Source organism: Rhodococcus sp. NPDC057135 (assembly GCF_042670865.1).
GTDB lineage: Bacteria > Actinomycetota > Actinomycetes > Mycobacteriales > Mycobacteriaceae > Rhodococcus_F.
Window position 1 is genome coordinate 555,270 of sequence record NZ_JBHUUU010000001.1, and the last position, 55,609, is coordinate 610,878.

General features: G+C 62.9%; 58 protein-coding genes and 1 tRNA gene (2 of these 59 only partly in view). 32 read left to right on the forward strand and 27 right to left on the reverse strand.

Going from position 1 to position 55,609, the window contains the following annotated elements; all coding sequences use genetic code 11:
* From ACFT1A_RS02595 to ACFT1A_RS02610, 4 genes are all read left to right on the forward strand, one after another.
* Positions 1-122 carry the 3' portion of a Fur family transcriptional regulator gene (locus tag ACFT1A_RS02595; protein ID WP_378445710.1) on the forward strand. The gene continues 433 nt to the left of window position 1, outside the view, so only the last 122 of its 555 coding nucleotides appear in the window; its start codon lies beyond the left edge, outside the window; its stop codon occupies positions 120-122.
* 31 nt (positions 123-153) lie between these two features.
* On the forward strand, positions 154-1,605 hold the full coding sequence (locus ACFT1A_RS02600; RefSeq protein WP_378445711.1) for a catalase: 1,452 nt from the start codon (positions 154-156) through the stop codon (positions 1,603-1,605).
* A gap of 268 nt (positions 1,606-1,873) precedes the next feature.
* The gene (locus ACFT1A_RS02605; RefSeq protein ID WP_378445712.1) at positions 1,874-2,560 is read left to right on the forward strand and encodes an HAD family hydrolase; all 687 of its coding nucleotides are present in this window, start codon (positions 1,874-1,876) and stop codon (positions 2,558-2,560) included.
* A 6-nt stretch (positions 2,561-2,566) separates the two neighbouring features.
* Positions 2,567-3,556 carry an LLM class F420-dependent oxidoreductase gene (locus tag ACFT1A_RS02610; protein WP_007732341.1) on the forward strand — a complete coding sequence of 330 codons (990 nt, stop codon included), beginning with the start codon at positions 2,567-2,569 and terminating at the stop codon, positions 3,554-3,556.
* Here the strand turns inward: ACFT1A_RS02610 and ACFT1A_RS02615 are convergent.
* Positions 3,453-4,832, reverse strand: coding sequence for a sensor histidine kinase (locus ACFT1A_RS02615; protein WP_378445713.1), 1,380 nt, complete (start codon positions 4,830-4,832; stop codon positions 3,453-3,455). The genes ACFT1A_RS02610 and ACFT1A_RS02615 overlap by 104 nt on opposite strands.
* Positions 4,829-5,533: a response regulator transcription factor gene (locus ACFT1A_RS02620; RefSeq protein ID WP_378445714.1), complete on the reverse strand. Its 705-nt coding sequence runs from the start codon at positions 5,531-5,533 to the stop codon at positions 4,829-4,831. The genes ACFT1A_RS02615 and ACFT1A_RS02620 overlap by 4 nt, the downstream gene beginning before the upstream one ends.
* 167 nt (positions 5,534-5,700) lie before the next feature.
* Here ACFT1A_RS02620 and ACFT1A_RS02625 point away from each other — a divergent pair, with 167 nt between their 5' ends.
* The 3 genes from ACFT1A_RS02625 (at position 5,701) to ACFT1A_RS02635 (ending at position 9,053) form a co-directional block, all read left to right on the forward strand.
* On the forward strand, positions 5,701-6,165 hold the full coding sequence (locus ACFT1A_RS02625) for a light harvesting protein subunit alpha (RefSeq protein ID WP_378445715.1): 465 nt from the start codon (positions 5,701-5,703) through the stop codon (positions 6,163-6,165).
* Positions 6,166-6,385: 220 nt separating this feature from the next.
* Positions 6,386-7,189: a metal-dependent hydrolase gene (locus ACFT1A_RS02630; RefSeq protein ID WP_047270024.1), complete on the forward strand. Its 804-nt coding sequence runs from the start codon at positions 6,386-6,388 to the stop codon at positions 7,187-7,189.
* Positions 7,190-7,286: 97 nt separating this feature from the next.
* Positions 7,287-9,053: a cholesterol oxidase substrate-binding domain-containing protein gene (locus ACFT1A_RS02635; protein ID WP_378445716.1), complete on the forward strand. Its 1,767-nt coding sequence runs from the start codon at positions 7,287-7,289 to the stop codon at positions 9,051-9,053.
* Positions 9,054-9,058: 5 nt separating this feature from the next.
* Here ACFT1A_RS02635 and ACFT1A_RS02640 read toward each other — a convergent pair whose 3' ends face one another.
* Together ACFT1A_RS02640 and ACFT1A_RS02645 are read right to left on the reverse strand one after the other, a co-directional pair.
* Complete coding sequence (locus ACFT1A_RS02640) at positions 9,059-9,727, reverse strand: DUF6891 domain-containing protein (RefSeq protein ID WP_378445717.1); 669 nt, start codon at positions 9,725-9,727, stop codon at positions 9,059-9,061.
* Between the two features lie 89 nt (positions 9,728-9,816).
* Positions 9,817-11,433 carry a DHA2 family efflux MFS transporter permease subunit gene (locus ACFT1A_RS02645; RefSeq protein ID WP_378445718.1) on the reverse strand — a complete coding sequence of 539 codons (1,617 nt, stop codon included), beginning with the start codon at positions 11,431-11,433 and terminating at the stop codon, positions 9,817-9,819.
* 162 nt (positions 11,434-11,595) lie between these two features.
* Between ACFT1A_RS02645 and ACFT1A_RS02650 the strand changes: the two genes are divergently transcribed.
* Positions 11,596-12,030 carry a MarR family winged helix-turn-helix transcriptional regulator gene (locus tag ACFT1A_RS02650; protein WP_378445719.1) on the forward strand — a complete coding sequence of 145 codons (435 nt, stop codon included), beginning with the start codon at positions 11,596-11,598 and terminating at the stop codon, positions 12,028-12,030.
* A 57-nt stretch (positions 12,031-12,087) separates the two neighbouring features.
* Here the strand turns inward: ACFT1A_RS02650 and ACFT1A_RS02655 are convergent, their stop codons facing one another.
* The gene (locus ACFT1A_RS02655; protein WP_378445720.1) at positions 12,088-13,119 is read right to left on the reverse strand and encodes an ABC transporter substrate-binding protein; all 1,032 of its coding nucleotides are present in this window, start codon (positions 13,117-13,119) and stop codon (positions 12,088-12,090) included.
* Positions 13,120-13,308: 189 nt separating this feature from the next.
* On the opposite strand from ACFT1A_RS02655, the gene ACFT1A_RS02660 reads away from it, so the two are divergent.
* Complete coding sequence (locus ACFT1A_RS02660; RefSeq protein WP_378445721.1) at positions 13,309-14,865, forward strand: acyl-CoA synthetase; 1,557 nt, start codon at positions 13,309-13,311, stop codon at positions 14,863-14,865.
* A gap of 1 nt (position 14,866) precedes the next feature.
* Here the strand turns inward: ACFT1A_RS02660 and ACFT1A_RS02665 are convergent, their stop codons facing one another.
* The gene (locus ACFT1A_RS02665; protein WP_378445722.1) at positions 14,867-15,220 is read right to left on the reverse strand and encodes a VOC family protein; all 354 of its coding nucleotides are present in this window, start codon (positions 15,218-15,220) and stop codon (positions 14,867-14,869) included.
* 52 nt (positions 15,221-15,272) lie between these two features.
* Positions 15,273-15,596, reverse strand: coding sequence for a hypothetical protein (locus ACFT1A_RS02670; RefSeq protein ID WP_378445723.1), 324 nt, complete (start codon positions 15,594-15,596; stop codon positions 15,273-15,275).
* A gap of 177 nt (positions 15,597-15,773) precedes the next feature.
* Between ACFT1A_RS02670 and ACFT1A_RS02675 the strand changes: the two genes are divergently transcribed.
* The 4 genes from ACFT1A_RS02675 to ACFT1A_RS02690 all read left to right on the forward strand — a co-directional run bounded on the left by ACFT1A_RS02675 (position 15,774) and on the right by ACFT1A_RS02690 (position 17,728).
* Positions 15,774-16,484 carry an alpha/beta hydrolase gene (locus tag ACFT1A_RS02675; RefSeq protein ID WP_378445724.1) on the forward strand — a complete coding sequence of 237 codons (711 nt, stop codon included), beginning with the start codon at positions 15,774-15,776 and terminating at the stop codon, positions 16,482-16,484.
* A gap of 92 nt (positions 16,485-16,576) precedes the next feature.
* The gene (locus tag ACFT1A_RS02680) at positions 16,577-17,050 is read left to right on the forward strand and encodes a hypothetical protein (protein WP_378445725.1); all 474 of its coding nucleotides are present in this window, start codon (positions 16,577-16,579) and stop codon (positions 17,048-17,050) included.
* Entirely contained in the window at positions 17,047-17,460 is a 414-nt protein-coding gene (locus ACFT1A_RS02685; RefSeq protein ID WP_378445726.1) for a YbaB/EbfC family nucleoid-associated protein, read from the forward strand. Before ACFT1A_RS02680 ends, ACFT1A_RS02685 begins: the two co-directional genes overlap by 4 nt.
* 49 nt (positions 17,461-17,509) lie before the next feature.
* On the forward strand, positions 17,510-17,728 hold the full coding sequence (locus tag ACFT1A_RS02690; RefSeq protein WP_378445727.1) for a hypothetical protein: 219 nt from the start codon (positions 17,510-17,512) through the stop codon (positions 17,726-17,728).
* 55 nt (positions 17,729-17,783) lie between these two features.
* Here ACFT1A_RS02690 and ACFT1A_RS02695 read toward each other — a convergent pair.
* Together ACFT1A_RS02695 and ACFT1A_RS02700 are read right to left on the reverse strand one after the other, a co-directional pair.
* Positions 17,784-17,857: transfer RNA gene (locus ACFT1A_RS02695), tRNA-Pro, on the reverse strand.
* Positions 17,858-17,911: 54 nt separating this feature from the next.
* A complete protein-coding gene (locus ACFT1A_RS02700; protein ID WP_378445728.1) occupies positions 17,912-18,880 on the reverse strand; it encodes a metallophosphoesterase in 969 nt (322 codons plus the stop codon).
* Between the two features lie 132 nt (positions 18,881-19,012).
* On the opposite strand from ACFT1A_RS02700, the gene ACFT1A_RS02705 reads away from it, so the two are divergent.
* Positions 19,013-19,489, forward strand: a complete 477-nt coding sequence (locus ACFT1A_RS02705) for a GatB/YqeY domain-containing protein (RefSeq protein ID WP_230816530.1) — start codon at positions 19,013-19,015, stop codon at positions 19,487-19,489.
* 77 nt (positions 19,490-19,566) lie between these two features.
* Here ACFT1A_RS02705 and ACFT1A_RS02710 read toward each other — a convergent pair whose 3' ends face one another.
* Positions 19,567-21,927 carry a penicillin-binding protein gene (locus ACFT1A_RS02710; protein ID WP_378445777.1) on the reverse strand — a complete coding sequence of 787 codons (2,361 nt, stop codon included), beginning with the start codon at positions 21,925-21,927 and terminating at the stop codon, positions 19,567-19,569.
* Positions 21,928-22,218: 291 nt separating this feature from the next.
* Here ACFT1A_RS02710 and ACFT1A_RS02715 point away from each other — a divergent pair, with 291 nt between their 5' ends.
* The gene (locus tag ACFT1A_RS02715) at positions 22,219-22,542 is read left to right on the forward strand and encodes a WhiB family transcriptional regulator (protein WP_007732375.1); all 324 of its coding nucleotides are present in this window, start codon (positions 22,219-22,221) and stop codon (positions 22,540-22,542) included.
* Positions 22,543-22,560: 18 nt separating this feature from the next.
* On the opposite strand, the gene ACFT1A_RS02720 is transcribed toward ACFT1A_RS02715, so the two are convergent.
* Positions 22,561-23,739: an ArsA family ATPase gene (locus tag ACFT1A_RS02720; protein ID WP_029254327.1), complete on the reverse strand. Its 1,179-nt coding sequence runs from the start codon at positions 23,737-23,739 to the stop codon at positions 22,561-22,563.
* A complete protein-coding gene (locus tag ACFT1A_RS02725) occupies positions 23,739-24,752 on the reverse strand; it encodes an ArsA-related P-loop ATPase (protein WP_317553458.1) in 1,014 nt (337 codons plus the stop codon). The genes ACFT1A_RS02720 and ACFT1A_RS02725 overlap by 1 nt, the downstream gene beginning before the upstream one ends.
* Before the next feature lie 53 nt (positions 24,753-24,805).
* Here ACFT1A_RS02725 and ACFT1A_RS02730 point away from each other — a divergent pair, with 53 nt between their 5' ends.
* From ACFT1A_RS02730 to ACFT1A_RS02770, 9 genes are all read left to right on the forward strand, one after another.
* Positions 24,806-24,970, forward strand: coding sequence for a hypothetical protein (locus ACFT1A_RS02730; protein ID WP_003943454.1), 165 nt, complete (start codon positions 24,806-24,808; stop codon positions 24,968-24,970).
* 5 nt (positions 24,971-24,975) lie between these two features.
* Complete coding sequence (locus ACFT1A_RS02735; protein ID WP_003943508.1) at positions 24,976-25,446, forward strand: RidA family protein; 471 nt, start codon at positions 24,976-24,978, stop codon at positions 25,444-25,446.
* Positions 25,446-26,231, forward strand: a complete 786-nt coding sequence (locus ACFT1A_RS02740; RefSeq protein WP_378445729.1) for an MBL fold metallo-hydrolase — start codon at positions 25,446-25,448, stop codon at positions 26,229-26,231. Before ACFT1A_RS02735 ends, ACFT1A_RS02740 begins: the two co-directional genes overlap by 1 nt.
* Positions 26,232-26,329: 98 nt before the next feature.
* The gene (locus ACFT1A_RS02745; RefSeq protein ID WP_378445730.1) at positions 26,330-27,805 is read left to right on the forward strand and encodes a 2-hydroxymuconic semialdehyde dehydrogenase; all 1,476 of its coding nucleotides are present in this window, start codon (positions 26,330-26,332) and stop codon (positions 27,803-27,805) included.
* Between the two features lie 42 nt (positions 27,806-27,847).
* Positions 27,848-28,621, forward strand: a complete 774-nt coding sequence (locus tag ACFT1A_RS02750; RefSeq protein ID WP_378445731.1) for a 2-keto-4-pentenoate hydratase — start codon at positions 27,848-27,850, stop codon at positions 28,619-28,621.
* Positions 28,618-29,070 (forward strand): RidA family protein, encoded by a 453-nt coding sequence (locus tag ACFT1A_RS02755; RefSeq protein WP_378445732.1) that lies wholly within the window; start codon positions 28,618-28,620, stop codon positions 29,068-29,070. Before ACFT1A_RS02750 ends, ACFT1A_RS02755 begins: the two co-directional genes overlap by 4 nt.
* Entirely contained in the window at positions 29,067-29,588 is a 522-nt protein-coding gene (locus ACFT1A_RS02760; RefSeq protein ID WP_003943511.1) for a 3-hydroxyanthranilate 3,4-dioxygenase, read from the forward strand. The genes ACFT1A_RS02755 and ACFT1A_RS02760 overlap by 4 nt, the downstream gene beginning before the upstream one ends.
* 3 nt (positions 29,589-29,591) lie before the next feature.
* The gene (locus tag ACFT1A_RS02765) at positions 29,592-30,587 is read left to right on the forward strand and encodes an amidohydrolase family protein (RefSeq protein WP_235171169.1); all 996 of its coding nucleotides are present in this window, start codon (positions 29,592-29,594) and stop codon (positions 30,585-30,587) included.
* Between the two features lie 184 nt (positions 30,588-30,771).
* Positions 30,772-32,130 carry an MFS transporter gene (locus tag ACFT1A_RS02770; protein ID WP_378445733.1) on the forward strand — a complete coding sequence of 453 codons (1,359 nt, stop codon included), beginning with the start codon at positions 30,772-30,774 and terminating at the stop codon, positions 32,128-32,130.
* 57 nt (positions 32,131-32,187) lie between these two features.
* Here ACFT1A_RS02770 and ACFT1A_RS02775 read toward each other — a convergent pair whose 3' ends face one another.
* From ACFT1A_RS02775 to ACFT1A_RS02800, 6 genes are all read right to left on the reverse strand, one after another.
* Positions 32,188-33,114, reverse strand: a complete 927-nt coding sequence (locus ACFT1A_RS02775) for a LysR substrate-binding domain-containing protein (protein WP_230816521.1) — start codon at positions 33,112-33,114, stop codon at positions 32,188-32,190.
* Positions 33,115-33,164: 50 nt separating this feature from the next.
* Entirely contained in the window at positions 33,165-34,460 is a 1,296-nt protein-coding gene (locus ACFT1A_RS02780) for a carboxylesterase family protein (RefSeq protein ID WP_378445734.1), read from the reverse strand.
* A gap of 85 nt (positions 34,461-34,545) precedes the next feature.
* Positions 34,546-35,106: a TetR/AcrR family transcriptional regulator gene (locus tag ACFT1A_RS02785; RefSeq protein WP_378445735.1), complete on the reverse strand. Its 561-nt coding sequence runs from the start codon at positions 35,104-35,106 to the stop codon at positions 34,546-34,548.
* 15 nt (positions 35,107-35,121) lie between these two features.
* Positions 35,122-35,592 carry a DUF1348 family protein gene (locus tag ACFT1A_RS02790; RefSeq protein WP_378445736.1) on the reverse strand — a complete coding sequence of 157 codons (471 nt, stop codon included), beginning with the start codon at positions 35,590-35,592 and terminating at the stop codon, positions 35,122-35,124.
* Between the two features lie 129 nt (positions 35,593-35,721).
* On the reverse strand, positions 35,722-36,396 hold the full coding sequence (locus ACFT1A_RS02795) for a Crp/Fnr family transcriptional regulator (RefSeq protein ID WP_003943506.1): 675 nt from the start codon (positions 36,394-36,396) through the stop codon (positions 35,722-35,724).
* Between the two features lie 255 nt (positions 36,397-36,651).
* The gene (locus ACFT1A_RS02800) at positions 36,652-36,924 is read right to left on the reverse strand and encodes a hypothetical protein (protein ID WP_019746620.1); all 273 of its coding nucleotides are present in this window, start codon (positions 36,922-36,924) and stop codon (positions 36,652-36,654) included.
* A gap of 80 nt (positions 36,925-37,004) precedes the next feature.
* Between ACFT1A_RS02800 and nth the strand changes: the two genes are divergently transcribed.
* From nth to ACFT1A_RS02820, 4 genes are read left to right on the forward strand one after another with little or no spacing between them, the layout of a single operon-like run.
* Complete coding sequence (gene nth, locus ACFT1A_RS02805; protein WP_378445737.1) at positions 37,005-37,790, forward strand: endonuclease III; 786 nt, start codon at positions 37,005-37,007, stop codon at positions 37,788-37,790.
* Between the two features lie 6 nt (positions 37,791-37,796).
* A complete protein-coding gene (locus ACFT1A_RS02810; RefSeq protein ID WP_378445738.1) occupies positions 37,797-38,450 on the forward strand; it encodes a TlpA family protein disulfide reductase in 654 nt (217 codons plus the stop codon).
* Positions 38,447-39,166 (forward strand): NUDIX hydrolase, encoded by a 720-nt coding sequence (locus ACFT1A_RS02815; protein ID WP_378445739.1) that lies wholly within the window; start codon positions 38,447-38,449, stop codon positions 39,164-39,166. The genes ACFT1A_RS02810 and ACFT1A_RS02815 overlap by 4 nt, the downstream gene beginning before the upstream one ends.
* The gene (locus tag ACFT1A_RS02820; protein WP_283306660.1) at positions 39,163-40,353 is read left to right on the forward strand and encodes a MarP family serine protease; all 1,191 of its coding nucleotides are present in this window, start codon (positions 39,163-39,165) and stop codon (positions 40,351-40,353) included. The genes ACFT1A_RS02815 and ACFT1A_RS02820 overlap by 4 nt, the downstream gene beginning before the upstream one ends.
* 3 nt (positions 40,354-40,356) lie before the next feature.
* Here ACFT1A_RS02820 and ACFT1A_RS02825 read toward each other — a convergent pair whose 3' ends face one another.
* Genes ACFT1A_RS02825 through nhaA form a run of 3 tightly spaced genes read right to left on the reverse strand, consistent with a single transcriptional unit; the run spans position 40,357 to position 43,151 of the window.
* Positions 40,357-41,295: an alpha/beta fold hydrolase gene (locus ACFT1A_RS02825; RefSeq protein WP_378445740.1), complete on the reverse strand. Its 939-nt coding sequence runs from the start codon at positions 41,293-41,295 to the stop codon at positions 40,357-40,359.
* 15 nt (positions 41,296-41,310) lie between these two features.
* The gene (locus ACFT1A_RS02830; protein WP_230816512.1) at positions 41,311-41,820 is read right to left on the reverse strand and encodes a phage holin family protein; all 510 of its coding nucleotides are present in this window, start codon (positions 41,818-41,820) and stop codon (positions 41,311-41,313) included.
* Entirely contained in the window at positions 41,817-43,151 is a 1,335-nt protein-coding gene (gene nhaA, locus ACFT1A_RS02835) for a Na+/H+ antiporter NhaA (RefSeq protein WP_378445741.1), read from the reverse strand. Before nhaA ends, ACFT1A_RS02830 begins: the two co-directional genes overlap by 4 nt.
* 174 nt (positions 43,152-43,325) lie before the next feature.
* Here nhaA and ACFT1A_RS02840 point away from each other — a divergent pair, with 174 nt between their 5' ends.
* Positions 43,326-44,717, forward strand: a complete 1,392-nt coding sequence (locus tag ACFT1A_RS02840) for an MFS transporter (protein WP_378445742.1) — start codon at positions 43,326-43,328, stop codon at positions 44,715-44,717.
* 55 nt (positions 44,718-44,772) lie between these two features.
* Here ACFT1A_RS02840 and ACFT1A_RS02845 read toward each other — a convergent pair whose 3' ends face one another.
* The 5 genes from ACFT1A_RS02845 to ACFT1A_RS02865 all read right to left on the reverse strand — a co-directional run bounded on the left by ACFT1A_RS02845 (position 44,773) and on the right by ACFT1A_RS02865 (position 50,537).
* Positions 44,773-46,455: a purine-cytosine permease family protein gene (locus ACFT1A_RS02845; RefSeq protein WP_378445743.1), complete on the reverse strand. Its 1,683-nt coding sequence runs from the start codon at positions 46,453-46,455 to the stop codon at positions 44,773-44,775.
* Positions 46,456-46,590: 135 nt separating this feature from the next.
* The gene (locus ACFT1A_RS02850; protein WP_378445744.1) at positions 46,591-47,652 is read right to left on the reverse strand and encodes an AAA family ATPase; all 1,062 of its coding nucleotides are present in this window, start codon (positions 47,650-47,652) and stop codon (positions 46,591-46,593) included.
* 10 nt (positions 47,653-47,662) lie between these two features.
* The gene (locus tag ACFT1A_RS02855; RefSeq protein WP_230816507.1) at positions 47,663-48,700 is read right to left on the reverse strand and encodes an aliphatic amidase; all 1,038 of its coding nucleotides are present in this window, start codon (positions 48,698-48,700) and stop codon (positions 47,663-47,665) included.
* Between the two features lie 26 nt (positions 48,701-48,726).
* Positions 48,727-49,347 (reverse strand): AmiS/UreI family transporter, encoded by a 621-nt coding sequence (locus tag ACFT1A_RS02860; protein ID WP_378445745.1) that lies wholly within the window; start codon positions 49,345-49,347, stop codon positions 48,727-48,729.
* 110 nt (positions 49,348-49,457) lie between these two features.
* Positions 49,458-50,537, reverse strand: coding sequence for a substrate-binding domain-containing protein (locus ACFT1A_RS02865; RefSeq protein WP_378445746.1), 1,080 nt, complete (start codon positions 50,535-50,537; stop codon positions 49,458-49,460).
* A gap of 107 nt (positions 50,538-50,644) precedes the next feature.
* Between ACFT1A_RS02865 and ACFT1A_RS02870 the strand changes: the two genes are divergently transcribed.
* Entirely contained in the window at positions 50,645-51,070 is a 426-nt protein-coding gene (locus tag ACFT1A_RS02870) for a MarR family winged helix-turn-helix transcriptional regulator (protein WP_378445747.1), read from the forward strand.
* A 38-nt stretch (positions 51,071-51,108) separates the two neighbouring features.
* Here the strand turns inward: ACFT1A_RS02870 and acs are convergent, their stop codons facing one another.
* A complete protein-coding gene (gene acs / locus ACFT1A_RS02875; protein WP_378445748.1) occupies positions 51,109-53,040 on the reverse strand; it encodes an acetate--CoA ligase in 1,932 nt (643 codons plus the stop codon).
* Between the two features lie 364 nt (positions 53,041-53,404).
* Between acs and ACFT1A_RS02880 the strand changes: the two genes are divergently transcribed.
* Together ACFT1A_RS02880 and ACFT1A_RS02885 are read left to right on the forward strand one after the other, a co-directional pair.
* Positions 53,405-55,021, forward strand: a complete 1,617-nt coding sequence (locus tag ACFT1A_RS02880) for an ABC transporter substrate-binding protein (protein ID WP_378445749.1) — start codon at positions 53,405-53,407, stop codon at positions 55,019-55,021.
* A 125-nt stretch (positions 55,022-55,146) separates the two neighbouring features.
* Positions 55,147-55,609, forward strand: the start of a protein-coding gene (locus tag ACFT1A_RS02885) for an ABC transporter permease (protein ID WP_007732434.1). It continues 464 nt past the right edge of the window; the window shows 463 of its 927 coding nt (coding positions 1-463); its start codon is at positions 55,147-55,149; its stop codon lies off the right edge, out of view.

A 55,609-nucleotide genomic window follows, 5' to 3' on the forward strand; every position in this document is an offset into this window, starting at 1 on the left:
CCGAATCCGACACCGAGTCGGACGCGGTCTCGCAGAATCGAATTGATGCGTCCAGAACCTTCGAGTCGGCCCCCTCGCATGCAGCCCATGCGTTCGGCTCGGATGCAGCCCCGCTCCTCTGACGCCCAGCCCACAACGCTAGGAGGCTTCGCCATGACCAAGCCCACCACCAACAATTTCGGTATCGCGGTCGCAAGTGATGACGAATCGCTGACCGCGGGTATTCAGGGGCCGGTGCTCCTTCACGACCACTACCTGATCGAGAAGCTCGCGCAGTTCAACCGCGAGCGTGTCCCGGAGCGCATCGTCCACGCCAAGGGCGGCGGCGCTTTCGGTGAACTCGTCATCACACACGACGTCAGCCAGTACACCAAGGCCGCGTTCCTGCAGCCGGGTAAGAAGACCGAGTCGCTCGTCCGCTTCTCCACCGTCGCCGGTGAGCAGGGCAGCCCCGACACCTGGCGCGATCCGCGCGGTTTCGCGATGAAGTTCTACACCGAAGAGGGAAACTACGACCTCGTCGGCAACAACACTCCGGTGTTCTTCATCAAGGACGCCATCAAGTTCCCCGACTTCATTCGTTCGCAGAAGCGACTGCCCGGCTCCGGTCTTCGTGACCACGACATGCAGTGGGACTTCTGGACTCTGCGCCCCGAGACCGCTCACCAGGTGACCTGGTTGATGGGTGACCGCGGTATCCCGAAGACCTGGCGCAACATGGACGGCTTCGGATCGCACACCTACCAGTGGGTCAATGCTGCGGGTGAACGCTTCTGGGTGAAGTACCACTTCAAGACCGATCAGGGCATCGAGTTCCTGACGCAGGCAGAAGCAGACAGCCTCGCCGGTAGCGATCCTGACTACCACCGCGCGGATCTGTACAACGCTATCGAGGCCGGCAATTTCCCGAGCTGGACCCTCAACGTTCAGATCATGCCGGTCGACGAGGCCGAGGGCTACCGCTTCAACCCGTTCGACCTCACCAAGGTTTGGTCCCAGAAGGACTACCCGCTGATCGAGGTCGGCAAGTGGACGCTGAACCGCAACCCGGAGAACTTCTTCGCGCAGATCGAGCAGGCGTCGTTCGAGCCGTCGAACGTGGTGCCCGGCATCGGATTCAGCCCGGACAAGATGCTTCTCGGCCGTGTCTTCTCCTACGCCGACGCACATCGTTACCGCATCGGCACCAACTACGCCGACCTGCCGGTCAACGCCCCGAAGAACGAGGTGAACTCCTACTCCAAGGAGGGCGCCATGCGTTACAGTTTCAATTCCCCGTCGACGCCGGTGTACGCACCGAACTCGTACGGCGGACCGCATGCCGATCCGTCGGTTGCCGGTGACGAAGGCCTGTGGGCGTTCGACGGCAAGGCTGTGCGCGCCGGATACATCGAGCACGCCGAGGACGGCGACTTCACGCAGGCTGGAACGCTGGTCCGCGAAGTTCTGGACGACGCAGCTCGTGAGCGCCTGGTGAGCAACATCGTCGGCCACGCCCTTGCCGGCGTCAGCGAGGAAGTTCTGCTGCGTGTCTTCGAGTACTGGAAGAACGTCGACGCAGATTTGGGTAAGCGCGTCGAAGAAGGCGTACGCGCAGGGCAGTGAACCGCTGACCTGACAATCGAATAGGTGTACCGAATGCGGGCCGCTGCAAGGGAAATCGATTCCCGGCAGCGGTCCGTTTCCGTCTTCCCAACTACAGCAGCGCGAACCAGTAGACGAAGCATGCGAGAAGGAATACAACGACTGACTCCATGACGACACCCCTGTTCGACGTGCACTTCTGCTGTTCGCACTCTCCATGATCCGCTTCTCGAGCGGAGAATGCTCGGGCACAAGTTTCGCGAACCGAGGTGTTGGGCAGTCAATTCCCATGGCAATAGGTGCGGTTCTCTTCGACATCGACGGAACGCTCGTCGATTCCAACTATCTGCACGTAGAAGCGTGGTCGCGAGCGTTCTTCGAGGTAGGTCGCCCGGTTGACGCGTGGCGGGTGCATCGCAGCATCGGCATGGACGGAGACCAACTACTGGAGACCTTGCTCGGCGAAGACATCGACGGGTGCGGGCCACGGGCCAAGGAGCTTCACACCAAGTACTACCGGCAGTCGGCTGACCGCCTCCGAGTACTGCCGGGAGCACGAGAGTTGATCCGCCGAGTTCACTCGCTCGGACTGCACGTCGTGCTCGCAACTTCGGCGCCGGACGACGAACTGGAGTTGCTGCGCCGGACGCTCGACATCGACGAAATGATTTACGCCGCCACCTCTTCGGAATCCGTCGACGTGGCCAAGCCTGATCCGGACCTGATCGAGGTCGCGCTCGCGAAGGCAGGTGTCGACGCGGGAGATGCGGTCATGGTCGGAGACGCCGTCTGGGACATGAAGGCGGCGACATGGGCGGGCGTTGTGGCTGTGGGAGTGCGCAGCGGCGGAATGTCGACCGACGAACTCGAAGGCGCGGGTGCGGCTGCCGTGTACGACGACGCTCGCGATCTTCTCGACCACCTCGACGGCAGTGTGGTCTCCGAACTCGTTTCAGGCCTCGATACCAGGAGTTGATCAGCGATGGCACGATTCGGCTACACCTTGATGACCGAACAGGCGGGCCCGAAAGAACTGGTTCGCCACGCAGTTCGGGCCGAAGAAGTCGGCTTCGACTTCGAAGTGATGAGTGATCACTACTCGCCGTGGCTGACCGAGCAGGGGCATGCGCCCTACGCCTGGTCGGTGCTGGGAGCAGTCGCACATGCCACCGAGCGAGTCGGCTTGATGACGTACGTGACTTGTCCGACCGTGAGGTACCACCCTGCCGTCGTCGCTCAGAAAGCCGCGACGATCCAGATCCTCGCGGACGGGCGCTTCACCCTGGGATTGGGAAGTGGCGAGAGCCTGAACGAGCATGTGGTCGGCGAGGGTTGGCCGTCCATCGACACTCGGCAGGACATGCTGCAGGAGGCGGTGAGCATCATTCGCGCACTGCTCGCCGGAGATCTGGTGAGCTGGAAGGGGGAGTACTTCGACGTCCAGTCCGCCAGGATCTGGGATCTCCCGGAGAACCCGGTTCCCCTGGCACTGGCCATGTCCGGTGACAAGTCCGTCGAGCGTTTCGGTCCGATGGCCGACGATTTGATTGCCGTGCAACCGGATTCGGAACTGGTGCACCTGTGGAAGCATGTGCACGGCCGGGCATACGGATTGGCTCCCGCAGGCCGGACCATCGGTCAGATTCCGATCTCGTGGGATCCTGATCGCGACACGGCAATCGCCCGAGCTCACCAGCAGTTCCGGTGGTTCGGCGGAGGTTGGTCCGTGAACTCCGAACTGCCGACGCCGGCGAGCTTCTCGGGCGCAACTCAGTTCGTGCGTAAAGAGGATGTAGCTGAGAGCATTCCGTGTGGTCCCGATCTTGATGTGATCGTCGAGGCGGTCAAGGCATATACGGACGCCGGATTCACCGATGTGGCACTGGTACAGATCGGTGGAGATACCCAAGACCGATTCTTCGACGAGGCGGCCAAGCCGCTGCTCGAGGCTCTGCACGTCGAATTGGGTTGATCGAGAAGATCAATCGAGTACCGCCGAGCGGGCTCTTGTCGAGGCGAGCGCTACCGCCGTGCAGCCGTGCCTGCTGCGCGACGAGGGCCAAACCCAAACCGCTTCCGGCGTCGCCCGCACCGGTACCACGAACAAATCGTTCGAACATCGCTTCCCGTTCCGACGGCGCGATCACCGTGCCGTTGTCGTCGACGAATACCGTCGCCGAACCGGTCGCAGCCCCTGATCGGACGGTGATCTCGACTTCGTCGGCATTGCCGTGCCGAACGGAGTTGGTGACGGCGTTGGTCAACACCAGACGGATGCCCGCGGGAAAGGCCTGAACCGAAAGCTCTTCCGGTGCTTTCAAACGAACGTCGACCTGCGGGTGCAGACGGCCGGCGTCCGCGACGGCGCGATCGGCAACCTCCACCAGGTCGACGTCGGCACAGTCCTCGGGATCGGCCACCTCACCCAGGGCGAGTGTCTCCAGATCGGTCAAGGTGCGCTCGATCTGGCGCTGCGCCTCCAACAATTCGCTGGACAGTTCGCGCCGTTGGCTTTCCGTGAGATCCAGTGTCGCGAGAACTTCCAGATCGGTACGCATCGACGTCAGAGGGGTGCGCAGTTCGTGGGCGGAGACGCGAGCAAAATCGCGTGCCGACTCCAACGCCTCTTCGGTGCGGCTTCGATCGCTTTCGATGCGACTGAGCATGCTGTGGATTGCTTCGGAAAGTTCTTCGGCTTCGCGCGTGCCACGTACCGACGGTGCCCGGCGCGAGAGTCCTTCGACGTCGAGGTTGTTGCCGATCGAACTGGTGGTCTCGGTCAGTTGCTGTAGAGGGCGGACGGCACGGCCCGTGAGGAACCAGCCGAGCCCGGCCGCGGCGAGAATCGCGACCACCGCCGCAGCGGCCACCTGGACCTGCTGCTCACGGATTGCCTGGGTCAGTGGGTCTTCGGGGATGCTGACGGCCAGTGCGGCGCCGCTGTCACCGGGCAGCAGAACATCCCGACTGCGGACGTCGGTGGTAGCCAACGCACTGATGGTCGTGGCATTGAAGCCGGGGTCGACGACAAGTGGTTGTGTTGTTGCGGTGGGTGTTTCGATGAACGCCGGGCTCGGTGCACTTGCCGCAACTCCCAGAGTGACGGAATCGAGTGTGCGTTCGAGTTGTTCGGATCCGTTGACGCGCAGGAAGACCGCGAATGCAATTCCGATCGCGGCAATCACGATTCCAGCGGCCAGACCCGAGGCGATGGCTACTCGGGTCTGCAGTGACAGCGGCCGCTTCATCGCTCGGCCCTCAGGACGAAGCCGACTCCGCGCACGGTGTGGACCACGCGAGGCGCCCCGTCGACCTCGAGTTTCTTGCGGAGATAGGTGACAAAGACGTCGACGACATTGGTATCGGCAGCGAAGTCGTAACCCCAGACGAGGCGCAGGAGCTGTGCCCGGCTCAGTACGATGCCGGCGTGCTCGGCGAGCACGGACAACAGATCGAATTCTCTTTTGGTGAGTTCGATTCGCTTACCGTCGATGTGTGCTCGGTGACCACGAAGATCAACGGTGAGAGGGCCGACGGTGATCGGGTGATCGAGGGTAGGGGTGGCCCGCGTCGTGCGTCGAAGCAAAGCGCGGAGTCTGGCGACCAGTTCTGCCAACTCGAAGGGCTTGGTGAGGTAGTCGTCGGCGCCCGCTTCCAGCCCCGCGATACGGTCGCCCACGGAACTTCGGGCGCTGAGTACGCAGATCGGAACCTCGTTGCCGATCGCGCGCAATGCCGTCACGACCCCGACGCCGTCGAGACCGGGCATGTTGACGTCGAGTACAAGCGCAGCGGGGCATTGCTTGTTCACCGACGACAAAGCTGACCGTCCGTCGACAGCAGTTGCCGTGTCGAAGCCCGACAATCGAAGTCCACGTTCGAGCGAATTCAGAACCTTCGCGTCGTCGTCAACGATCAGGATGCGCTCGCGTGTACTCACCCCAGCCATGGTGCCATCGGATCAAGGCCTGGGGCCCCGCTCGGAGCGGGGGCCGCCGCATTCTCATCAACTCCTAAGAAACCGACAACAGATCTGCAGTGTTGGCTTCATAACCTCGGGTTTCTCGGATGCGACCGCGCCGAGAATTCGAGAACGTTCGATCAAGGAGAACAACGATGACGCGATTGAAAGTGAACGGCAAGCGGGCCCGCCGGACCGGTGTGGTGGTGGCGTCCGTGGCGGTCCTCGGTATGGCCGTGGCGCCGGGAATCGCCTGGGCTTCCAACCCGATCTCCGACGGGTCTCCGGTGGCGGTGCGATCGATCGCGACCGCTCCAGCCGAGTTGGGTGTGGCTCCCGAAGTAGCGTGTGGTGTCGCGGCGCCGATTTCCGACGAGGAGCTGCAGAAGCTCATCGACGAGGGCAAGGTTGTGCGCGCGGAGGAGGCCGGTGCGGCCGCAGTCACTATCGAAGTGCCGAGCGAAGCTGCGACATTCGTTGCGCGTGAAGGGGTGCCGGCATTGCCGACCGTCGAGTGGGCTCCGACGATCGAGGGTGTTCCGGCAGAGGTGCTCGACATGGCCGGTGTCGCTCCGCTGGAGGAAGGCGTCGCCCTGTCATGCACGGTTGCCGCGGGCTGACGAGCGAAAAAAGCTCCGCATGAACCGCTTTGACCTGGAACGGTACGGCCGTACTCAACTGGGTCTGGAGGGTAGTCAAGCCTGTCGGTAGCACTTGCTACGTTCGGGGCGGTCTCGGCGAGCATGCCGGGACCGTCGCCGACGGCGTCATGTGTGTGGTGTCTTGCTCCGGGTGCGGTACGGCCCGGCGCGGGGCGCGTTTCGAAAGGTGTTGTGTTTCATGGTCATGGGCCCCACCCACGCGATGTCCGGTGCTGCTGTGGGGTTGGTGGTTGCGGAGTTGTTGCCTCTCGACTGGGGAGGGCCCACATCCACTGCGGAAACTTTGACCTTTGCCGGGGTGTGCGCCGGAGCTGCCCTGCTTCCCGACCTCGATACCGGTCAGTCCACGGTTTCTCGATCATTCGGTCCGCTCAGCAAGGCTCTGGCCAAGGGCATCGACGCAATTTCGGTGACCTTCTACCGCATTACGAAAGGCAAGAAGGACGGCAAGCGTCGTGGTGGACATCGGACGCTCACGCACACCGCACTGTTTGCCGCGGGTCTCGGTGCCGGGGTCTCTGCGCTGGTGGTTCAGTTCGGGAAACCCGCCATCATCATCACGCTGTTCTTCTGCCTCGGGTTGGCGATCCGAGGATTGGCTGGTGAATTGGCCAAGGAGAAGGGATGGCTCGCGGTTTCTGCCGTTGCGTTGGTGCTCTCGGCCCTCACCTGGCAGTGGTATCCCAGCGAGGCCGGATCCACCGGGCTAGGTGTTGCGGTGGCCTTGGGCTGCGCCACGCACTGTCTCGGCGATGCGATCACCAAGGAGGGAGTGCCGTTTCTTGCGCCCCTGATCCCACTCGGCGGCAAGCGATGGTGGGAGCAACGGCTGCCGTCATTTCTGTCCATCCGCGCAGGTGGGAACCTCGAGAAGGTTCTGATCGGGCCGGCTCTGACGGTTCTGACTGCCTGGTTGATCATCAGTGCGTTCGACGGTGCCCCGGAAGCGATCTACGCGGTCTTCGCTCCGATGGTGCAGTAAGCGTCGGAAAACTTTTATTACGGAACCACTGGCATCGTAATCATATTTGTTCTACGTTCGTCCCTGACATGAACCGAGTCGGCTGACGGAGTGGGCAGTGGTGCATCACACAGAACGCAAGGCAGAGCGCAGCTCCGGAGAAGGCGGTGTGAGCCGGCGCGGATTTCTCGCAGCGAGTGCCGGTGCTGCCGCGCTTACGGGTCTTGCTTGGGCGCCGGCGGGAGCAGTTCCCTGGGGCTCGGCATCGACCATCGCGCCACCGCCCGGATTTCCGTCGGACATTCCGCTGTCACAGCAGGCATACGTCAACTGGTCGCGAGAAATCATGCTCGACAGTGTGTGGACGGCGACGGCACGTCACAGCGACGACGTCGTCACCCTCGCGAACTGGGCGTTCGACAACGGTTACACGGTGCGTGCGCGCGGAACGATGCACGGGTGGAGTCCGTTGACGGTGGTGCCCGGCGCACCTTCGGATCGAGTTCTGTTGGTCGACACGATGACGAACTTGAATTCGGTTGTGGTGCAGCACGGCACGCCCGCAACAGCCACGGCGGGTGCCGGGGCCAGCATCGAAGCGATTCTGACAGCGCTCGAGCGAGAGGGGCTCGGCTGGGCCAACTCTCCGGCGATCGGTGAGCTGTCCATCGCCGGGGCGCTGGCGATCGGTGCCCACGGGGCAACCTATCCGGCGGCGGGGGAGACGATCACCCCTGGTCAGTCGTACGGATCGCTGAGCAACCTGATCACCGAGATCACAGTGGTGGCGTGGGACGAAGGCAGTAATCGCTACGCACTGAAGACTTTTCACCGATCAGATGACAAGAGCACGGCTTTCCTGACCCACCTGGGCCGAACCTTCGTCACCTCCGTGACGCTGCAAGCCGGGAAGAACTATCGACTTCGATGCCAGAGTTTCACCGACATTCCGTGGCAAGAACTCTTTGCTGCTCCGGGTTCGCCAGGGCGTACCTACGAGAGTTTCGTCGAGAAATCCGGACGGGTGGAAGCGATCTGGTTCCCGTTCACCGAAACACCGTGGCTCAAGGTCTGGACGCCGACCCCGGTCAAACCGCCGGAGTCCCGAGAAGTGAGCGGGCCGTACAACTACTTCTTCTCCGACGCGATTCCCGAAGAAGTCACCACCCCGTTGGGGATGGTGGCGCAGGGTCTTCAAGCTGCGACACCACTGTTCGGTGCCTCCCAGTTCGGAGCCGTAGCAGCAGGATTGGTGCTGACCGACACCGACGATCTGTGGGGATGGTCGAAAGATGTTCTGTTCTACCTGCGGCACACAACCTTGCGCGTCGTAGCCGGTGGTGGCGCAGTGATCACCAAGCGGTCCAACATCGGCCGTGTCGTGCACGAGATGACGAGTTGGCTGAACGAACGAATGACGCACTACGCGTCGCTGGGGCAGTATCCCGTCAACATGCCGTTCGAAGTGCGTCTCTGCGGGGTCGACGACAATGGTGAAGTTCTTGTCGACAGTGCCGGCGTGCCGGATCTGTCAGCGGTGCGGCCGCGGGCGGATCGTCAGGACTGGGACACTGCCATCTGGATGAACGTGGTCTCGATTCCTGGCACGGCAGGATTGCCCGCGTTCCTTCGTGAGATGGAACGGTGGATGGTCGCGAACTACTCCGGCGATTACGCGACTTTCCGTCCGGAGTGGTCCAAGGGGTGGGCATTCACCGATCAGGCGGCGTACCAGGACGACGAATTCCTCACCAGCACAGTGCCTGCCACCTTCAGAGCCGGTGGCGACGGGAATTGGGACTTCGCTCTCGCCACTCTCGACGAACACGACCCGCACCGTGTATTCAGCAATACGTTCCTCGACGGCGTATTGCCACCCAGCTGAATCTCCTACTGCGGGAGCGGTTTGCGCCAACGTACGTCGGTGACGCGGATACGCTGATTGTTGTTACCGTTCCAGTCGACGCTCAGTCCCTGGGCTCGGAGTGCGTCGGCTACCTGGCGCCCGACGGTCTGATCGGTGTGCGCAATCATATGTGCCTTGGCGGTTTCGTCGCCGCCGAAGGCAGCGGCGATCAGTGCGGGATCGAGATCGTGGGCCGGACGAAACGCACTGTAGGACAAGTAGAGATCGGACGGCTCGTCGCCGAGACGCTCCGCATCTTGCATGTGGAAGAACGTGTACGCCCACTGAGCAAAGGGATACCCGTTCTCGTCGGGTTCGGACGGCGTGCGTTCGTCGTCGATTTCGGTAGTGCCGCACTGCATGCAGCAGGTGAAGTTCATCCGGGCCACGATGCCGTTGCGTTCGAGTTCGGCGAAGGCTGCGGATACGCGCTCGAAGTCACCGGGAGCCGTCCACTGCGTCTGCTCCACGAGTCTGTGGTCCCAGACCGCACACACTCCCGCGTCGATCTGTCTGCCGAGTTCGTCGTTCTCGAAGCCGCCCTCGACACAGTCTCGGGCGGCTTCGCAGATTTCTTCGAACGTCGCGAAACCTGGGAGTACCAGTTCGCGTGCTTGCTCACGTACGGCGACGATGTCAGCCTCACTGAGCACCGGTGCTGACCGTGACTGTGCCGACCGTGACGGTGCTGATCGTGACCAGGGCAATCGCATACCGGCACCGTACTGCACCGATCCGACCGTCAGGCGACGTCGGCTGCTGCTTTCGTTTCCTCCTCGGTCGACGGGGCCGGCTTGTTCGGGATGAGCGCCGTGGCGATCAGGCCCACCACGACAAATCCGGCCGCAAGGTATCCGCCGAGTGTGATGCCGTGAGTCATCGCAGACTGGGCGGCGTCGGCAACGAAGGCAGTGCTCGGTGAGCCGGCCAGTGAGTCGATGGCGGCGCCTGCGCTGTCGGTGACTGCCCGCGTCAACTGATCAGCCTGAGCTTGGTCGACACCGGATTCGGTGAGGTCGCTGTTCAGCGTCGAATTGAGAGTGCTGAAGAACACCGTGGTGAGGACGGCGATACCCAGTGCCGATCCGAGTTGGCGGAACGCACTCTGAATGCCGGAGCCTTGACCGGCGCTCTGCTCGGGAATCTCCTCGAGCACGACGTTGGTAACCTGCGCCGTCGCGAAACCTACACCGATGCCGTAGAAGAACAGCACTGCGGCGATAGTCCACCAGGGGCTGTCTGTTGCAGCGATGAATCCGAGACCGGCGAGACCGAGAGCTTCGAGAGCCAGGCCGATACGGACCAAGCCCAACGGCGAGACCTTCGATGCCAGCCCGAAGCTCGCACCACTGGCGACAAAGCTGCCGATGGCGATGGGAACCAGCGCGAGTCCGGCCTGGAGTGCGCTGTATCCGAGCGTGAACTGGAGCCAGAGAGGAAGCACCGCAACGATTCCGAACTCGCCGAGCCCGATGATCAGCGTCGCGATGTTGCCGTTGCGGAACGACGAGATGGAGAACAACCGCACGTCCATCAGCGCCCGCGACGGATCGTCGCTGCGGGTGAGCATGGTTTGACGGTAGGCGAACGCACCGAGCGAGATGACGGCGAGAACCAACGCGACCAGAACCGGTGACGGTCCGCTGGACCATGAAAGTCCGAACAGATCGAAGGGTTCCTTCGTGGTCAGCCACCCGTACGTCCGTCCCTCGACGAGGCCGAAGGCCAGCAGGCCCAGGCCGGCGATGGACAGTGCCGCTCCGGTGGCGTCGATGCGTCCAGCGGTGCGCGGCGAGGGTGCGATGAACAGCACTGCGCCGATGAGAATGAGCGCAGCAAGCGGAATGTTGATCCCGAAGGCCCAACGCCATGAGGCATGTTCGGCAAGCCAGCCGCCGAGCAGTGGGCCGAGGGCGGATGCAGCGCCGATGGTGGAGCCCCAGACCGCGAAGGCCTGGCCGCGGGCTTTGCCGGTGAACATCGCGTTCAGAAGCGACAGTGAGGTGGGCAGGATCATGGCCGCGCCGACGCCCTGCAGGAATCGCGCCAGGATGAGCAGGCCGCCGTTCGGTGCCAGTCCGGCCAGCAGGCTCGTTGCGCCGAACACGACGACTCCGGCGATGAAGATGCGACGGGCGCCGACCAGGTCGGCAACTCTGCCGACCAATAGCAGCAGCGCCGCGAACACGATTGCGTAGGACTCTTGGATCCATTGAGCCTGAACGGAATTGATCCCGAGATCCTCGATGATCGAGGGGACTATGACGTTGACGATGGTGGTGTCGACGACGATCAGTGCCACGCCGAGTGCGATGGCGATCAGGCCCAGCCACTTGCGGGTGGTGGGTGAGATGTTCACGAATAAACCTCCATTGTGAAGTAACTTTATAGTGAAGGTATATTTGAGGCGGTAAGTTGTCAACGTGCGCGCTGGGCTCGACCGGCCGCCGTCTGGCACAGGAAAGGTGGGATCACCGAGGTGGAGGCACCGCGCGACATCTCCGTGGAGCGGGAGCGGCTGATGGATGAATTCCGTGCGTACGGTGGGACGTTCACCGAATTCAGCCATCGATTCGCGTCATGGCTCGGCCTGCATTCCACCGACGCGACTGCCTTGATGGAAATCACCGCTGCCGAGGAGAAGGGGGCGCCGCTCTCGCCTGCCCGCCTCGGCGAGCGGATCTCACTGACGTCGGGCGCAACCACCGCGTTGCTCAATCGCCTGGAAAAGGCAGGGCATATCGTCCGTACCCGCGAGAATGCAGACCGCCGCGTGGTCACGCTGCACAGCAGTGCGCATGTGCAGGATCTGGCGGACGAGTTCTTCGGGCCCCTTGCTGTGCGACTCGACGCCATGATGGCGAAGTACCCGCCCGAACTGCTCAGTCGATTCGAGGAATTTCTCGTCGATCTGCATTCCACGATGAACGAACACCTCGAGCAGGACAACCGCTGAACAAAAAACGCCGCTCGACTCCGGAGAGTCGAGCGGCGGTCTTGGCTTAGGTGACGGCTACTTGCCGAGCTTGGCCTGCAGGTCGTCGAGAACCAGGCCGGCACCTGTCGGGCCGAGGCCCAGGAACCAGGTCTCGTCGCTCACCTCGGTGGCGCGTCCTTCCTTGACTGCGTCCATGCTGGCCCACAGCGGTCCGGCAACAACCGTGGTCTGGCCGGTGTCGGCGGGATTTCCGTAGCTGGAGAAGAAGATTCGGTCACCCTCCGCCTCGGTGATCGTTTCCGGGCTGACCTCGACGGCCAGTTCGTTGATGTCCTGGATCGCCGGGCGGGGCAGACCGACGTCCTTCAAGATGACGCCGATGAACGACAGATTGCCGTACAGGCGCAGCTTCCCGGACATGAAGCGAACCAGTGAAATTGTCGGGGAACCGTCGATCGACTCACGGACCTTGTCGGCGTGCTCTTGGTAGTCGTTGAGAACCTGCTCAGCCTTGGTCTCTTCGCCGAGTGCGTCACCGGCAAGGAGGAAATTCTCCTTCCACGGGAAGCCGGGGCGGATGCTGAAGACCGTCGGCGCGATTGCTGCGAGCTGCGGGTAGAGCTTGTCCTGGCGTAATTTGCTGCCGAGGATCAGATCGGGCTGCAGTGCGGTGATCGCTTCGAGGTTGAGGTTGTTGGTCGTGCCCACGTCGGGGACTCCGACGAGTTTGTCGGCGAGGTACGACGGCTGACCGGCGGCGCTTTCCGGGCTGGCGATGCCGACCGGGGTGATCCCGAGAGAAAGAACCTCGTCGAGTTCGCCGCTGTCGAGCACGACGACGCGGGTGGGCTTGGCTTCGAGGGTGGTCTCGCCCAGAGCATGGGTGATCGTGCGCGGGAACTCGCCGGGCGCGGCATCGCTGCCGAGCTTCGCGGTTTCCGTGTCGGCGGTGCTGAACAGCTTGCCGCCGGTCGCGACATCGGTGTTGCCGTTTGCGTTGCCGCCGGCGTCGGTAGAGCCGCAGGCCGTAGCGGCAAAAACAGTCGCCAGGGCAACCATGGCGACCCGGACCGACGTGCGGCTCCGGAGAGTGGTGCGTGAGTGCATTAGGCTACCCTACCTTCCGTCCATATGGCTTGGTCAGGGAGGTATCCGCACCGTCGATACCAGGTGAAGGGCGCGTCAGGTCTCGCTCAGCGGGACCTCTACGCAATTCGGGCAACAGGGTGTGACCAACGTGTTAGCTTCGCGAAAGACCTGTACTGGTAAGCGAAGACGCGTGTAGTGAGGATTTCGATGACCCTGAACATTGCCGATCTGTTCGAGGCCGTTGCCGATGCGATCCCCGATCGGGTTCCCTTGATTCTGGAAGACGTGCGGTTGAGCTACGCCGAACTCGAACTGCGATCGAACCGACTCGCTCATCATCTGCAGTCGGTGGGCGTCGAACCGGGCCAGCATGTCGGTATTCACATGCGGAACTGCGTCGAGTACGTCGAAGCGCTCCTTGCCTGCTTGAAGATCAGAGCGGTACCGATCAACGTCAACTTTCGCTACACGGATGCCGAGCTCTCGTACATCTACACCAACTCCCAGATGGTGGCACTGCTGGTCGAGGCAGAATTCGCGCCGACGGCACTGGCCGTGGTTCCGCAGTGTCCGGAGATCACCCACGTGCTGATCGTCGGCGACGACTACGAGAACGCCCTTGCGGCGCAGGCCGATACCCGCGACTTCGGCCCTCGCAGCAACGACGACCATTTCATCATCTACACCGGCGGTACAACCGGAATGCCCAAGGGTGTGGTGTGGCGGCACGAGGACTTCTTCTTCGCCGCGCTGTCCGGAGCGAACCTCAGCGGGCCGCCGCGTCGAAGCCTCGAAGAGGTTGTGGACGCGGCCGTAGCCAACACCGATCCGACTGTGCTGCTACTCATCCCGCCGCTCATGCATGGAGCCGCGATCTATTCACTGCTCACGGCATTTCTCATGGGAGCTCCCCGAGTGCTGACCCGCAGCTTCGATCCGATGGAAGTGCTGCGACTGGTCGAGGCCGAGAAGATCACCGGAATCACCGTCGTCGGCGACGCGATTGCTCAACCGATTGCCGACGCCATCGCCGCAAGCGAAGGGCGCTACGACCTTTCGACTCTCCAACTGATCGGCTCGGGTGGCGCATTGTTCTCCCCGAACCTGAAGGCAGAACTGACAACCCGATTGCCAGGGCTGGTGATCAAGGATGCATTCGGTGCTTCGGAATCCGGCAACGACGGCGTCGTCGAATTCGGAGAAGACGGTTCCAAGCGAATTCGCTCCAACCCCAACATGATTCTTGTCGATGACGAATTCCGTCGCATCGAACCAGGCTCGAACACAGTCGGATTCATCGCCAGGGCCGGCCATGTTCCCATGGCCTACTTCGACGACCCCGCGAAGACTGCTGCAACTTTTCCCGTCGTCGACGGGGTGCGTCTGGCGGTACTCGGGGACATGGGCACGATGGAAGCCGACGGAACCATCGTGCTGCTCGGGCGCGGTTCGATGTGCATCAACTCCGGAGGCGAGAAGGTTTATCCCGAAGAAGTCGAGCAGGCACTCAAAACACACCCGGCAGTTTTCGACGCTTTGGTGGCGGGTGCGCCCGACACTCGATTCGGTGAGAAGGTCGCCGCGGTGGTGCAGGTTCGACCGGGGTTCGAAGATGTTGCGACGGAATCATTGTCGGAGCATTGCCGCACCCACGTAGCGGGGTACAAGATTCCCCGGTCGATCGTGCTGGTGCCCAGCATCCTCCGCTCACCCAGCGGTAAGGCCGACTACCGTTGGGCTCGCGAAACCGTAGCGGGGGTGTGAATCAACTTCCGATACTTCGGACGACGCACCACTCGTTTCCCTCGGGATCCAGCAGCACCTGAAAGGTACCGGCCGGGTCTTCCTGAACATTGCCGACCCGAGTTGCGCCGAGGCGCTCGGCAGCCTCGGTTGCAGCGACGACGTCATCCACGCTGACGTCGATGTGCAAGCGATTCTTCGTCAGCTTTGATTCCGGTACGCGTTGGAAGGCGAGGCGAGTCCATCCGGGTGGGTCGACAAACGCCCACTCCTCGCTCCGCTCTACAGGCTGTCCACCGAGGACCCCGGCCCAGAATTCCGCCAACTGAGCTGGTGCGGAGCAATCCACAACTACTTCGTCGACCTGCCCGATCACCGGTTCACAGCTCCACTGAATTCGGCTGTCACAGCTGCGCTCAATTCGGCTGTCACAGCCAGGGCTCGATCGGCTTCTTCACCCACATGATCTTCTCGTCGGGATGCTCACGCTGAGCCTCGGGACGGTCTGGGTTAGCGGCTGACCACACAGCTTTCTCATCGAGCAGACTGGCGGCGATAGTCCAAGTCTCCCGCGTGCTCGGCGGATTGGCGCCGGCCGCTCGCGCGAGTTTGCGCAGCCGATCGTCGGGCATGTCGAGCAACTCTGCACTGTTGATATCGCGGTCCCAGGCGAACTTGGCAAGGACGACAGCCTTCTCGCGTCGGCTACGGCTCGCCATGTCATTGTGCGCAAAGTCTGGTTCGGATGCCACGGCTTCACCTTATCGTCGGGGGTTCTGACGTCAGGATAGTGAATGTCTCGCGCCGGCCGAACGGCTCTACTCGTCGCTGCGTCGAGCCAGTTATCCCGGTGTCTGAGTGGCGTAGCAGCGTTGACTGCAGGGGCCCGCCATGTTCGGCAGTGCGGCAACCGGCAAGGGTTCCAGGCAATGCGCTGTTACGCTGCTTTTTCGCATGTCGATTCGAAGCCGGGGGGCTTGGGTGGGGAACGAAGTACTGCAAGCGGGCGGCGGTCGGATTCGGGACAAAGGCGTTGGAAAAAGGCCGGAACTTTCGGGTCGACTTCGGTGATGGCCTGGTGTGGATACGATGCGCCGCAATCGATCCCACATGCAGGGCTCGACGGGTATGCCGACGGTGGGGCGGGATCGCTCGGCCGGTTCCAAGACGGCCTTCGCGCGTCCCATGATGGTGTGCCTTCGCACAACACGGTCATCGGGCACAGTTACGGTTCCACCGTGATCGGCGCTGCGGCCTCGGACGGACGATCGATCGATGCGGATGATCTGTTCTTCGTGGGTAGCCCCGGAGTGGGAATGGACCGGGTCGAGGGACTCTCCCTCGAGGGCATTGACCCCGAACAGAACGGTAGCCATGTGTACGCCACTGCCGCGGCCAATGATCCGGTTCCGATGATCGGTGACGTGTTCGGCGGTCTCGCGCATGGCGCGAATCCCGCGAACGATCTTCCGTTGATCGGATTCGGTGCCACTGTCGTCGAGTCCGCTCCCGGGACCGGGATCGACGCCGGACTGCTCGGTGAGCTCCCCAGCCCAGCCGCTCACAGCGAATATTGGGATCGCGACAACCCCGCCTTGCGTGGGCTCGGACACGTCATCGCCGGACTAGGAGCACCGTGAAAAAGCCTCAGCCATACCGACTTCATCGACAAATCGCAGCGGTAGCCCTTTCCGTACTGACCCTGTGCGCATGCAATTCGAAGGAGAACGCCGTGACAATCGACCCTGACCCGAACCTCACGCGCACGATCGCGCAGTCCTCGACCATCGAGCATCTGACCAGCACGCTGAGCGCGCTGCCCGCTGGCACGTATTTCTCTCGAGCTGGCGCGGCCGACCCGTCAAACACTCTCAGCGCGGGCACGTTGATCCCGTGCGACGACAGCAACCTCAGCGAGAACACCGATGTCGATTTCAGTGTCGCGTACTACGTTCGCGGTGGGCCAAGCTATGACGTGGAAGCGGTCTGGGACGCGGCGATCACGGCGTGGTCCAGCAACGACTGGCCAATAAGAGAGACCGCTGGCGGTGACTCTCCGATCACCAGTGCGTACACCCCTGACGGCTACAAGATAGTGATCGACAAGGCATATGGGTCGCTCAGTATCTCGGGCACATCACCCTGTTTCCCGCGCCCAGATGCGACCGATCGCCCGAGTTCCCCTATGCAGATCGATCAATCATGACCGGGCCCGCATCCTCGTTTCCCGAGTTGACCGTCCTCGCCCGCCAAGTCGACACCGAGGTCGGGAAAGTGCGCGCCCGCGCAGATGCTGGAGGCGGTGCCGTCAGCGTCGAGGTTGATGCGTACGGCGCGATCACCGACCTGCACCTGACCGAGAGTTCCCTCCGCGCCGGCGCCGCTGCACTCTCCGCCTCGATCACCCAGGCCCACCGAACCGCTTCAGCGGCAGCAGCGGCGACCGCGCAGGAACTACGCGCCCCGCTCCTTCACGACCCTCGCGTCGCCGGGGCAATGGACGCGTTCAATCAGACGCCCGCTGCACCCGAAACTCATGCGCTGCGACGAGCTAACCGAGCGCCGGTCAACGACGACCTACCCTTGGACGGCGGTTCGTTCATGCGACGTGCCTGAACCCGGGCACCGCACCCCGAACCGCAACGCAGTATTAGAGGAGCGGGGGGTGTCCGATCGTTGGTTTGCCTGTGGCCGGCAAACGCACGCCTCGTTGCTGCTGGAGGCGGGTGAGCACCCGAAGATGGTGCAGGAGCGACTGGGGCATTCGACGATCACGACGACGGTGGACATCTACGCGCGCGTGCGACCAACGATGCAACATGAGGCTGCGGCCAGGGTCGCTGCCCTCGTGCAGTACGTCGCTATTGCATATCCTGCTGCATGAACGAAAAGAAGGCCCTTGACCACCGTATCGGCAGGTCAAGGGCCTTCTAGTTCTGTCGGGGTGGCGGGATTTGAACCCACGACCTCTTCGTCCCGAACGAAGCGCGCTACCAAGCTGCGCCACACCCCGTGTCGAACCTCGGTTAGCTTACATTACCGAGCCGACTGACATTAAATCCGCAGGTCAGTTGCGTAGAACCGACGCTGGAGACTCTGCGGAACTGTGCGCGGAGGCGTGCTCGGGTTCGCGCCTGGTAGCCGGAACCAGAGTGAGCAGAGTTGCCTCGGGGCGGCAGCAGAAGCGTGCCGGCGCCCACGGCGAAGTGCCGATGCCCGCGGAGACGTGCAGCTGGGTGTGCGCGCCCCACTTGGACGGCCCCTTGACCCGGGATCGGTCGATCTGGCAGTTCGTGACCAGCGCGCCGTAGAACGGCAGGCACAGCTGACCACCGTGTGTGTGGCCGGCGAGCACGAGGTCGTAGCCGTCGTCGGCGAACCGGTCCAGAACTCGCGGTTCGGGCGAGTGCGTCAGGCCGAGCTTGAGCTGGGCGACGGGATTGGGTGTTCCGGCGACGGTGTCGTAGCGATCGCGCTTCAGGTGCGGATCGTCGACGCCGGCGGCCGCGATGCGAATACCGGCCACTTCGAGTTCGCGGCGCACGTGGGTCATGTCCAGCCATCCACGCTCGGTGAAGGCAGCACGCAGGTCGCCCCAGGGGAGAGGATCCCCGGTGATGCGCTTGTCCTTGTTGAAGATGTAGCTCAGTGGGTTCTTCGGTTTCGGGGCGAAGTAGTCGTTGCTGCCGAAGACGAACAGACCCGGTCGAGCCAACAGATCTCCGAGCGCCTGGACCACTGCTGGAACGCTGCGCTGGTGCGACAAATTGTCGCCGGTGTTGACCACGAGGTCGGGGTCGAGGCCTTCGAGCTCACGCAACCAATTCTGTTTCAACCGTTGGTTCGGCATCATGTGCAAGTCGCTGAGATGGAGGACCCGCAGCGACGACGAACCGGGCGCCAGGACTGGCATCGTCACCTCACGCAGTGCAAATGCATTGCGTTCGATGCCGGATGCGTACCCGATCCCTAGTGCAGCGGCGCCCGCGGCACCAAGTGCGGTGCGGGTCAGATTGGTGCGGAACTGGGAAGACACCTCTCAAGGATACGGGTGTGGCGTTCTTCTGCGTCGCTCTCGCCGCCTTTTACAGCTATTTCACAGAGAATTGTGTCCGGGCGGAGGTAACTATCGGCACGCGCGAAACGCCGAGCGCGTAGCGTTTCCACCATGTCCGACACGACACCATCGCTCAAAGCCACCCTCCGAACCGACATGGTTGCATCCATGAAGGCGAAGGATCCGCTACGTACAGCCACCCTTCGGATGCTCATGGCAGCCGTCCAGACCGAAGAGGTAGCCGGTAAGGAAGCACGAGTCCTCACCGACGAAGAGATCATCAAAGTCCTTGCAAAGGAATCGAAGAAGCGCGGCGAATCAGCCGAGATCTACACCGAGAACGGTCGCGGTGAGCTTGCCGCGAAAGAGCGCGCAGAAGCTCAGATCATCGACGAGTACCTGCCGACGCCGTTGACCGACGCCGAGCTTGTCGACGTCGTCGACACGGCCCTTGCTCAGGTTTCCGAGGAGCTCGGTGAGCGTCCCGGGATGCGTCAGATGGGCCAGGTCATCAAGGCCGCCAACGCTCTGGCCAAGGGCAAGGCCGACGGCGCACGTATCTCTGCAGCAGTGAAGTCCCGCCTGTAGAAGCGCGCTTCCAGAACCGAAAACGGCCGCGATCTCCGAATTACTCGGAGATCGCGGCCGTTCTTGTTTCAGGGCCGTCAGTTCGGCGGAGTCCCCGCAGGCGGTGCGGGTTCACCTCCGGGCGGAGTCGCATCCGGGGGAGTTGCGCCCGGTGCCGGGGCCGCGGGGGATGCGGGTGCAGCCGGAGCTCTTACGGAACCGTCACTGATGTAAATCGTGACGGTCGAACCCGGGATTGCGGACCCGGACGGCGAAACTCCGGTGACCGTTCCCGCGCGCGCTCCGGATGCCGTCGTCACGGAATTGACGGTGAAGCCGGATGCCTGAAGCCGGGACGTTGCGGCCGACTGGCTCAGGCCGACAACCTCGGGAACCTGGCCGTTCTGTGATCCCCGTGCGTACTTTTCGTCGATCGGGGGCAGCGAGGTGGGCCCGAAGTTGTTGGCGACCGGGTTCATTGCCGCGAACCAGGATCTCGCCGGTTCGGTACCGCCGTACAGGTTGCCGCTGTAGCAGGGGCGCAGCGGGCTCGAGCAGATCTCGCCGGGCGTCGGGGAGTCGCCGAAGATGTAGACGGCAGCAGCGAGGTTGTTGGTGAAGCCGAGGAACGCCGAGGACTTGTGAGTCTCGGTGGTACCCGTCTTGCCCGACATCGGCAGGCTCCATCCGGCGCTGCTCGCGGCACCGGCAGACGTACCGGCGCCGACGTCGTCGCGGCTCATGGCATTGGCGAGGGTGTCTGCCAAGCCGGGCTCGACAACCTGCTCACAGCCCTGCTCGGTGACGGCCACCGGCTTGCCGTAGCGGTCGAAGACCGAATCGATGGGACTCGGCGGGCACCACTTGCCGTGCGAGGCGAGAGTGGCTGCGACGTTGGAGAGTTCGAGCGGGTTGATCCAGGTGGGGCCGAGGGTGAACGAACCGAGGTTCTGTTCCTTCTGGAAGTCGGCCATGCTGCGCTCGTCGAAGCCCGAGGTGTTCGGATCGGCGTACGAGCGCATGCCGAGACGGACAGCCATGTCGACCGTCGGCGTGACACCGGTTGCCTCGATGAGCTTGACGAAAGCGGTGTTGGGGGACTGAGCCAGCGCGTCGGTCACGGACAGCGTCGGCGGGTAGTTGCCCGCGTTCTCCACGCAGTACGTCGAGACCGGGCAACCTGCGGCGCCGCCGCTACCCATGCCCTTGGCTTCGAAGCGCTTGGGTACGTCGAGGGTCGCGTTGATGCCCAGACCCTTTTCCATCGCCGCAGCCGTCGTGAAGATCTTGAAGACGGAGCCCGCACCGTCGCCGGCCAGTGAGTACGGCTGCGCCTGGACGGTTTCGTCGGCGTCCGCGTTGAGTCCGTACGTGCGGCTACTGGCCATCGCGATGACCTTGTGTGAATCCTGACCGGGCCTGATCACGTTCATGACGTTGGCGATGCCGTCGAGGTTGGCGCTCGCGTTCGCATTCAGGCCGGCCTTGGTTGATGCCTGCACCTGCGGGTCGAGAGTGGTCTTGATGAGGTACCCACCGTCGTTGATCTGGTCACGGGTGATCCCGGCGTCCGAGAGGTACTTCAGTGCGTAGTCGCAGAAGAAACCACGATCGCCTGCGGCGATGCAGCCGCGCGGCAAGTTGTTGGGAGTTTCCAGGACGCCGAGGGGCTCTTCCTTCGCAGCCCGGAACTCGTCGGCGCGATCCGGAATGTTCGTGATCATGGTGTCGAGCACGGTGTTACGACGCTCGGTGACGCCTTCGACGTTCGTGTAGGGGTTCAGTGCGGAGCTGGACTGAACCATGCCGGCAAGCATTGCCGACTGCGGAACGCTCAGATCTGCGGCATCGACGCCGAAGTAGGTCTGAGCCGCGTCCTGAATGCCGAAGGATCCGTTGCCGAACGGGACGAGGTTCAGGTATCGGGTGAGGATCTCGTCTTTCGTGAGTTCCTTGTCCAGTGTCAATGCCATCCGGATCTCGCGGATCTTTCGGGCCGGGGTGGTCTCGATGGCAGCGCGACGCTCGGCATCCGTCTTGGCCACGACCAACAGCTGGTAGTTCTTCACATACTGCTGATCGAGCGTCGACGCGCCCTGCTGCACTTCACCGGTTGTCGTGTTGGTGAGGAAGGCGCGCAGCGTTCCCTGCCAGTCGACGCCCTTGTGATCGGGGAACCGTCGGTCCTCGATGGAGACGATCGCCAACTTCATGTTGTTGGAGATCTTCTCGCTCGGGACTTCGAAGCGTCGTTGGTCGTAGAGCCAGGCAATGGGGTTGCCGGCGGAATCGACCATGGTGGACACCGCGGGGACCGTGCCTTCGACCAGTTCGGCCGAGACGTTGTCGACGGTATCGGCAGCGCGGTTGGACGCGAATCCGAATCCGCCCGCCACTGGGAACATCACCCCTGCGACCAGGACACCCGCCAATGCGGAGCTTCCGGCGAGCTTCGCCACTGTTTTTGCAATCGACACGATCTACAGAGTACGTGTGCCCACCCATTGGAACCGGTTTCAGCGTTTTGCGGGTGTTCAAAACCTTCTGAACACGCGCTTTGTACTGCCGTACCAAAAAATGCCCCCGACCGTCTTGCGTTAGGGCCGTTCTTTACCTAAATTGTGATCAGTGTGATCGACGTAACACTCGATCACGAATGTGTCTCAGCTTTCACGTGCTACCGCGGGACTGCTGAGATGGTGCGCTGCTCGCCCCATGGCGACGGTCAGACTTTGTAGAGGGGACCCAGAATGTACACAGCCACCCCGAGTAGCCGTTTGGACATCGAGCAGGCCGAGGCACGAATTGCCTGGGTAACTCAGGCACGATGCCGCGAGGTCGACCCCGACCAACTTTTTGTTCGTGGCGCCGCGCAGCGCAAGGCGGCCACCATCTGCCGTCACTGCCCGGTACTCATGCAGTGTGGAGCCGACGCTCTCGACAATCGCGTCGAGTTCGGTGTGTGGGGCGGAATGACGGAACGTCAGCGCCGTGCACTGCTCAAGCAGCACCCCGACGTCGATTCCTGGTCCGAGTTCTTCGAAGACCAGCGCCAGCATCACTCAGCAGTCTGACCCCGGCCGATCGGGGGATCAGCCCTTTCGAGTGAGCTGATCTCCCACCGCACGCAGCGCCTCGAGGTCCGAGACCTCGAACGGTAGCGACGGAACACCGATCAGCGGCACCCTCGGGTGAGCTGCGGTGAATCGGCTCAGCAAGGCGATTTCTCGCTTCGCGATCACTGCCCGATGGGCATGGATACGGAGAACAGCTGCGGTGAGGGCCTCGGCCTCGGTCGCACTTTCCTTCGCTTCCAGTTTGTCGGCGGCAGTCACCGCATGATCGGCAGGCAAGGCCGTCAATGTCGGGTGTGTGCGGTTGAGAACCAAACCGGCCAACGGCATCGAGTCGCCGGCAAGACGATCGACAAAGAATGCCGCTTCACGGAGGGCGTCGGGTTCGGCCGCTGCGATCACCAGGAAGTGAGTCCCCGGCTGACGTAGCAACTCGTAGGTCTTCGTCGCGCGTTCGCGGAAACCGCCGAACATCGAGTCGAGTGACTGCACGAATGCCGATGCATCCGACAGCATTTGGCTTCCCACGATGGTCGAGACACCCTTCAGCGCCAACCCCATCGCGCCGGCCACGAGCCGGGTCAGGCCTCGGCCGGGTGCTGAGAGCAACCGGATCATCCGTCCGTCGAGGAACGTGCCGAGCCTCTGCGGAGCGTCGAGGAAGTCGAGGGCATTGCGTGACGGCGGGGTATCGACGATCACCAGATCCCACGCGTCGTTCGACGCCAACTGCCCCAACTTCTCCATCGCCATGTACTCCTGCGTTCCGGAGAACGATGTGGCAACGGTTTGGTAGAAGGGATTCGCCAGGATCTGCTCGGCCTTCTCGGGGCTGGAATGCTCGATGACCATCTCGTCGAAAGTCCGACGCATGTTCAGCATCATCGCGTGCAGTTCACCCGTGGCCTCGGGACCCAGCTTCACCGGCTGCGGAGTGTTGTCGAGTTCGGCTACACCCAAGGCCTGCGCGAGGCGACGGGCCGGATCGATGGTGAGGACGACTACGCGTCGGCCCTCTTCGGCCGCACGCAACGCCAGCGACGCAGCCGTTGTGGTCTTACCGACGCCACCCGCGCCGCAACACACCACGATCCGTGCCGTCGGGTCCTTGATGATCGCCGAAATATCGAGGGCAGGAGCTGCGCGTCGGCCGGTCCTGGAACTGCCGACCGTCACGTTCTCGGTGGTCTCGGTCATCACACGCCCTGTTCCGTGAGGTATTCGGCCAGCTCGTAGAGCCCACCGAGATCAACGCCGTCGGCGAGTGCGGGAAGTTGCACCCGCGCGCCGTCGATCTCGCGGAGCTTCTCAGCGCTGGATTCTTGAGCTTCGAGCACCGAAGCATGTTCGATCGTCTCGGTGAGCAAGCCTGCGAAGTCGTCGTCGGACAGATCGATGCCGACGTCGGAGAGCGTCGACCGGATCGAAGCGGCGTCGATATTGCCGGCCGCGGCACCAGCGAGTTGATCTTCGGGCAAGAACCTCGGGCTGGCGCGATTGACGATGATGGCACCGAGGTTGAGGTCGTTGCGCGCAAGTTCTGCGGCGGCGTCGGCAGTTTCCTGAACGGGCAGCGCTTCGAGCAGCGCAACCAGATGTACGACGGTTTCCGGCGAGTGCAGCAGGCGAACGACGCCTTCACTCTGTGAGTGCACCGGGCCGCCCTTGGCGAGATCGGCCATCGCCTTGGTGACGTCGAGGAAGCTGCCGATTCGTCCCGTCGGGGGAGCGTCGACGACAACGGCGTCGTACACGCGCTTGCCGGTTCGATCGGTGCGGATGACGCACTCCTTGATCTTGCCGGTGAGCAGAACGTCGCGAAGACCGGGAGCAATGGTCGTGGCAAATTCGATGGCGCCGAACTTACGCATTGCCCGGCCGGCGAAGCCGAGGTTGTAGAACATCTCGAGGTATTCGAGGAACGCGGTCTCGATGTCGACGGCGAGAGCCATCACTTCACCGCCACCTTCGGCGGCCGCGACCTTGGTCTCCTGCGGCGGAAGCGGCGGTACGTCGAAGAGCTGCGCGATTCCCTGACGGCCCTCGACCTCCACGAGGAGAACGCGCTTGCCGCCTTCGGCCAACGCGAGCGCCAACGCGGCGGCAACCGTGGACTTACCGGTACCGCCTTTACCTGACACAAAGTGCAGGCGGGCCTTCGTCGCAGACTCGGGCCAGGTCCTGCTCAGCTCATCTTGGGATGCAACCACACCGCGAGCCTATAAGTCTGGGGCCGAAGATGTACGCGGGATAGGCTCAGCGCATGAGCGAAATAACTTCCTGGGAATACACCGTGACTCCGTTGCTGGTCCACAATCCGAAGGCAATTCTCGACAACTGGGGTGTCGACGGCTGGGAACTCGTCGCAGTCCTGCCGAGCGCGTCGGGCGAGCAGCACGTCGCGTACATGAAGCGTCCGAAGGGCTGAATCACATGGCAGAGGCAACACAGACCTGGTCGGAGCGTCTCGCTGAACTGGGCATCGCGCTCCCCGCCGTCGCGGCACCCGTCGCTGCGTACGTTCCCGCGGTTCGCAGCGGCAACCATGTGTACACGTCGGGTCAGCTCCCGTTCGTCGACGGAAAGTTGGCGCTGACCGGCAAGCTCGGCGCGGGCGTGTCGGATGAGGACGCCAAGGCCGCGGCACGTACCTGCGCGCTCAACGCCCTCGCTGCCATCGACGCACTGGTCGGCATCGACAACGTCGTCCGCGTCGTGAAGGTCGTCGGCTTCGTGGCATCCGCCGAAGGATTCACCGGTCAGCCCGGCGTGATCAACGGCGCATCCGAATTCCTCGGCGAGGTTCTCGGCGACGCCGGCATCCACGCTCGTTCGGCTGTGGGTGTGGCAGAACTTCCCCTCGGTTCACCCGTCGAGGTGGAACTGATCGTCGAAGTTCGCTGATGTCGACGGTCCATCCCGCCTACGCGCAGCTTCGCCGCGTCACCGACATCGCGTCGGTCTTGCTCGAGAACAATCCGGGCATGATGACGCTGGACGGTACGAACACCTGGATTCTGCATGCTCCCGGCAGCGTCGAGTGTGTTGTCGTCGATCCAGGCGACAACGACGAGGAACACCTGCGACGGGTCGCTGGTGTGGGTCCGGTAGCGCTGACCTTGATCACGCACCGGCACTACGACCACACCGGCGGGGTGGACCGTTTCCACGAATTGACTTCGGCTCCAGTGCGTTCCGTCGACCCCACATTTCTGCGTGGGGGCGCTTCGGCGCTTGTCGACGGTGAAGTGATCGAGGTTGCGGGCCTGAAGTTGCGGATCCTCGCGACTCCGGGGCACACCGCTGACTCGGTGTCGATCGTCATCGAGAACGATGCGAGCGTGCTGACGGGCGACACCATTCTCGGCCGCGGCACGGCAGTTCTCGACGATTCCGACGGCGATCTGGGGGATTACCTCACCTCGCTGCGGTCGCTGGCCGCGCTCGGCGAAGGATTGACGGTTCTGCCCGGGCACGGTCCTGACCTGCCCGATCTGCAGGCGATTTCACAGCAGTACCTGGCTCACCGCGAGGAGCGTCTGGATCAGGTGCGGACTGCTCTGTCGACGTTGGGGGAGTCGGCGACGGTTCGCGACGTTGTCGAACACGTCTACTCCGACGTGGACCCGAAACTGTGGCCGGTGGCGGAAAAATCCGTCAACGTGCAGTTGGCGTATCTGCGCCGCTGAGCTGTCTGGCCGAACTGCCGCCACCTATGCCGATCGAGGTATAGCTGGCGGCAGTTTTTGCATTTGTTTGATATGGGTCACGGGCCAATAGTTAGTCCATGACCTCACAATGCGACGGATGGATCCGCAATTACGTGGACGGCTCCTATGTCGAACCCGACGAGTCGTCGAGCTTCGATCAGGTTGACCCCGCAACGGGCCGTGTTCTCGCCCGGGTCCACGAGGCCGACAAGGCCCTGGTCGATCGGGCCGTGACCTCTGCCAGGCGCGCTCTGGACAACGGTTGGGCCGATACGCCGGTTCGAGAGCGGACGGCTCTGCTGAGGCGGGCCGCCGACCGGATCGAGGAACGATTCGAAGAGTTCGTCGCCGCAGAAATGGCAGACACCGGTAAGCCGATCACGCAGGCACGCGAACTCGACGTCGCGCGTGCCCTGACGAACTTCCGCACCTTCGCCGACATCGTCGCCGCGGCGGGACAGGAATCGTTTGTCACCGATCTCGCGGGTGGCAAGCAGGCGCTGAACTACGCGATCCGCAAGCCGCTCGGCGTGGTCGCCGTCATCGTTCCGTGGAACCTGCCGCTGCTTCTCCTGACCTGGAAGGTTGCGCCCGCGCTCGCGTGCGGAAACTCCGTGGTGGTCAAACCTTCCGAGGAGACCCCGGCGACTGCGTCGTTGCTGGCGGAGGTGCTCGAAGAGGTCGGCCTGCCCGCCGGCGTCTACAACGTCGTCCATGGATTCGGCGCGAACTCGGCCGGCGAGTTCCTCACCACGCACCCCGGTATCGACGGCGTCACCTTCACCGGATCTTCGGCAACCGGTTCCCATGTCATGAAAACCGTTGCCCCGCGGGTTCGTCCGGTCTCGTTCGAACTCGGCGGCAAGAATGCCGCGATCGTGTTCGACGACGTCGACATCGACGAGGCGCTGACGGGTCTGACCAAGTCGGTGTTCACCAACACCGGCCAGGTCTGCCTGTGCACCGAGCGTGTGTACGTGCACCGCAGCATTTTCGACGACATTGCCGGTGGACTCGTCGAGCGGGCAGCAGGATTGCGGCTGGGCGACCCGTCGCTCGCTGCGACGACGACCGGTCCGCTCATCTCGCAGGCGCACCGGAAGAAGGTACTCGACTACTTCGAGATCGCCGAGCAGGAAGGCGCGAAAGTGCTGACCGGCGGCGGTATTCCGGATCTCGGACAGGAACTGTCGGGCGGATCCTGGATCGAACCCACCTTGTGGACGGGCTTGACCAACAAGGATCGCGCCGTGCGAGAGGAGATATTCGGACCCGTCGCAGCACTTATTCCGTTCGACACCGAAGCCGAAGCGATCGCCCTGGCAAATGACACCGAGTACGGCCTGGCTGCCTCCGTGTGGACCAACGACCTGCGCCGCGGACACCGCGTCGCGCAGAAGATGAACGTCGGAATCTCCTGGGTCAACACGTGGTTCACCCGTGAGCTGCGATCTCCCTTCGGCGGCATGGGCCTGTCCGGCATCGGACGTGAGGGCGGCGAGTCCTCACTGCACTTCTACACCGAACCGACAAACGTGTGTGTGCAACTGTGAACATCGAAACCGCAAAAGTTCTCCAGAAATGAGCGAGGCGTGATGACAGCCCCAGAAGACACCGTATCCGCGCTCGCCCGTCGCCTCGACGACGCTGCGCAGAGTCGCACCGACACCCCCAGCCTCGCCGACGATCACACCATCGACATCGACGAGGCCTACCGGATCCAGAACGAACTCCTCGAACGACGCACCAGCCGTGGTGAATCGATCGTGGGCATCAAGCTCGGCTTCACCAGCAAAGCGAAGATGGCGCAGATGGGTGTCTCCGAGGTGATCGTCGGTCAGTTGACCGACGCGATGTGCGTGAGCAACGGCGGCGAAGTCGACCTGACGACGTTCATTCATCCCAAGATCGAACCCGAAGTGGCATACCGCCTGTCGAAGGACGTCGATCTCGACGATCCGAACGTCGACATCGAAACCTGCGTCGACGCACTGGCTCCCGCAATGGAAATCATCGACTCGCGCTACCGCGACTTCCGCTTCACTTACACCGACGTCGTCGCTGACAACACCAGTGCCGCCGGGTACGTGATCGGGCGTTGGCTGCCGCTGCAGAACGTCGAGGACCGTTCCGTGCGTATGGAAGTCGGCGGTGAGACGGTAGTCGGTACCACGGCAGCCATTCTCGGCGACCCGGTGCGAGCTCTGCACGCACTGCTCGACATCGCTCGCCGACGCCGAATTCCGTTGCGCGCTGGGCAGGTAATTCTGGCCGGCGCCGCCACAGCAGCTGTGCGACTCGACGAGGGCGTCGCGCAGTGCAGCATCGACGGCCTCGGAACCGTCACGGTGAAAGGTGTGAAGCGATGAGTGGGGCGCAGGTCATCGACAAGCTGGCGAAGCCGCGTGGAAAGTTCCCGCACGTCAAGGTGGTTGGCGACTTCGTCTACGTCTCCGGCACCAGTTCGCGTCGGCCCGACAACACGTTTGTCGGCGTCGAGGTCGACGAGATGGGGACCACGGCGCTCGACATTCGGGCGCAGACCCGTGCCGTCATCGAGAACATCGCGGCGATCCTTGCCGAAGTGGGCGGAGAACTGAGTGATCTGGTTCAGGTCACCTCGTACCTGGTGTCGATGAACGACTTCGGTGGATACAACGAGGTGTATGCCGAACTGTTCGACGAAAACGGTCCGACGAGAACGACTGTGGCTGTTCACCAACTGCCCCACCCGCACCTGCTCATCGAAATTTCCGGCGTGGCGTACGTGCCCGCCGCCAAGCGCTCAGCGTCCGAAGATACGGAGAATGCATCATGACCACGATTCCTCCCGTCATCGACTTCAAGAAGTGGATCGACGACAACCGCCACCTCCTGCAGCCGCCCGTCAACAATCAGACGATGGCGCTGGGAGACGACTTCATCGTGCAGGTCGTCGGCGGCCCCAACCAGCGGACCGACTACCACCTCGATCCGTACGAGGAGTGGTTCTACCAGCTCGAAGGCGACATCCACGTCAACGTCATGACCGAGGACGGTCCTCAGCGCGTCGACATTCGCGAGGGCGAAACCTGGTTGCTGCCGGGAGACATTCCGCATTCGCCGCAGCGTCCCACCGCGGGTTCGATCGGCCTGGTCATCGAACGAGTCCGCAAGGAAGGCACGCTCGAGAAGTTCCAGTGGTACTGCCTCGAATGCGATCACAAGATTCACGAGGTCGAACTTCAGGTGCGTGACATCGTGGCCGACCTGCCGCCGGTGTTCGTCAAGTTCTACGAGAGCGAAGAAGCCCGCACGTGTGACAAGTGCGGCACGCTCCATCCCGGCAAGGGCTGAGCGATGAGCAACCTGATCGACATCCACACCCACTACGTGCCCAACGGGTGGCCGGATCTGACCGAAGACGCGGGACCGCAGGCACCGTGGCTGAAGGTCGAGTCGGAAACCGAAGCCATGATCATGATGGGCACCAAGGAGTTCCGCCGCATCCAGTCCGATGCCTGGGACGCCGAGGTGCGGCTTCGGGACATGGATGCCGACGGCGTGCAGACGCAGGTCGTCTCGCCCACTCCGGCGTTCTTCAACTACGGCCGGAGCGGCGAGCAGGCAAGTCGCATTGCACGGATCTTCAACGACCTCGCTCTCGAGATCGTGGAGCCGGCGAAGGATCGGTTGATTCCGTTCTGCCAGGTGCCTTTGCAAGACACCGACGCCGCGTGCCGTGAGCTCGAGCGGTGCATCGCGAACGGGCACCGCGGTGTCGAGATCGGCAATCATGTCGGCGATCTGGACCTCGACAGCGAAGGCGTGGTGACGTTCCTGCAGCACTGTGCGTCGCTGGACGTGCCGGTATTCGTGCACCCGTGGGACATGGCCAACTCACCGCGCCTCGATCGCTGGATGGCGCAGTGGCTCACCGCGATGCCGGCCGAAACGCATCTGTCGATACTCGCGCTGATTCTCGGTGGTGTGTTCGACAAGATCGACGATCGTCTCAAGATCGGATTTGCGCACGGTGGTGGATCTTTCGCGTTCTGGTTGGGGCGAATGGAAAACGCCTGGCACGGCCGCAACGACATCATCGGTACGTCGGAGTTCCCACCGTCGCATTACCTGGGAAGGTTTTACGTGGATTCCGTCGTCTTCGACGAGCGTGCGCTGCGACTGCTGGTGGACACGGTGGGGGTGGACCGTGTGATGGTGGGTAGTGATTACCCGTACCCCTTGGGGGAGCGTCCGGTCGGTGAGGTGGTTCGCAAGAGTGAGTTCTTGGACGATACTGCGCGCCAACTGATCTCGCGGGGGAATGCCGAACGTTTCCTGGGTCTCGTCTGAGACCCCGGCTATACCCTTTCCGGTATGGCGGACGGTGAATTCGGCATTTGTGAGTCATGTCTCGAGCGAGCACAATTCCAAACACAACGATCGACGACGCTCGTGATGCCGACAATCCCGAAGACGGGGTCGGTGACTACAGATTTCATCGTCCGCCTGCCCCATCCAATCGATAGGTTCCGCGATGTCAGACAAGATATCCAACAGCACAACGAGTGACGGAAAGCCGTTGCCGGAGAAAGCTGCCCGTAGCCGAGTTGCCATGGCAACTCTGGCCGGCACAACTCTCGAATGGTACGACTTCTTCCTCTACGGCACAGCTGCCGCGCTGATCTTCAACAAACAATTCTTCCCGAGCCTGAGCCCCACTGCCGGCACGCTGGCTGCCTTCAGCACCTTCGCCGTCGGATTCATCGCGCGACCGGTGGGCGGACTCGTGTTCGGGCACTTCGGCGACCGGATCGGGCGCAAGGCCACACTTGTGGTCTCCCTGGTGATGATGGGCGTCGGTTCCACACTCATCGGCCTCATCCCGAACTACGACTCCATCGGATTCTGGGCGCCTGTCCTTCTGGTGGCCATGCGCGTCGTTCAGGGCATCGGTCTGGGCGGTGAAGGCGCCGGCGCGACGCTTATGTCGATGGAGCATGCACCGGCCGGGCAGAAGAATCTGTACGCAGGTTTCCCGCAGATGGGCACACCGGCCGGACTTGTTCTGGCCAACGGCATCTTCCTCACGACCAATGCCGTGATGTCGGACTCCGCGTTTGCCTCGTGGGGATGGCGAATCCCGTTCCTGCTCAGCTTCGTTCTGGTGGCGATCGGTCTGGTGATTCGCTTGCGCGTCACCGAGTCACCGTCATTCGCCGGGATCATGGAGAAGGGCGAAATAGTCCGTTTCCCGCTGCGTGAATCGCTCAAGGTCGGCTTCCCGCGTCTGTCGCTGACGCTGGCCGCGTGCTTGGCGAACTCCGCCGTGGCGTACGCCTTCATGGTGTTCACTCTGTCGTACGGAACTCAACATCTGGGCTACGACAAGCAGTTCCTCGTGCTCAGCGTGACTGCGGCGGCTGTCCTCTGGTTCCTCTCCATACCGTTCTGGACCAAGATCGCCGACAAGTACGGGCGTCGACACATGTTCATCGGCGGATCGGCCGCAATCCTGTTGTGGTGCATCGTGTTCTTCCCGCTACTGAACACCGAGAACAAAGTGATCGCTGTCATCGCGTTCCTGGGTATGGGTCTGATCGTGCCGGTCACCCATTGCGTTCAGGGCAGTATCATCGCCGACACGTTCCCGGCCAAGGTCCGCTACTCCGGTTCGTCTCTGATCCTTCAGAGTGGTGCGATTCTCGGCGGCGGACTGGCGCCGATGATCGCCACCGCACTGCTGGACGCCACCGGGTCTTCGGTGGGCGTCACCTGGTACCTCGCCTCGATATGCACGATCAGCCTGGTCGGCGCCATCGCACTGTTCAAGCTTGTCCCCGATTCGTCGCGGGGCTTGGAGAACGAAGAGATTCGCGTCTCCGAAAACGCCTGAGTGCGAGATTGTTTTGAATCGGCCCGCTCCCTGCGAGGGAGCGGGCCGATCTGCGTTTCACGGTCGCATGAGCTCGTCTGCAAAGGACTTCAGCGTCGCGATCAACGCCTGCGCGGACGGGCTCGACGTTCGAGTCGCCGACGAGGTGATGCCGACGCTGTGCCCGATCGGGTCGAGAGTGATGGACAGGGTGGTCAAACGTGCGTCGTCGCGGGGGATGAGACTCGGTAGTACCGCGATCATGTCGGTCTCGACCAGCAGCTGACGCACGGTGAGGAAAGAGGTTGCCTCGACGCGATTTTCGGGCAACGGCAGGCCGTTGCGGGCGAAGAACTCCTCGAGTTCGCGGCGGAGCACTGTCTCGACGCCCGGCAGGATCCAGGGGAAGCCGCGCAGTTCTTCGAGTTGGATGTCCTCGCGATGGGCGAGTGGATGATCCACGCGGGTGACGAGTTCAACCGACTCCGCGTAGAGGTTTCGCCTGATCGCGGTGTCGTCGGTAGGTGAGGTGAGTCGGCCGACGATCAGGTCGATCCGGCCCGCTTCCAGATCGGTGAGCAACTGCTCGGGTGTGCCTTCGCGAACGATGACGGTGAGCAGGGGGTGCTGGACCTTCAGTCGCGCGATGGCGCCGGGAAGCAGCACGTTGGATCCGGCGAGATGTGTTCCCACGATGACGGTTCCGCGATTGGCGTCGGCAAGCTCGACGACGTGCCGCCCCGCTTCGGTCAGCTGCGCGATCACGGCCCGAGCATGAGTGGTGAATGCCTCACCGAAAATGGTCGGGGTGATTCCGCGTGGGCCGCGGTCGAAGAGCGAGACACCGAGAATGGACTCGATGTCGTGCAGACTGCGGGTCGCGACGGGTTGCGTGATGTGAAGTGCGGCAGCGGCGCCGACCACGCTGCCCTGACGGCTCAATGCGTCGACGAGCAGGAGATGGCGGAGTTTGAGTCGCCCGTCGAGGAGCTTGGGCATGTCCATGGAGCAATCCTAGTCGGGATTTCTCCTGGTGGGTAGGCGCCCGAAGTTGCTCAGGAGAAGGTGATTCCGATCGGTTGGGCCGCCGTTGTGTACTTCTCCCACGATTCGCTGCTGTGCGGACTTCCCGTGTGCGCAAACGACGTCCAGTGCCTGCGCACACGACGGCCCAGTGCGTCGATGCTCGGCCAGTCGCTGCTGCCCAGCATCGGAGAGCCCTGCCAGGACTGCTCGGTTCCCAACACGAAGGGCAGTTCGATGCAGTGGGTGGCTCCGAAGACGTCGTCGGACGGTGTCCAGTCGAAGCGATACGTGTACACCGACGCACCGGCTTCGGTGAAGGCGTCGGCCAGCGCCATCGCTGGTTCGGCAAACATGTTCTGTGTCAGTGCTTCTTCGGCGACACGTTCGGGATCGGGTGCGCCCACCACGTTGCGCAGGAACGCGGATCCCTCGTCGCGGGTGTAGCCCACGATGACGTCCGGCGCTGCCTCGAAAGTTCGGGTCACCGGTTCAAGCCCGGAAATCGGCGCAAATGGCGGTTGAACGACATTGGGGGACCGTTGGCTGAACTCGATTGCCGTGCCGCGGAATGCGTCGAGCACACGGGGGAGCGGCGCGGTTCGAGGATCTCCGTCGAGCAGTCGGGCAAACGTCTCGCCGTTCTCGATTGCCGCAGCCTGCGTGAAGTTGAGGTCCGGTCGTGGGGTGCTCTGCAGAATTGCTCGATGGAACAGAGTTCGAGAGTTGTTACTGCTCAACAGATTCACAATGGAATGAGCGCCGGCAGACTGGCCGAATACGGTGACCGAATCTGGGTTGCCGCCGAAGCCCTCGATGTTCTCGCGCACCCACTCGAGCGCTGCGATCTGATCGTGGACTCCGAGATTGCCTTCGCTGACGCCGTCGAGGAGAAGGTATCCGAGCACGCCGACGCGATAGTTGACCGACACCACGACGACGTCGCCTTCGGCTGACAAAGCGTGGCCGTCGTACCAGGGGAGGGAGCCCCCGCCACTGGAGTAGCCGCCGCCGTGCAGCCAGACCAGAACTGGGCGGCGACCGGTCAGCGAGGGGGTTGTGACGGTGACGGTGAAGCTGTCCTCGCTCTGTTCCGGCTCGGGGAGCGGCGGTCCCATGATCCGTTCGAGACGTGAAGGTGGTTGGGGGAACACCGTTCCGAGAGCTGTGGCGTCGAAGACGTCGGAGAACGGTTCCACTGGCCGCGGTTTCTCGAAACGCTGTGCGCGGGCGTAGGGAATCGCACCGAAGTAGTAGGACCCGTCGCGCTTGCGGCCGCGGACCTTCCCCGAAGTTGTGGATGCGATCACCGTCTCGGACGAGGGCATGGGTTCCTTTCTTCTTGTGCATGCCTTTTCGAGCATGCCAGGTCGATGCCGCGGCACAAATGCCTTTGTGGTCGTGCGGTATGCGTTACGGCGAGAGGGCTTGGACCAGTCGATCTTCGAGTCGCGTCGTCACTCGTGTGTACACGGCGTCGTCGCCCAGTGCTCGCGACATCACGATCGCGCCTTGGATCCCGGCCACGGCTTCTTCGGCAAGCCCGGTGGAATTTTCGGTGCCGGCGAGTGCCGCCTCGAGAGCGACGGTCCATTCGTCGAAGTAGGTTCGCACCTTGGCGCCGAAGCGGTTTCGTTCTTCACCGAGTGCAAATGCGCCGAACAGGCAAATACGTTGTCCTGATCGAAAGTAGTCGCCCACGGTGGCGAACATGCTCTGGACGCGCTGCCTCGGTGGAACCGACTCCGCTCGAAGCGGTTCGAAGACCTCGGTGCGAAACCATCCGTCGATCTCGTCGAGCACCGCCTCGGCCATCTCTTCCTTTCCCCGCGGAAAGAAGTTGTAGAGACTGCCTTTGCCCAAACCGGTGTGTTCGGTGATGACGGCCAGGCTCGCTCCGTCGAACCCGTAGGTTCGAAACACGTTCGCGAGCGCGGGGATCGTGTCCGAGCGTTCAGCTACCTGTCTGGCCATGTGCTCATTCTTTCATCACAGACCCAGCTCGCTCAGGCCCGGATGATCGTGCGGGCGTGCTCCGGTCGAATCCCAGAAGAACTTTCGCTCGGACTCCGCGATGGGGACGTCGTTGATGCTGGCATGACGGTGGTGCATGAGGCCGTCGGCGTCGAATTCCCAGTTCTCGTTGCCGTAGGAGCGGAACCACTGCCCGTCGTGATCGTGCCACTCGTACGCGAATCGCACGGCGATGCGGTCGTCGCTGTGCGCCCACAACTCTTTGATCAACCGGTAGTCCAGTTCACGCTTCCATTTTGCGGTCAGAAGTTCGACGATTTCGGATCGGCCGGTGACGAACGTCGACCGATTACGCCACCAACTGTCCGGCGTGTATGCCAGCGATACCTTCTGTGGATCGCGCGAGTTCCAACCGTCCTCGGCAAGTCGAACCTTCTGGGTGGCGGTTTCGTGGGTGAAGGGCGGAATTGGTGCTCGGACGGTCATGGTGCGGCCTCTCCAATAGACGTGTACCTATCGGTACAGACTTTACCGATAGGTACAACAAGAGTCCAGGGAACGACTTCGGCCGCCCCCACCGAAGTGGGAGCGGCCGAAAAAGTAGTACAGGAAGAACTAGCGTGCGCGACGGGCCAGACGCTCGGAATCCGAGATCAGGACGCTCTTGCCTTCGAGGCGAAGCCATCCGCGGTGTGCGAAATCGGCGAGTGCCTTGTTGACGGTCTCGCGGGAAGCGCCGACGAGCTGGGCGATCTCTTCCTGCGTGAGGTCGTGGGTGACGCGCAGGGCGCCACCTTCCTGAGTGCCGAAGCGCTGCGCGAGCTGGAGGAGCGCCTTGGCGACACGGCCGGGAACGTCCGTGAAGATCAGGTCGGCCAGGGTGTTGTTGGTACGACGCAGTCGGCGGGCGAGAACGCGCAGCAGCTGCTCGGCGATCTCGGGGCGCTGCTGGATCCATGCCTTGAGCGCGTCGCGGTCCATGCTCACGGCCCGAACCTCGGTGACGGTCGTAGCCGTCGAGGTGCGGGGGCCGGGGTCGAAGATGGACAGTTCGCCGAACATGTCGGACGGGCCCATGATCGTCAGCAGGTTCTCGCGACCGTCGGGTGAGCGTCGACCGATCTTCACCTTGCCGGACACGATGATGTACAGGCGGTCACCGGGCTCACCTTCGTTGAAGATGACATGTCCACGGGGGAAGTCGACGGGCTGCAGCTGCTTTGTCAGCGCCGCTACCGCTGAGGGCTCGACTCCTTGGAAGATGCCGGCTCTTGCCAGGACGTCGTCCACGTGCGCTCCTTGTTGGGATTTGTTCGTTTGTGGTGTCATTTTTGCGCTATCTATCTTTGTACCCGCGCTGCGCACAAACCGTCGTACACAGGCTCAGCCCTCATGAGTGAGACACTGTGTCCAATGCAATCTGTGTTCAATGCAACAGGTACGGCATCGAAGTCTACGTCCCGATAGCTCGCGACGAGTGATTGATGCCACGTAAGAGCCGAAAATTCTTCCGGAATCCGCCGTGATGACTACTTTGTATGGCCGTCAACTTGCCCGTTGTGTCCGGATTTCGCCCAGGCTGGCGCTTTCGGGTGCCTCCGACTGACGGCCCTTCCGCTTCCGGTGGAAGCGAGCGAAAGCATGGGGAAACCCATCGCTTGCCAGGCGGGCGACGTCGTCGTGACTTGCCTGATCGAGGAAGTCTTCTACTTCGTGCTCTTGAACCGAGAGCCGACGCAATCGCCCTTCGACTCGTTCCATCGCCAGGGCAAAGAGCATCAGCAGTAGCGGAAAGAGAATTACTGCGAGTCCTTGCATAGGGGGAAGTAAACACGTCGAAGGTCTCAGAATCGACACGACGGAGTCTCCACTCATGTCGTATCCGTACAGTTGTCTGAGTGCAGACCACCCCGACAGGCAGTTCAGAGCAGCGGAAGAAACCGCGTTCGGGGGGTGCGCGGAAAGAAGAATCACACCTCGGATTGGTGCGCCGGGCGCGTCGGATGAATCGTGAGCTCGCCGTGGCATTTCCGCACGTGTATTGCGAACTCGACTTCACGACACCGTTGGAGTTGGCAGTAGCGACAATCCTGTCGGCGCAGTGCACCGACGTCCGCGTCAACATGGTCACGCCCGCACTGTTCGCGCGTTATCCCGACGCCAAGGCATACGCGGAAGCCGATCGGACCGAACTCGAGGAGTACATCCGCTCCACCGGCTTCTACCGGAACAAGACGACGTCGTTGATCGGACTAGGTCAGGCGCTACTCGAACGCCACGACGGTCAGGTCCCGAACAAGCTCGAAGATCTGGTGAAACTCCCCGGCATCGGACGCAAGACCGCGAACGTCGTGCTGGGCAATGCCTTCGACATTCCGGGAATCACCGTTGACACCCACTTCGGCCGGCTCGTGCGGCGGTGGAAATGGACCGAGGAAGAAGACGCCGTCAAAGTGGAACACGCCGTCGGGGCACTGATCGAACGTAAGGAATGGACGCTGCTTTCACATCGCGTGATCTTCCACGGCCGACGGGTTTGCCACGCGCGCAAGCCGGCGTGCGGAGTGTGCGTTCTGGCCAAGGACTGCCCGTCGTACGGTCTCGGCCCGACCGACAAAACCGAGGCCGCGGCCCTGGTGAAAGGCCCCGAGACCGACCACCTGCTCGCCCTGACAGGGTTGTGATCGCCGATGACAAGTGCCGGAAGATGGTCTCTCGCTGCGCTCGTGGTCGTCGCCGCTCTCGTCGTGGCGATCTGGCCCCGCGGGGGAGACGACACGACGCCTACGTCGACGGGTCCGTCCTCGTCCGCGTATCAGCCGCCGACGTTCACGCCGTCGTCGGAATCGCTCGATCAACTCCGTAGCCAGGCGGCTCTGGCCCCTTGCCCGACTCCGACCGGCGAAGCGCCTGTCGGCTCGGCTCTCGCCGGAATCACCCTCGACTGCGTCTCCGACGGAGCGCCCGTCGACCTTGCCGCAGCGGTGGGCGGAAAGCCGACTCTGCTCAATCTGTGGGCGTACTGGTGTGCGCCGTGCGCCGAAGAGCTTCCGTACCTTCAGGAATTCGCGGAGCGTGCAAACGGCAGCATCAACGTTCTGACGGTGCATTCCGATCCGAATCAGGAGAACGCTTTGACGCGACTCATCGACTACTCCGTGCGTTTGCCCGGCGTCCAGGACGGTGACGGCAAGGTGCGGATCGCGGTGGGCGCACCGCCGGTGCTGCCGGTCTCGGTGCTCGTGCGCGCGGATGGAACAGTCGCCAAGGTCTTGCCCCAACCTTTCCGCAGTGCGGACGAAATCGCCGCCGCTGCGGCGCAATATCTGGGAGTCGTCGTATGAGTACACCGGTTCCCGAGTGGTTGCGTGCTGTCGCCGGCACACAGCCCACCGATCCCCACCGGATCAACCCGGTCCTCGAGCGTCGTGCCCCGCGCGGCACCGTGACGCGTCCGGCCGCGGTGCTGGTGCTCTTCGGCGGCCCGCGTGAGGCCGATCCTCTGGCCGTCGGCGGCTTGCCTGATGGCGCAGACGTCTTGCTGACCCAGCGGGCGTCGACGATGCGTCAGCACAGCGGACAGGTCGCATTCCCCGGCGGCGCAGCCGACCCCGGCGACGACGGTCCCATCGGCACGGCGCTGCGTGAAGCGCAGGAGGAGACCGGACTCGATCCGAGCGGTGTCCAGCCGCTCACCGTGCTGCCGGAGATCTTCATCCCGCCGTCAGGTTTCGACGTGACGCCGGTGCTCGGCTACTGGGAGCAGCCGACGACGGTGGGCATTCAGGACGAGGGCGAGGTCGGACGGGTGGCCAGGGTGCCACTGCGTACGTTGCTCGACCCGGACAACCGGTTTCAGGTTCGCCATCCCCTCGGATACCAGGGCCCGGCGTTCCGCGCCGACGGCATGCTGGTCTGGGGGTTCACAGCAGGAATCCTTGCGGCGCTGTTCACGGTGTCCGGCTGGGAGATTCCGTGGAACTACGAGGACGTGAGAGACCTGGACACAGCGCTGTCCGAGTTCGGTGAAGGTGTCGAGGATTCGGCGGTACCGCGATGACAGGTTCTCGTTGGGTGGACATCGCCATCGTTCTGGTCGCCCTCATCGCGGCCACGTCCGGATGGCGTCAGGGCGCGGTGGCGTCGGCGCTGGCGTTTGTCGGAGTGATCCTCGGTGCCGTGGCCGGAATTCTGTTGGCGCCGCACCTGCTCGTGCACGTCACCGAAGGCAAACTGCGCATCCTCGCGGGCATCTCGCTGATCGTGGTGTTGGTCATCATCGGCGAGGTCGCCGGCATGGTGCTCGGACGCGCAGCGCGCAGCGGAATGCACAGTCCGACGGCGAGATCCGTCGACAGCGTCATCGGTGCGGGTCTACAGGCGGTGGCCGTCGTGGTCGCGGCATGGTTGCTTGCGATTCCGCTCACTTCTTCGTCGCAGCCGAATATTGCCGCCGCTGTTCGTGGTTCGGATGTACTCGCCAGTGTCGACGAAGTGGCCCCGCAGTGGCTGCGCCGCATCCCGACCGAGTTTTCGGCGTTGCTCGACACCTCCGGTCTGCCGGATGTCATCGGCCCGTTCGGGCGCACTCCCATCACCGAGGTCGAAGCACCCGACGCGAGCGTTCTGGCCAGTCCGTTGGCGGCGCAGTTGCGTCCGAGCGTCCTCCGCATCAACGGCGTCGCACCGAGTTGCCAGCGCGCACTCGAGGGCTCCGGATTCATCGTCGCCCCCGAACGCGTCATGACCAACGCCCACGTGGTCGCCGGAACCGAGAGCATCACGGTGGACACCATGGAGGGCGCACTGCCCGCGCAGGTGGTTCTCTTCGACTCCGCCGTCGACATCGCAATTCTGGCGGTTCCCGGATTGGATGCGCCGGTGCTGCCGTTTGCTCCGGAGCAGGCTCAGACCGGTGACAACGCGTTGGTGCTCGGCTACCCAGGCGGTGGCCCGTACACGGCCAGCGCAGCCCGCGTTCGTGAGGTTCTGAACCTGAACGGGCCGGACATCTACAAGGCCGGAACCACCCAGCGCGAGGTCTACACCGTTCGCGGATCCATCAGGCAGGGCAACTCGGGTGGACCGATGGTCGACGATCAGGGACGGGTCCTCGGCGTCGTGTTCGGCGCTGCCGTCGACGACAGTGACACCGGATTCGTCCTCACCGCGCAGGAAGTCTCGCGTCAGTTGAACGCGGCCGCGTCGGCCTCGACGCCCGTGCCGACCGGCGCCTGCATTCTGTAGCGGTCAGGAAGGCTCGTCGGTCAGGAAGTGCAGGAGCGTGCTGTTGACGCGCTCCGGGGCTTCCTGATGTGCGTAATGGCCGACGCCTGCGATGGTGTGGAGTTTCTCGGTAGGTGCCCAGTGCCTGTCGCGGCGCACGGTGCGAGTCAGGACGTACGGGTCCAGTTCGCCGTGGATCTGGAGGATCGGGATGCGAAGCACCTGATCCATCAACTTCATGAAGCGACGCCCTTCGGGGCGGAGCTGGCTGCGGAAGGCCCAGCGCTGGTACTCCAAGGTGGAATGCGCGACACCCGGGATCCGGATCGCGGATCGCATCTTGCTCATGACGTCCGCGAACTCGGGTTGCTGCGGCCAGGTGGGGCCGGACCTCGAGCGAACGAGGCGCTCCACCTCGGCGCCCTTGTCGGCCGTCAGCCGTCGCTCCGGGCGCAGCGGTACCTGGTAGGCCAGGAACGAAGGCAACAGTGCCCGCCGCTGATAGGGGTCGCGGACGACGGCTTGCTTGAGCGCCATCGGGTGAGGTGACGAGACAAGCGCGATCGACCGCACCAAGCGTGGATGCAGGAGGGCGGTCGCCCAGCACACCAGACCTCCGTCGGCATGACCGATCAGCGTGGCCTTGCCGTAACCCATCGCGCGAATGAGGCCGGCTACGTCACCGGCGAGCGTCCAACCGTCGTAGCCGCGAGGCGGCTTGTCGGAATCGCCGTACCCACGAAGATCCATCGCGACGACGCGGAAGCCCTGCTCGGACAGCGCCGTCAGCTGATGGCGCCAGGACCACCAGAAATCGGCGAATCCGTGCAACAGGACCACCAACGGAGCATCCGGCTCCGCGTCGCCTACCTCGACGACGTGAAACCGGATGCCGTTGGCGTGAATGTCCCGGTGAATCCAGGGGCCGTCGAACCTGACGGTGGATGGATCTGGGGCTGCCACTTTCGATCAGACTCGCTACCGGCGCGCGTTGAAATCGACGGACGGCTTTGCGTCGTCATGGCTGCCGGGGATGACGTTCCTGGCCTGCTTGAGCGATTCGATCGTCTTCTCCGGAGCCCGCAGCTTGCGCACGCGTAGATAGCCGAGCAGCGCCAGAATCGCGGTGGTCACCACCATGATCAGGAAGACGATGAGGAACGCCAGCCAGCGCGGCACCCAGGTGTCGAGCATCTCGGCCAGGAAGAAAAAGAAGAAGAACGAGCTGAACAGCAGAACTGTGAAGGCCAGGATGAAGAAGACACTGCCCTGCAGGCCCTTCTTGACCTCGCCCGTGACCTCGGCCTTGGCGAGTTCAACCTCGGCGCGCACGAGGGTGGAGACCTGTGCGGTCGCATCCTTGACGAGGGCCCCGATGGTGGCCTCGCCCGGCGTGCGGGCGTCCACATCGGTGAGAGGGATGGAAGAGACCGTGTTCGGTACTCCATCTCCGGTGAAGCGCTGGCTCTCTCCGTTGGTCAAGCTCACTTGTCGACCTCTCCAGGTAGTTCTCTCGCGTCCGTGGCAATGGCGGTGGAAGCGTCGTCTCGAGCCGCATGAACCCGTCCACGTCGCCACAGCAGCGCTGATCCGATCAGCGATGCCACCAACGATGTCACGAGAACTGCGGCCTTCGCTATCTCGGCCTCGCTGCCATCGCCGACCCCGTCCAATGCGAGGTCTGCTACAAGCAGGCTAACGGTGAACCCGATGCCACCGAGAACTGAGAGGGCAAACATGTCTCTCAATTCCAGTGTCTTGGGTTTGGTTGCGATCCCCAATTTGATCGCGAGCAGGGAAATCCCGAAGATTCCGACGGTTTTGCCGACCAGCAGACCGACGACAACCGATTGCCCCACTGGGTCGGTGAAAATGTCGCCGAGCACCGCGGCGTTGATCGGAACACCGGAGGCGAACAGTGCGAAGACGGGGACGCAGAAGCCTGCGGAGTACGGCTGAATGCGGTGCTCGAGACGGCTGCCCGGCGCGTACTCCTCGTCCGGATCACGCCTGACCCGGGTGAGTAGGCCGAGCGCGACGCCGGCGAGTGTGGCGTGTATCCCCGCTTCGTGCATCGCGTACCAGGTAAGTAGTGCCAGCGGGACGTAGAGGAACGGCGTCGTGATGCGTTTGTGTTGGGCGTAGGCGTAGGCAGCCAGGGCGGCGGCCGCGGTCAGCAGCCACAGCATCGCGAGGGAACCGGTGAACAGCACGGCGATGAGGATGATGGCGAGCAGATCGTCGACGACGGCCAGGCTGAGCAGGAAAACTCGGGCGCTCGCCGGGATCTTCGAGCCGGTGAGCGCGAGCACGCCGAGGGCAAACGCGATGTCCGTCGCGACGGGAATGGCCCAGCCCTTGTCCATGCCGGGCGTGCCGAAGCCGATGGACGCCGCGATGATCGCCGGGACCAGGACGCCGCCGCACGCCGCGATGATCGGCAGCATCGCGGCTTTACGGTCCGCGAGTTCGCCGACCACCAGTTCGCGTTTGAGCTCGAGGCCGGCGACGAAGAAGAAGACGGCAAGCAGTCCGTCTTGCGCCCACGTGCCCAGGCTGAGGTCGAGATGGAGTGCGGACGGGCCGATCTGGAAATCGCGTAGTGCGATGTAGCTCTCACCGAAAGGTGAGTTCACCCAGATGAGAGCGACGGCAGCGGCGATCAGAAGTATCGATCCGCCCACCGTTTCGGTGCGGAGATAGCGGGACAGTTCGGAACGCAGAGTGGAGATCACGCGTGGGGACGACCTTTGTTCGTGCAACCGAATTCGGATGCAACAGACATGAACGTGCTCGACGTTGTGACGCATCGAATGCACGTGCCGACCAGACTTCCCGGCTCACCTTTACGGAATTTTATCGCGGATTGCCCGCTGAGCCGAATTCGCGGAGTCGGATTTGCGCAGGAAAACCCCGCGGGTGTTCAATTCCTACTGATTGGGACAGCATCCCACCAATTGGACATCTTCCGAAAATCGGCGCAGGAGCATGCTTTGAGCACGTCAGTCAGTGAGAACCCACCCAAGCCCGAGGACGGTGGAGTAGATACCGTCGCCGGAGTGCCACGCAGCCGAATCGTGGTTGCCAGCATGGTGGGTACGTCCATCGAGTTCTACGACTTCTACATCTATGCAACCGCGGCAGTATCGGTGTTCCCACACCTGTTCTTCCCGAAGGGCAACGACACCACCGCGCTTCTCGCGTCGTTGGCGACGTTCGGACTCGCGTTTGTCGCCCGCCCCCTCGGCTCGATCCTCTTCGGACACTTCGGTGACCGCGTCGGACGCAAGGCAACCCTGGTCGGCTCGCTGCTGACGATGGGCATCGCGACCTTCCTCATCGGTCTGCTGCCCACCTATCACCAGATCGGTCTGCTGGCCCCGGCGTTGTTGGCGCTCATGCGTTTCTGCCAAGGTCTCGGACTCGGCGGTGAATGGTCGGGTGCTGCCCTACTCGCTACCGAGACAGCCAAGGAAGGCAAGCGGGCCTGGGCGGCGATGTGGCCACAACTCGGTGCCCCGATCGGCTTCTTCATGGCCAACGGCCTGTTCCTGATCATCACGCTGTTCATGAACCACGACAATTCCAGCCCGGACCTCGAGGGTGCGTTCCTGAGCTGGGGTTGGCGAATTCCGTTCCTGCTCAGCGCAATCATGGTGATGATCGGCCTGTACGTCCGGCTCAAGCTCGAAGAAACCCCGGTGTTCGCGCGCGCAGTCGAACGCGGCGAGAAGGTCAAGACCCCGGTCGCCGAGGTGTTCAAGACCAGCTGGCACCAGCTGATCATCGGTACGTTCGTGATGCTCGCGACGTACACGCTCTTCTACATCATGACCACCTGGGTGCTCAGTCACGGAACCGGCAAGACGGCGGCCGACGGCGGAACCGGTGCGGGCTTCAAATACACCGATTTCCTTGTCCTGCAGCTGATCGCAGTCGTGTTCTTCGCTGCCGCCGTGCCGGTCTCGGGTTGGCTCGCCGACCGTTACGGGCGCCGGATCACGCTGCTGATCATCACCGGCCTTATCATGGTGTTCGGCTTGACCTTCGGGGTCTTCCTCGAACCGGACGGAATGAACGACGGCCGCATGTTGGCGTTCCTCATCGTGGGCATGCTGCTCATGGGCCTGACCTTCGGTCCGATGAGTGCCGTTCTCCCGGAACTCTTCCCGACCAACGTCCGTTATACGGGCTCGGGAATCGCGTACAACACCGCCAGCATTCTGGGCGCTGCGGTGGCGCCGTTCATCGCCGTCTACCTCGCGAAGAACTACGGCGTCGGCTGGGTCGGCATCTACCTCCTCGTAGCGGCGACACTGACGTTTGTTGCGCTGCTGGTCATGCGTGAGACGAAGGGTGAGTCGCTGGATGATATAGGGGCATAACCCTGCTGTGCGCCTTTATTAACCCCCGGCGGTTAATAAAGGCGCACAGCAGTTGTCAGGGCTGAGCAGGCAGGACGTGCTCACCGGTCTTGTCGGTGCTCAATGCCAAGGAACTGATGTACTGCTTCTCGCCGTTCGGACCGGGAACGTTGGACGCGAGCATGTCGGGACGCTCGAACTCGATTCCGCTGACGCAGCACAAAAGCGTTTCGCCGGAGGGGTTTCCGTACTCGTCGAACATCGGTAGATCGATGCCGTCGTCAGTGCGTCGTAGGTAGTACTTGCCCTTGGTGGCGACGGCCAGGACCGGCGGCATCACCAGTGCGATGACGATGGCGACGATCGGGGAGAATGGCTTGATCGCCGAACCGAAAGCGCCGAAGAACACCAGGATCGACACTCCCGCAGCCAGCAGCATCGACACGAAGCCGACGGGATTGACGTCGTAGAGCATCCCGCGTCGGAACTCGGGGACCTTCGGGGAGAGCTTCAACCAGTACTTGTTGATCGCGATGTCCGAGGCGACGACCACGACCCAGGCGATACCGCAGTTGGCGTAGAACCCGAGGATCGTGTTGAGGAAGTCGAACATGTTGGCTTCCATCAAGATCAGTGCAATCGCCAGGTTGACCAGAACGAAGACCATGCGCCCCGGGTAGGTCTTGGTGACGCGGGTGAACGAGTTGGTCCAGGCCAGTGACCCGGAGTACGCGTTGGTGACGTTGATCTTGATCTGGCTGATGACCACGAGGATCACGGCCAGTGTCATGGCGAGCCAGTGCGGCATCATGTCCTGGTAGATCTCGAGGAACTGGTGCACGGGTTGGTTGGCGATCGAGGAGCCGTCGACGACGTTCGCGATGATGTACACGGCGAGGAACAGTCCGACGATCTGCTTGAACGCACCGAAGATGACCCAGCCGGGGCCGGCGAGAATAACTGCAGCCCACCAACGACGGGTGTTCTCCGGCGTCTTGGGCGGCATGAAGCGCAAGTAGTCGATCTGCTCGGCGATCTGCGCGATCAGCGACAGGCAGACACCCGCGGCCAACATCACCGAACCGAAGTTGACGCCCTTGCCGTTTGCGCCGTCCTCGCCGCCGAAGGCGAAGAACGCGCTCACCGAATCAGGGTGCTTGAACAGCAGATACAGGAACGGCAGCACCATCATGACGAGCCACAAGGGCGTCGTCCACACCTGGAGCTTTGCCAGAGCCTTCATTCCGTAGATGACCAGTGGGATGACCATCAGCGTCGAGACCGCGTACCCGATCGAGAGTGGGATTCCGAGCCCCAGTTTCAAACCCTGGGCCATGATGGAACCCTCGAGGGCGAAGAAGATGAACGTGAACGTCGCGAAGATGACGTTGGTGACAACCGAGCCGTAGTATCCGAAACCGCTTCCGCGCGTGATCAAATCGAGGTCGATGTTGTATCGCGCAGCGTAGTAGGCGAGTGGGAAACCCGTGGCCATGATGACGACGGCAAACACTGCGATGCCCAGAAGCGCGTTACCGGTGCCGTACGAGATGCCGATGTTGGCGCCGATCGAGAAGTCTGCGAGATATGCGATTCCGCCGAGTGCGGACGTCGCGACGACCCCGGTTCCCCATTTGCGGTAGCTGCGCGGCGCAAAACGGAGGGTGTAGTCCTCCAGCGTCTCCTTCAGCGCGGTGTTCTGGCCGGGATTCGCGCTGTCCGGCGCGACTGCGGACACCTGCTCGTTTACTGCTGTCATGACGTCACTTCCCCTGGGTGCCTGTGCATGTGCACTTTGTGGTGCAGGCACCCAACCTAGGGAGGTGGCGTTACGCGGACATGTTTGAAATGTGTCGCCCACGTTGCGGATTCGATCCGCAACGTGAGCGAGCACTCATGGGGCTTTCTTTACCTGTATCTGATCACCAACTGCCCGGGCCTGCAAGACGAGTGGCTGCGTCCCGACCGGTCGCAGGTTGAGAACGGCGCCGGCCACCGGGTCAGCCAGGACGTTCCGGATGGTCCGGCGCAGCCCACGCGCTCCGTACACCGGATCGAATCCGCGTCGCTGCAGGAGAGCGACGGCGTTGTCGTCCACCTCCACGTCGACGCCTCTCCTGGCCAACCGAGCTGTGATCAGTCCGATTTCGAGCCGAGTGACCTGCTCCGCCGTCCGTTCGTCGAACTCGTCGAGGATCACGGTTTCGTCGATGCGGTTGAAGAACTCGGGGTCGAAGAACTTCTCCAACGCGCGCTGCACCAGGTGGTGACCGTGGCGCGGTCGATCGATCCGGAGGCGATCCGCGATCTGTCGTAGCCGGGACCGTCGACGTTCCGCCACCGCAGCCGAACCGAGATTCGACGTCAGGAACACGTAGCTGTTGCGGAACGAGATCTTCTGCTGACCGTTCGCCAACCGGAGCTCGCCGTTGTCGAGGACCTGCAGGAGCGCACGCAGCACGGTGGGGTCGGCCTTCTCCACTTCGTCGAACAGGACGATTCCGGGGGTGTACGGATCGCCCTCGACGGTGTTCTTGTCGAACAGTGTGAAGGACTCCTTGCTGCCGGCATATCCAGGCGGAGCGCCGGAGAACGATGCCGCATAGTGCTCTTGTGCTAGAGCATTCATGTCTATGCGGCACAGATCGTCGGGCCCTGACCGTAGTTCCGCGGCCACCCGCCGCACCAACTCCGTCTTGCCGACGCCGGTGGGGCCGACCAGAAGGATGTTGGCGAGCGGACGCGTCGGATCCGTGGCGCCGACATGCGCGATCGAAATTGCGCGAACCACAGCGTCGACGGCGGCCTGTTGTCCGACGATCTTGGAACCGAGGGCCTTCGAGAGCTTCTGTGCGTCGAAGGCTCCTACCGGTGCGGGCTCGGTTCGTTCCTCGGCCGGGGGTGGTGCTGCTGTTGCACTGTTCCGGTCATGGAGCATGTCGGTGATATACGGCACGGCGAGATCCTTACGCTTCGATTGTCTTCTCGACCGGTAGGTTTCCGACGCGGCAATCCGCTACACCCACCGTGTCTCGGGTGATGGCCTCGACGCGTTCCTGAGCCTTCTGGGCGTCGGTGACCCACAGCTTGTAGAACTCGAACGGGCAGTCCGCGACGCCCTTGTCTCCGTCACCGGCTGCATGGACGCCGGAGTAGCCGCGGTGGAGGAGCTTGAAGATGTGGTTCTGGGACTGATCGTTCTCGCGCGCATCACGAATGGCCGAGACGGACAGCTGCGCGTACTGGATTCCGTACTCTTCCTCGCCGGTTTCACCCAGCGTTCGACCGTCGAATCCGATGATGGCCGAGTGTCCGAAGTAGGAGTAGACGCCGTCGAATCCGGCCGCATTGGCTACTGCCACATAACAATTGTTGGCCCAGGCCATCGCCTTCGACATCATCACCTGCTGGTCCTTGGCGGGGTACATGTATCCCTGGCAGCGGACGATCAGTTCTGCGCCCTTCATCGCGCAGTCGCGCCAGATCTCCGGGTAGTTACCGTCGTCGCAGATGATCAGCGAAATCTTCAGTCCCTTGGGTCCCTCGGAAACATAGGTGGTGTCACCGGGGTACCACCCTTCGATGGGGCACCAGGGCAGGATCTTTCGGTACTTCTGAACGATCTCGCCCTTGTTGTCGATGAGGATCAACGTGTTGTACGGCGGCTTGTTCGGGTGATCTTCGTGCTGTTCGCCGGTGATGGAGAAGATCCCCCACGTGTCGGCTTCGCGGCATGCAGCGGAGAAGATCGCAGTCTCGTCACCGGGGATGGTGGCCGCTGTCGCGTACATTTCCTCTTCGTCGTACATGATTCCCTGCGTGGAGTATTCGGGGAAGACCACGAGATCCATTCCGGGGAGACCGGTCTTCATGCCGATCATCATGTCGGCGATCTTGCGCGCGTTCTCGAGGACGCCCGCGCGATCGTGCAGGCGGGGCATCTTGTAATTGACCACTGCTACGCCGACTGTGTCGTTGCTCGAGGAGATGTCACCGTGTCGCATTGTCTTTCACTCCTTGGTTGTGTGGATCAGTTGAAGACTGGACGGGATTGGGGTACTGCGGCTTTGGGGGCGGCGAGGATCTTGGCCAGACCCAGGAGAACCAGAAGTGCTCCGGCCCAGCCGGCCGCGACGGCAGGCGTGGTGTGGAAGTTGTCGGTCAGGATCAGGAAGGCGGGAACCGTGCAGGTGGGCTGGCTCAGAAGGACTGCGGCCCAACCGGTGAAGCGGCCGAGATTTTCCCGGCCCAAGCCGAGCACCAGGAAGAACAGTGTCCAGAGTGCTGCCCACGCGAGCCAGATGACGCCGAATACCGGATCGTTGCTCACCGTGAACGAGAGGAAGGAATACACCAGTGCGGCGCACGCGACGAACAGCGAGAACCATCCGATTCCTTCCGGTTCGAAGCCGGCGAGATTGCTGATGCCCACGTAGAGGTAGGTGAATCCGAACAGGTAGAGCCCCGAGGCCGCCAGGACGGCACTCGAATCTCCCTGTGCCTGAATCAACATGACGGTGGGGACGACGCACTGAAGAGCGCCGACGAAGAGGTTGAGGACCGAGGCGGATCGAACGGGAACTGTGCCGAGCAGCATCAGTCCGTTGACGAAAAGGACGGCTCCCACGTAAAGCAAACCAACACTGCCCATCGGACACCTCCGGTTACTTTCGGGACGGGTTACTTTCAAATGAAATGATTCCAAATGAAACTAAGTGATGCGCGCCACAGAAGTCAAGAGGTGAATCTCAGGGAAAGATTTCAGAGGGTGGCGATGATCGAGAAGTCGAGTCCGTCGGCGACGGCAAGCTGAATCTTCTGCCGTGCAACACGATCACGAAACTCGACGGTTCCGCGAGGTCCGTCGTACGCGGCGCCTTCGACGACGGCGTCCAGGTCGCGCGGATGTGTGCTGTCGGCGCGTCGAACCAGGGCCGAAAGGGTATGTATTCCTTCGTAACACGACTCGGCAGCATTGTTCAGTGCTGGGGCGTGCGCGCCGTGCAGTGCAACGTAGCGTCCGAGCAGGTCCATGGAGTTGCCGTCGACCATCGAACGGAAGTACGCGGCAGAGGCAAACAGGTTTCGGGTTGCCCTCGGTCCGCTCGCGAGCAGCATGTTCTCTTCCATCAACGGGCTGAATCGGATCATCGATTCGTCGAGGCCGCGGCGGGCGAAGGCGCGGTTGAAGTCGACGGCGTCCTGCCCGACGAGGAGCATGATCACGCCGTCGCACCCGGAGTTCGAGACGGTCTCGACCAGCTGTTTCATGTTGCCGCGACCCAGGTCGACAAACGAACCACCGACCAGGGTGAGGTCGAGTTCGGTCGCGAACTGTCGGACGGCCCCCAGTGAGCTGTGCGGCCAGATGTAGTCGTCGCCCACGACAAACCACTTACGCGCTCCGACGTTGTCGCGCAGCCACTTCAGTGCCGGCGCGATCTGCTGCCGTGGTGTCTCACCCGAGCAGTAGATGCCGGACCTGACCTCGCCGCCCTCGTAGAGCGAGGTGTACGAGTACGGGATGCGGTCGGCGACCACGGGCGCAAGCGCGTGGCGCACCGAGGAGATGTGCCAGCCGCTGACGGCGTCGATGTCGCCGGCGTCGAGTAGCTGTTGCACGCGGGCGGCGACGGCGCTCGGCGAAGCGCCGCCGTCGATCACTTCGATCTGGACTTCGCGTCCCAGTACGCCACCGGAGTTGTTGAGGTCGCGGGCGGCCAATTCGCTGATTGCTTCGCAGGAGGGACCGAACAGTCCGGCCGGTCCCTGGAGGGGAACCACCATGCCCAGGCGCCACACCGCGCTGCGCGCGCGTTCGAGCGCGCCGGTAGCGCTCATGCGTCGCCGCCGGAATCGGGAGTCAGCGGCCTGGCCTGGGTTACTATCATTTCATTTGAAAGTATTGCCCGAGAAGTGTGAACTGCGCAACAGCGGGGGAGCGATCAGTGAGAAAAAGTGACTCCGGAATTCTTGATGCGTCGCTGACGACCGCGCTGGTCCGAGCAGCTCGAATGGCCGCGGCAGCGGCGGAGAAGGCGCTGGCGGCAGAGAATCTCACTCTCGATCACTGGATGACGCTCGAAGCCTTGGCGTCGACCGAGGGGCTGACGATGGCTGAGCTGCGCGATCGAACGGGAACGCCGGCTCCGACGCTGACGCGAGTCGCGGACAAGCTGGTCTCGCTTGCGCTCATCTATCGCGAAGTCGGTGAGGACGACCGCCGGAAGGTGCGCGTGTTTCTCTCCGCGCGCGGAAAGTCCTTGCACAAGCGGGTTGCTGCAGATATTCGCGTGGCCGAGGAGTCCTGGCTGACGTCGAAAGAGGAAGTGAAGTTGCGAGAGGGGCTCCGCCCCTGTGCGCCTTCTTGGTAGTTCCCACTACCAAAAAGGCGCACAGGGGGCCGAAGGCCCTACTTGCCGCGTATCGCGTCGAATACCTTGGGGTCGACCAGGGTTGAGGTGTCTCCGAGGTCTCGACCTTCGGCGACGTCGCGCAGGAGGCGGCGCATGATCTTGCCGGATCGGGTTTTGGGCAGTTCCGGCACGATCGTGATCTGACGGGGCTTGGCGATGGGGCTGATGTCGGTGGAGACCTGAGCCTTGAGCTCGGCGATCAGGACGTCGCCGGTGTTCTCGACGCCTTCGCGGAGGATGACGAAGGCGACGATGCCCTGTCCGGTGGTCTCGTCTGCGGCGCCGACCACGGCGGCTTCTGCGACGCCGTGGTGGTTGACCAGTGCCGATTCCACTTCGGAGGTGGAGATGCGGTGCCCGGAGACATTCATGACGTCGTCGACGCGGCCGAGGACCCAGAGTGCGCCGTCGTCGTCGTACTTGGCGCCGTCACCGGCGAAGTACCAGCCTTCTTCGGCGTAGCGGGACCAGTAGGTGTCGCGGTAACGGTCCATGTCGCCCCAGATGCCGCGGAGCATCGCCGGCCACGGCTCGTCGAGGACGAGGTATCCGTTGCCGCCGGGGCCGAGGGGCTTGGCGTCGTCGTCGACGATCTTGGCTGAGATACCGGGGAGCGGCGCCATGGCGGATCCGGGCTTGGTGGCGGTGATACCGGGGAGTGGGGAGATCATGATCGCGCCGGTCTCGGTCTGCCACCAGGTGTCGACGATGGGTGCCTTGTTGCCGCCGATGACGTCGCGGAACCAGCGCCACGCTTCGGGGTTGATGGGTTCGCCGACGGAGCCGAGGAGGCGGATGGAAGACAGGTCGTGGGCGTCGGGGATCTCGCGGCCCCACTTCATGAAGGTGCGCACGAGGGTGGGTGCGGTGTAGTAGATGGAGACGCCGTACTTCTCGATGATGTTGAAGTGGCGGTGCTCGTCGGGGGAGTTGGGGGTGCCTTCGTAGACGACCTGGGTGACGCCGTTGGAGAGGGGGCCGTAGACGATGTAGGAGTGTCCGGTGACCCAGCCGATGTCTGCGGTGCACCAGTAAACGTCTTGTCCGGCTTTGTGATCGAAGACGTTGTGGTGTGTGTAGGAGGCTTGGGTGAGGTAGCCGCCGGAGGTGTGGATGATGCCCTTGGGCTTACCGGTGGTGCCGGAGGTGTAGAGGATGAACAGGGGATGTTCGGCGTCGAAAGCCTGCGCCTGATGTTCGGGTGAGGCCTGTGCGACGGTCTCGTGCCACCACAGGTCGCGGCCGTCGGTCCAGTCGACGTCGATGCCGGTTCGGTTGACCACCAACACGTTCTGCACGGATTCGGCGCCGGCGACGGATTCGTCGACCGCGGTCTTGATGGGTGCTGCTGCGCCGCGTCGCCACTGACCGTCGACGGTGACGACGAGCTTGGCCTGGGCGTCGTCGATGCGTGAGCGCAGGGCGGTGGCGGAGAATCCGGCGAAGACGACGGAGTGGGTCAGGCCGAGGCGGGCGCAGGCGAGCATGGTGACGATCGCTTCGGGGATCATCGGCATGTAGATCGCGACGCGGTCACCGGCGACGAGGCCGAGGTCGGTGAAAGTGTTTGCGGCGCGGCTGACTTCGGCGAGGAGGTCGTTGTAGGTCAGATCGCGGGAATCGCCCGGTTCGCCTTCGAAGTGGATGGCGACGCGGTCACCGTTGCCGGCGAGGACGTGGCGGTCGACGCAGTTGTAGGCGACGTTGAGTTTTCCGCCGACGAACCACTTGGCGACGGGGGCGTCGGTCCAGTCGAGGACGTCGGTCCATTTTTCGTGCCAGTGAAGGCGCTCAGCCTGATTCGCCCAGAAAGCGAGGCGGTCGGTATCTGCGGCAGCCTGCAACTCCGGTCCCGCGTTGGCGGCCGCAGCGAACTCTGCGCTCGGCGGATATGCCTGGGGGACGTCTGTTTCGGCTGCGCTTGTCATGGCTGACGGCCTTCTTTCCACTTTGATCGACACTTTTCTGACTCCGTGTGAGGGTAGTCACAAGCTCGCGCAAACGCACCGTTGCATCACGTTGCAACCCGTTGTCCTGCGACGATCGGTCGAAACGATGCGACGGGTGGTCACTTCTGCCGACGAACGAATGTGTGCGAATTCAATTACCCCCAATTTTCCAACAATGGGTGCGGTGCGCGCTTCGGGTTCGATGTGTCTATTGTCAAACCATTATTCGACCGCAACTCGAAGTCACGTTCACTTTCAGTTGTAGGCGACACGACGCCGGCAGTTACGGCTGTCGGCAGGCCGCGAGCATGCTCGGGGTCACTTAGATGTGGAAGGAATTCCTTTGCGTATCTCACGCATAGCGACCGGCGCGGTCGCGCTCGGAATGACGGCAGTGCTGATCACGGCATGTTCGTCCGGCGATTCGTCGGGCGGATCGTCCAGCGGCGTCGTCAACGCCTGGGCGGGCGAGCCCCAGAACCCGCTCATCCCCACGAACACGAGTGAGAACCAGGGCGGCCGCGTCCTCGACTCCCTGTTCGCCGGTCTCGTTTCGTACACCGCCGACGGCGGCACGGAGAACGAGGTCGCCGAGTCCATCGAGAGCACCGACGGTCAGAACTTCACCGTCAAGCTCAAGGATGGCTGGACCTTCACAGACGGCACCCCCGTCACCGCGAAGTCGTTCGTCGACGCGTGGAACTTCGGAGCCCTCTCCACCAACGCTCAGATCCAGGCATCGTTCTTCGATCCGATCAAGGGCTACGACGAAGTTGCCGCCGAGGTTCCGACGGCTCAGACGATGTCGGGTCTGAAGGTTGTGGACGACTCCACCTTCACCATCGAACTCAAGCAGCCCGAGTCGGCGTTCCCCGACCGCCTCGGTTTCACGGCGTACTACCCGCTGCCCGAGGTCGCGTTCAAGGACATGACCGCATTCGGCGAGAACCCGGTCGGCAACGGCCCGTACAAGCTCGACGGAACCGGCGCGTGGCAGCACAACGTCCGCATCGACACGGTCGTGAACCCGGACTACAACGGCAACCGTAAGCCGAAGAACGCCGGCGTCGACTTCATCATGTACAACAGCCTCGACACGGCGTACACCGATCTCCTCGCCAACAACGTCGACGTCCTCGACCAGGTCCCGCCGAGCGCGGTCACGACCTTCGAGTCCGATCTTGCCGGTCGCACGGTCAACCAGCCGTCGGCAACCATCGAGACGTTCACGATCCCGGGGCGCCTGGCGCACTTCAGCGGTGAAGAAGGCATGCTCCGCCGTCAGGCGATCTCGATGGCGATCAACCGCGATCAGATCACGCAGCAGATCTTCAACAAGACCAGGACGCCTGCTCTCGACTTCACCAGCCCCGCAATCGAGGGTTGGAACGACTCGCTGACCGGTAACGGCAACCTGAAGTTCGACCCCGAGGCAGCCAAGGCCGCTTGGGCCAAGGCCGACGCCATCGCGCCGTGGTCCGGCAGCTTCGAGATCGGATACAACTCGGACGGCGGACACCAGGAATGGGTCGACGCCACGGCGAACAGCATCCGCAACACGCTCGGCATCGATGCAAAGGGCAAGCAGTACGCCACCTTTGCGCAGATCCGCACCGAAGCCACCGACCGCACCATCCAGAGCGCGTTCCGCTCCGGCTGGCAGGGCGACTACCCGCAGCAGTACGGCTTCCTGGCGCAGAACTACCAGACCGGCGGCAGCTCAAACGACGGTGAGTACTCCAACCCCGAGTTCGACCGCCTCCTGCGCGAATCGGCCGGCCAGACGGACAAGGCGAAGGCTCAGGAACTGCTCGATCAGGCTCAGGAAGTGCTGCTCAAGGACCTGCCTGCAATTCCGACGTGGTACCGCAACGCTGCCAGTGGATGGTCGGAGAACGTCTCCAACGTGACCATCAGCTGGAACGGCATTCCGGTCTACGAAGACATCGAAAAGAACTGACGCGTAGAACGATCCGCATCTGAAACGTGAGTTCGGGGCGGCAGGCGCCCTGCCTGCCGTCCCGAACTCGTGTTCACACCGGACTGTCCGCTGACGTACACGATCATCGACAAGGAGGTGATCCGATGCTCTGGTACATCGGTCGCCGAGTGCTTCAAATGATCCCGGTTTTTCTCGGGGCCACTCTTCTGATCTACGCCATGGTCTTCCTGCTTCCCGGTGATCCGATTGCCGCGTTGGCGGGCGACAAGGCGCTCAGTCCGGCTGTGGCAGCACAGCTTCGGGAGCGCTACCACCTCGATCTCCCCTTCTATCAGCAGTACCTGCTGTACCTGAAGGGCATCTTCACGCTGGACTTCGGCACGTCGTTCTCCGGACGACCTGTCAGTGAAGTTCTGGCACAGGCATTTCCGATCACGATGAAACTTGCCTTCATGGCACTGATCGTCGAGACCGTCTTCGGTGTCGGCTTCGGCCTCATCGCCGGCCTGCGTAAGGGCGGATTCTTCGACAGCACCGTCCTGCTGTTCAGCCTCGTTCTCATCGCCATCCCGATCTTCGTGATCGGCTTCCTGGCTCAGTTCTTCA

Excerpts from the sequence above, each read along its gene's own strand:
- ACFT1A_RS02740 (WP_378445729.1), top strand. The coding sequence starts at position 25,446 with ATGTCGACGGTCCATCCCGCCTACGCGCAGCTTCGCCGCGTCACCGAC.
- ACFT1A_RS02790 (WP_378445736.1), bottom strand. The coding sequence starts at position 35,592 with ATGACCGTCCGAGCACCAATTCCGCCCTTCACCCACGAAACCGCCACC.
- ACFT1A_RS02770 (WP_378445733.1), top strand. The coding sequence starts at position 30,772 with ATGTCAGACAAGATATCCAACAGCACAACGAGTGACGGAAAGCCGTTG.
- acs (WP_378445748.1), bottom strand. The coding sequence starts at position 53,040 with ATGACAAGCGCAGCCGAAACAGACGTCCCCCAGGCATATCCGCCGAGC.
- ACFT1A_RS02630 (WP_047270024.1), top strand. The coding sequence starts at position 6,386 with ATGGTCATGGGCCCCACCCACGCGATGTCCGGTGCTGCTGTGGGGTTG.
- ACFT1A_RS02750 (WP_378445731.1), top strand. The coding sequence starts at position 27,848 with ATGACAGCCCCAGAAGACACCGTATCCGCGCTCGCCCGTCGCCTCGAC.
- ACFT1A_RS02730 (WP_003943454.1), top strand. The coding sequence starts at position 24,806 with ATGAGCGAAATAACTTCCTGGGAATACACCGTGACTCCGTTGCTGGTC.
- ACFT1A_RS02865 (WP_378445746.1), bottom strand. The coding sequence starts at position 50,537 with ATGAGCGCTACCGGCGCGCTCGAACGCGCGCGCAGCGCGGTGTGGCGC.
- ACFT1A_RS02620 (WP_378445714.1), bottom strand. The coding sequence starts at position 5,533 with ATGGCTGGGGTGAGTACACGCGAGCGCATCCTGATCGTTGACGACGAC.
- ACFT1A_RS02600 (WP_378445711.1), top strand. The coding sequence starts at position 154 with ATGACCAAGCCCACCACCAACAATTTCGGTATCGCGGTCGCAAGTGAT.
- ACFT1A_RS02810 (WP_378445738.1), top strand. The coding sequence starts at position 37,797 with ATGACAAGTGCCGGAAGATGGTCTCTCGCTGCGCTCGTGGTCGTCGCC.
- ACFT1A_RS02610 (WP_007732341.1), top strand. The coding sequence starts at position 2,567 with ATGGCACGATTCGGCTACACCTTGATGACCGAACAGGCGGGCCCGAAA.
- ACFT1A_RS02760 (WP_003943511.1), top strand. The coding sequence starts at position 29,067 with ATGACCACGATTCCTCCCGTCATCGACTTCAAGAAGTGGATCGACGAC.
- ACFT1A_RS02820 (WP_283306660.1), top strand. The coding sequence starts at position 39,163 with ATGACAGGTTCTCGTTGGGTGGACATCGCCATCGTTCTGGTCGCCCTC.
- ACFT1A_RS02775 (WP_230816521.1), bottom strand. The coding sequence starts at position 33,114 with ATGGACATGCCCAAGCTCCTCGACGGGCGACTCAAACTCCGCCATCTC.
- ACFT1A_RS02785 (WP_378445735.1), bottom strand. The coding sequence starts at position 35,106 with ATGGCCAGACAGGTAGCTGAACGCTCGGACACGATCCCCGCGCTCGCG.
- ACFT1A_RS02685 (WP_378445726.1), top strand. The coding sequence starts at position 17,047 with ATGACCGGGCCCGCATCCTCGTTTCCCGAGTTGACCGTCCTCGCCCGC.
- ACFT1A_RS02780 (WP_378445734.1), bottom strand. The coding sequence starts at position 34,460 with ATGCCCTCGTCCGAGACGGTGATCGCATCCACAACTTCGGGGAAGGTC.
- ACFT1A_RS02735 (WP_003943508.1), top strand. The coding sequence starts at position 24,976 with ATGGCAGAGGCAACACAGACCTGGTCGGAGCGTCTCGCTGAACTGGGC.
- ACFT1A_RS02625 (WP_378445715.1), top strand. The coding sequence starts at position 5,701 with ATGACGCGATTGAAAGTGAACGGCAAGCGGGCCCGCCGGACCGGTGTG.
- ACFT1A_RS02720 (WP_029254327.1), bottom strand. The coding sequence starts at position 23,739 with ATGACCGAGACCACCGAGAACGTGACGGTCGGCAGTTCCAGGACCGGC.
- ACFT1A_RS02765 (WP_235171169.1), top strand. The coding sequence starts at position 29,592 with ATGAGCAACCTGATCGACATCCACACCCACTACGTGCCCAACGGGTGG.
- ACFT1A_RS02755 (WP_378445732.1), top strand. The coding sequence starts at position 28,618 with ATGAGTGGGGCGCAGGTCATCGACAAGCTGGCGAAGCCGCGTGGAAAG.
- ACFT1A_RS02675 (WP_378445724.1), top strand. The coding sequence starts at position 15,774 with ATGCGCTGTTACGCTGCTTTTTCGCATGTCGATTCGAAGCCGGGGGGC.
- ACFT1A_RS02800 (WP_019746620.1), bottom strand. The coding sequence starts at position 36,924 with ATGCAAGGACTCGCAGTAATTCTCTTTCCGCTACTGCTGATGCTCTTT.
- ACFT1A_RS02745 (WP_378445730.1), top strand. The coding sequence starts at position 26,330 with ATGACCTCACAATGCGACGGATGGATCCGCAATTACGTGGACGGCTCC.
- ACFT1A_RS02860 (WP_378445745.1), bottom strand. The coding sequence starts at position 49,347 with ATGGGCAGTGTTGGTTTGCTTTACGTGGGAGCCGTCCTTTTCGTCAAC.
- ACFT1A_RS02655 (WP_378445720.1), bottom strand. The coding sequence starts at position 13,119 with ATGCACTCACGCACCACTCTCCGGAGCCGCACGTCGGTCCGGGTCGCC.
- ACFT1A_RS02605 (WP_378445712.1), top strand. The coding sequence starts at position 1,874 with ATGGCAATAGGTGCGGTTCTCTTCGACATCGACGGAACGCTCGTCGAT.
- ACFT1A_RS02815 (WP_378445739.1), top strand. The coding sequence starts at position 38,447 with ATGAGTACACCGGTTCCCGAGTGGTTGCGTGCTGTCGCCGGCACACAG.
- ACFT1A_RS02705 (WP_230816530.1), top strand. The coding sequence starts at position 19,013 with ATGTCCGACACGACACCATCGCTCAAAGCCACCCTCCGAACCGACATG.
- ACFT1A_RS02845 (WP_378445743.1), bottom strand. The coding sequence starts at position 46,455 with ATGACAGCAGTAAACGAGCAGGTGTCCGCAGTCGCGCCGGACAGCGCG.
- ACFT1A_RS02615 (WP_378445713.1), bottom strand. The coding sequence starts at position 4,832 with ATGAAGCGGCCGCTGTCACTGCAGACCCGAGTAGCCATCGCCTCGGGT.
- ACFT1A_RS02855 (WP_230816507.1), bottom strand. The coding sequence starts at position 48,700 with ATGCGACACGGTGACATCTCCTCGAGCAACGACACAGTCGGCGTAGCA.
- ACFT1A_RS02660 (WP_378445721.1), top strand. The coding sequence starts at position 13,309 with ATGACCCTGAACATTGCCGATCTGTTCGAGGCCGTTGCCGATGCGATC.
- ACFT1A_RS02650 (WP_378445719.1), top strand. The coding sequence starts at position 11,596 with ATGGATGAATTCCGTGCGTACGGTGGGACGTTCACCGAATTCAGCCAT.
- ACFT1A_RS02715 (WP_007732375.1), top strand. The coding sequence starts at position 22,219 with ATGTACACAGCCACCCCGAGTAGCCGTTTGGACATCGAGCAGGCCGAG.